Below are 56,882 nucleotides of genomic sequence, written 5' to 3'. Positions count from 1 at the left end.
CCGGGCAGGTGGGCATCCCGTCCTGGCGCCATGTCTTCGCCCGCGTCCATACCGACGAGGGCATCACCGGGCTGGGCGAGGTCGGCATGCCCTTCGGCACCGGCGCCCCCGCCGCGGCGCCCATGATCCTGACCCTGGCCGAGCGTTTCGTGCTGGGCCGCGATCCTTTCGACACTGAGACCGTCTGGGAAACCATGCTCCGCCGCTCGTTCTGGGGCGAGGGCGGCGGACCGGTGATCTTCGGCGCGATGAGCGCGCTGGACGCCGCGCTGTGGGACATCAAGGGCCGGGCGCTCGGCAAGCCGGTCCATCGCCTGCTGGGTGCCGCGACGCCGGGACCGCTGCGCTGCTATGCCAGCCAGCTGCAATTCGGCTGGGACGATGTGGCGGTGGTGCCGCGCGGCCGGCCCGGTGAATATCGCGAGGTTGCGCAGGCCGCGCGTGCCGAGGGCTATGATTGCGTCAAGGTCGATCCGATCATGGTCGATCCGACCGGCGTCCGGAACCCCAATGTCCGCGGGCTGTTCACGCCCGAGGAACGCAGGCTGTTCCGCGCCCGGCTGGAGGCCATCCGCGAAGGCGTCGGCCCGGATTGCGACATCATCATCGAGCTGCATTCCTTCAGCTCCTCGGCCGGGGCGTTGCAGGTCTCGGAACTGGCGAAGGATCTGGGCATCCTCTTTATCGAGGAACCCACGCATTACAACAGCACCCATGCCCATATGAAGGTCGCACGGCGCTCGGACATCCCGATCGCGACGGGCGAAAAGCTTTATACCCGCTGGGGCTTCATGCCCTACCTGGAAGCGGGGGCCGTGGACATGATCCAGCCCGATGTCGGACTGGCCGGCGGCATTTCGGAAGCGTTCAAGATCGCGCATCTGGCCCATGCCTATGACGTGGGGGTGCAGGCGCATATCTGCGGCTCGCCCCTGGCCACGGCCATCGGCCTGCAACTGGAAGCGGCAATCCCGAACTTCGAGATCCACGAGCATCACACCTTCGCCCTGAAGCACACCAACCGCGACCTGTTCGAGCAGGACCTGCAACCCGTGAATGGCCGCTTCGAGGTGCCGACCGCCCCCGGCTTCGGCATGGATTTCACCGCCGCCGCCCAACGCCAGATGATCCGGCAGGATGTGGCGCTGTAAGCCGCCGCCGATCCGACAGGAAAGGAACCCTCATGACTTCGCTCGTCACCACCGCCTGGCTTGCCAATCACCTGGACGATCCGCAGGTTGTGCTGCTGGACGCGTCCTTCAAGCTGCCCGGCGCGACGCCGACCGCCCCCGAGGAATTCGCCGAGCGCCACATCCCCACCGCGCAGTTCTTCGACGTGGACACGGTGGCCGATGCCGGCAACCCGCTGCCCCACATGATGCCCTCCGAGGCGGAGTTCGCCCGCACCGTGGGCGCCTTGGGGATTTCCAACGATACCATGGTGGTGATCTACGACACCCCCGGCCTGATGTCGGCGGGGCGCGCCTGGTGGATGTTCCGCAGCTTTGGCCATCGCAAGATCGCGATCCTTGACGGCGGGCTGAAGGCCTGGATGGCCGAGGGGCGGCCGGTGACAGCCGAGGTGGCGGCGCGGCCCGCCGCCAGCTATCGGGCGGTTCTGGACCCCGCCGCCGTCGCCTCCAAGGCCGATGTGCTGGCCAATATCGACAGCAAGGCCTGCGATCTGGTCGATGCGCGTTCCGCCGCGCGCTTCACCGCCGAGGAAAAGGAGGCCCGCCCCGGCCTGCGCTCGGGCCATGTGCCGGGCAGCCTGAACGTGCCCTTCGATCGCATGACCGATCCGGAGACCGGCAGGATGAAATCGCCGTCAGAGATCGCGCAGGTCTTCCGGCAGGCCGGGCTGGACATGGAGCGGCCCGTCATCGCCTCTTGCGGCTCGGGCGTGACGGCCTGCGCGCTGGCCTTTGGTCTGCATCTGGCGGGCAAGGACGATGTGGCGGTCTATGATGGCTTTTGGGCCGAATGGGGCATGCCGGGCGATACGCCGGTCGCGACCGGGAAATGAGGGACATGCTGCCGGAAACCGGGTTCGACGGCTTCGCGGCAGCCGTCCGGCAGGTGGTGCCTGCCGGGCGATTCCTGCTGGACGCGTTTTCGCGCACCGTTCACGGCGCCGATGCCAGCCCCTACAGCCTGCTGCCCCGCGCGGTGATCCTGGTCGAGACCGAGGACGAGGTGGTCGCCATCTGCCGCGCGGCCAGCCGCACGGGCGTCCCGATCACCTTCCGCGCGGCGGGCACCAGCCTGTCGGGGCAGGGCGTGACCGACAGCGTGCTGGTCAAGATGGGCCCGAATGGCTGGCGCCGGTTCGAGATGGGCGAGGATGCCGCAAGCGTGCGCATGGGCCCCGGCCTGATCGGGGCGCAGGCCAATGCGCGGCTGGCGCGGCACCGGCGCAAGATCGGACCCGACCCGGCCTCGATCTCGGCGGCGATGATCGGCGGGATCATCGCCAACAATTCCAGCGGCATGTGCTGCGGGACGGAACAGAACAGCTATCGCACCCTGCGCTCCATGCGGCTGGTGCTGGCGGACGGGACAACGCTGGACACTGCCGATCCCGAAAGCCGCCGCGCCTTCCGGGTCAGCCATGGCGCGCTGCTGGACGAACTGGCCGCGCTTGCCCGCGCGGTGCGGGACGACGCCGAACTGGGCGCGCTGATCCGGCGCAAGTTCGCGATCAAGAACACCACCGGCTATTCGCTGAACGCGCTGGTCGATTACGACGACCCGTTCGAGATACTCCAGCACCTGATCGTCGGATCCGAGGGCACGCTGGCCTTCATCTGCGAGGTGACGCTGGAAACCGTGCCCGCGCCCCCGAAGCAATCGGCGGCGCTGGTCTTTTTCGCGGATGTGCGGATCGCCTGTTCGGCGGCCACCGCGCTCAAGGCGCAGCCGGTCTCGGCGGTCGAGATGATGGATTACGCATCGCTGCGCTCGGCCCTTGACCAGCCCGGCGTGCCCGAGAGCTTTGCGCATATGCCGCGGGGCACCGCCGCGCTGCTGGTCGATCTGCGCGCCGACGACGCCGAGGCCCTTGCCGCGCAGATGCGATCGGTGACGGCGGCCATCGAGCCCTTCGCGCCGCTTGAACCGGTGCGCTTTTCGCATGACCCGCGGACCTATGCGGCTTACTGGAACGTGCGCAAGGGGCTGCTGCCCGCCGTGGGCGGCATGCGCGCGCCCGGCTCGACGGTGATCGTCGAGGATATCGCCGTTCCCATCGACAGCCTTGCCGAGGCCGCCCTTGCCATTCGCGAAATCTTCGACCGGCTGGATTACGGCGATGCGGTGATCTTCGGCCATGCGCTGGACGGCAACCTGCATTTCGTCTTTTCCCAGGCCTTCAACAGCCCCGAGGACATCGCCCGCTATGCCCGGCTGATCGACGAGGTGGCGGAACTGGTCTCGAACCGTTTCCACGGCTCGCTGAAGGCGGAACACGGCACGGGGCGGGCGATGGCGCCCTTCGTGGAGCTGGAATGGGGCAGCAAGGCTTACGAATTGATGCGGCGCATCAAGCGGGCCTTCGATCCGGCGGGCGTGCTGAATCCCGGCGTGATCCTGTCCGACGACCCCCAGATCTATCTCAAGGCGCTGAAATCCCTGCCGGTGGCCGATCCGCTGATCGACAAATGCATCGAATGCGGCTTTTGCGAGCCGGTCTGCCCCTCGCGCGCGCTGACCACCACGCCGCGCCAGCGCATCGTCGCGACGCGTGCGCTGGCGCGCGGCGCGCAGGATGCCAGCTTCGACAAAAGCTATGATTATGCCGCCGTGGATACCTGTGCGGGCGACGGGCTTTGCGCCATGTCCTGCCCCGTGGGCATCGACACGGGCGAGATGATGCGCAGCCGTCGCGCCCTCCGCCACGGCGCCGCCGGGCGCGGCCTTGCCCATGCGGCCCAGCGGCATCTGGGCGCGGTGATGAAGGCCGCCAAGGCCGGGCTTTGGACCAGCGACCGCGCCTATGTCGTGTTGGGCAAAGGCGCGATGACCGGCATCACGCGGGGACTGCGCCGCGTTTCGGGCGACAGGGTGCCGCAGTGGACGCCCTGGCTGCCCAGGCCCGCGCCCGCCCCGCGCTATCCCGCGGGCGAGGTCCCGGATGCAGACCTGCCGCAGATCCTGCTGTTTCGAAGCTGCGTCAGTACCGTCGCCGCGCCGGCCCGCGACATGCCCGACCCGCGCCCGCTCTGGGACGTTCTGGCGCTGCTGTTCCGCCGCGCGGGCTACCCGGTTCGCATTACCCCGGCGGGCGAGGGGCATTGCTGCGGCCAGCCCTTCGCCAGCAAGGGCTATCCGCAAGCCGCAAGGGACGGCGCCATCCGGCTTGAAGGGCATCTGCGGGCCCAAGGCGGCGGCATCGTCGTCTCGGACACCAGTCCCTGCAGTTTCCGGATGCGGCAGGAACTGGCCGAGGACATGCGCCCGATGGACGTGACCGAGGCGCTGGCGGAACTGGTCCTGCCGCGCCTGACCATCCGCCGCCGTGCAGGCAGCATTGCGCTGCATATCACCTGCAGCACCCGCAAGATGGGGCAGGCCGACCGGCTGCTGGCCCTTGCCGAAGCCTGCGCCGAGGAGGTGATCGTGCCGCCCGACATCGAATGCTGCGGCTTTGCCGGCAACAAGGGTTTCGAGGTGCCGGAACTGAACGCCAGCGCCCTGCGGACCCTGCGCGACAAGCTGCCGGAACGGGTCACGCGCGGCTATTCGACCAGCATCACCTGCGAGATCGGGCTGTCCGAGCATTCCGGCCGTCCCTACCAGTCGATCGCCTATCTGCTGGACTGGTGCAGCGATCCCGCCCTGTAGTCCCATAACGATGGAGGACAGAATGACGTCATCCCCCCAGGTCGAAGCCTTCTACGACGAAGCGACGAACACCTTCTCCTATATCGTCCGTGATCCGGGGTCCGACGCCTGCGCGATCATCGATTCGGTGCTGGATATGGACTATGCGGCGGGCCGGCTGTCCTACGATTCCGCCGACCGCATCATCGCCCGCGTGCGCGAGCAGGGGTTGCGGCTGGAATGGCTGCTGGAGACGCATGTCCATGCCGATCACCTGTCTGCCGCGCCCTATCTGCAACAGGCGCTTGGCGGCAAGATCGGCATCGGCGAGCAGATCACCGTGGTGTAGGAGACCTTCGGCAAGGTCTTCAACGAAGGCACCGAGTTCCGTCGCGACGGATCGCAATTCGACCGGCTGTTCCATGATGGCGACAGCTTCCGGATCGGCACGATGGAGTGCCGCGTCATGCACACGCCGGGCCATACGCCTGCCTGCCTGACCTATGTGATCGGCGATGCGGCTTTCGTGGGCGATACGCTGTTCATGCCTGACGGCGGCACGGCGCGGGCCGATTTTCCGGGCGGCGATGCGCGGATGCTTTACCGCTCGATCAGGCGGGTGCTGGACCTGCCGCCCGAGACGCGGCTGTTCATGTGCCATGATTACGGCCCCAACGGGCGCGACATCCGCAATGAGACCACCGTGGCCGAGCAGCGCGCCCACAATATCCATGTCCACGACGGCGTGACCGAGGATGAATTCGTCGCCATGCGCGAGGCCCGCGACGCCACGCTGGGAATGCCGCGCCTGATCATCCCCTCGCTTCAGGTCAACATGAAGGCCGGCGCCCTTCCCGAGCCCGACGAAAAGGGCAAGCGCCATCTCAAGGTGCCGCTGAACGAGCTTTGACGGCGGGGCGCAGCATCTCGGGCGCCTGCATCCCTGGAAACCCACGAAATCAAGGTCGCCATGCCGCGAACGGAGGATTCATGCCTGATCTCACCGCCACAGCCGCCCTGCACCATGAAGTCGTCATCCTCGGCGCCGGCGCGGCCGGTATTGCCATCGCCTTGTCACTGGTAGCGGTGACGGCCTTCGGGCTGACCACGGCGCTGAACTATGCACGCGCGGGCCATGTCGACTGGCCGCTGGCGCTGGTCTTCGTGGTCGGCGGCTTATCGGGCGGGATGCTGGGCGCGCGACTGGCGCGGCATCTGTCCACGCGCAGGGGCAGCCTGCACACGGATTTCGCCGCGTTGGTCGTGCTGGTCGCGATCTACATGCTGGTCCGCCGCGCCGCGGGGCTGGCGGGCTGACCCCTTCGCTTCAACCAGGACCGGGGGCCTTCCCGGACAACCAAAAGGAGAAACCCATGCTCTTTGCCTTCGTCTGCACCGACAAGCCCGATGCGCTGGACATCCGCATGGCCAACCGCCCGGCCCATCTGGAATGGCTGGATTCCACCCGCGGCGTCTATATCGCCGGGCCGCTGCTGGATGAGGGGCAGACACCCTGCGGCAGCATCCTGGTCGTCGAGCATGAGGATCTCGAAGCGGCAAGGCAATGGGCCGCGCAAGATCCTTACGCGCAGGCGGGCCTGTTCGAATCCGTCGCCATTCGCGAGTGGAAGAAGGTGATCGGGCAATAGGCCTGTCCCAGCCTGTATTGCCAGGAAGGCGCAGCTTGAAAAAAGCTGCGCCTTCCGCCGTCAGCGCCTGTCAGTCAGGGCTGCGGCCTTGCGGATCATGTTCAGCGCCCGGTAGGCCGCGCAGGCGGCGCCATAGCCGTTGTCGATATTGACCACCGTCAGGCCCGGCGCACATGAGGCCAGCGCCGCGTTCAGCGCCGTCTGCCCACCGTTCGAGGCGCCATAGCCGGTTGAGGTGGGCAGGCAGATGATCACCCCCGGCACCAGCCCGCCCAGCACGCTTGGCAGGGCGCCGTCCATGCCGGCGACCGCGACGATCACCGGGAATTTCTGCAGCTCCTCGACATTGCCCAGCAGGCGCCACAGGCCGGCCACGCCGATATCGATGAACTGCCGCGTCGGCGCACCCAGATAGGTCAGGGTGCGGATGACCTCGGCCGCCTGCGGCATGTCGGAACTGCCGGCCGAGACGACGGCGATCTGCGCAGGGCCAGGCGCTTCGGGTGGGGTCCAGTTGAAATAGCCGATGCGCGAGATCGGGTCGTAATCCAGCCGCGCCCGGTGATCGGCCGGGAAGCGTTCGAAGACGTCCTGTTCAAGCCGTGTCATGAGGCAGCTTTCGCCGCGTTCGAACACATGGTCCATGATCGTCGCCAGCTGTGCATCCGATTTCCGGGCGCAGAGGATGGCTTCGCCAAAGCCGACACGCTCGTGCCGTTGAAAGTCCAGTCGGATCTCGGTCATTCGGTTTGCTCGCGAAGAAAGGCGCTGCCGCGCGTATAGCCCTGGAACAGGACGGGCCGGTCGCTGCCGAAGGCTGCGCCGATCTTTTGCGTCAAGGCCCGTTGGTGTTCGGGAGAAAGCCGCGACAGGGCGGCGGGGTCAAGCTCGACCACCACCCCCGTAGCGCGGACGCGGCAGCGCACGGTCCTTGGCGCCAACTCGTCGCGCAGCAGGGTCTCGATGCGGTCCACGGCGTGCAGCGTCTGCGGCTCGATGCGCAGCGCGGTCTCGATGCGGCTGGACAGGCAGGGGGCCGAGGGCATCTCGGCCAGGTCGTGCAACCCATGCGCGGCCGCCATGGCGCGCACATCGGCCTTGGTCATGCCCGCCTCGACGAAAGGATGGCGCACATGGTTGGCTTCGGCGGCCTTCAGACCGGGGCGCCAATCGCCCAGATCGTCCATGTTGGTGCCTGAAAACAGCTGGGCTTCGGTATGCCCGGCCAGCGTGCCGTAAAGGTTCGATTTGCAGAAAAAGCAACGGTTCGAGGGGTTTGAAAGGTATCTTTCATCTGAAAACTCGCCCGCGTCCACGATGCGCAACTGCCAGCCGTGGCGGGCCGCATAGTCCCGGATGCGCGCCGTTGCCGCCTGCGGCACGGCAGGGGACGAGGCGTGGAACATGGTCACGTCCCTGCCCATGGCACGATGCGCGACATAGGCCAGCGTCATGCTGTCCACGCCGCCCGAGACCGCCACGGCGGCCGGCCGGGCGCTGTCGAAAACCCCATGCAGCCGGCTAAGGAAATCCGCGGTTTGCATCAGTCTTTCACCTTTTCCTGCAATGCCTGCGCCTCGGCAGCCCGCCGCAGCTCGGCGCGTTGCTTCTGGCTGTCGGCGGTCGCGGCATCGTCGATCTCGGCCTTGGCGGTGGTGCCGCCGGGGCGCTCGGCCAGCTTGACGCGGATGCCGCCCTCGGCGGTCACGGCGCGGCGCGGAAGAATTGCCCGGGCCTCGATCCGGCTGCGCAGGCCCAGCGTGGTCGTCTGGCGGAAGCAAAGCGCGCTGACCCGGGCGACGGCCTCGGGCCGGGTCAGGACCTGGATGGCGGCCATCATCCGGCCCTTCTTGCCGATGGCAAGGCTTTGGGTCACGTCGATGACGGCGGGATCGGCGCGGATCCGGTCCAGCGCGGCGGCCAGTTCCTCGCCGCTCTGATCGTCGATCTCGAACTGGATGACGCCGACGCGATCCTCGGTTCGACCATCCTCATCGCTCAGGGCCAGGACGCGCAGAACGTTGCTCATGCCTTGAAAGCGGCGGGTGCCGAAGCCGATCCCGCTGCGCGCAAGCCGGCGCGGGCTGGCGCCGATGCCCGGTGCCGGCGCCAGATAGCGCAGGATGGCGGCACCCGTCGGCGTGATCCGCTCGCCGGGGTGGCCGTCGTCGTGGAAGGTGAAGCCGCGCAGTAGCAGGGTGGTGGCCGGAGCGGGGACCGGCAGGCGGCCATGCTCGGTCTCGATCCAGCCCCGACCCAGCGGCAGCGAGCCGACCGACCAGCCGGTCGCGCCGGTGCCCACGATCAGGGTGGCGGCGGCGACGATGTCGGCGATGGAATCCCAGTTGCCGACCTCGTGAAAGGCGACGGCGTCGAGCTCCTTGCCATGGACCTGCGCCTCGGCCGTGGCGAGTTCGTGAAAGATGCCGATGGCCGCCTGCTTGACCGGCTCGGGCAGGCCGCTGGCCTGAAGGCTGGCCCGCAACTCGCGCCAATGAGTATGGTGATGGTGGCCGTGGTGGGTGTCGGCGTGGGGGGTGATGCCCGTGATGATGGTGCCCGTGCCCATGGTCGTGGTCGTGAGGATGGTCATGCGCTTGGGCGTGACCGTCGGTCTTGCCGTTCTTCGTCACGACGAAGCGATGCCCGGTCAGCACCCCGTCGTCATGGGGCACGGGTTCGGCATGCACATCGGCGTCCAACCCGGCCAGCCGCAGATTGGCCTGCACCTCGCCTGCCAGGTCGGGCCAGGCGTCCAGCAGGGCGGCCACGAACATGTCGCCCGCGACCCCGCCCAGGGCGTCAAGATGGATATGCATCTGCGCGTTCCTTTCCAATCATGCCCAGTCTAGCGGGCCGGCTCGTCCAGATCGACGGCAAGGATGTCCGGCGGCTCGATCGTGCCCACCGCCGTTTCCGCTGCCGCCTTCAGCACCGCCAGGGGGATGGGCCTGTCCTCGGCCATGGCGGCGCAGATCGCCGCCAGATCGTCATGTTCTGCCTTGGCGCGCATGAACACGCCATCGCTGAGGATGCGCTTGATGCGCAGCGGAAAGCGGCGGCTGGTGCCGTTCCAGCGCAGCTCCAGCCGGGTCTGATAGCGGCGGATGTCGAAATGCTTGTGCTGCGATTCCAGCACGCGATAGCCCCAGATCCCCAGCTCGGCCGCCAGAAGCACGGCGAATTCCGCCTCATCCCCGGCCTCGATGTCGACCAGCAGGACGTAGCCGGGACGCCCCTTCTTGCCCAGGCTCGACAGCAGCTGGACGTTTCGGGCCCCCATATCGGCCATCTGGCTGATGACGCGCCCCAGCAATTCGCCGGGCGCGTCGTCGATCTGGGCCATCAGCAGGATGACGCCGGTATCCGCCATCACAGCGCCATGGTCTCGACGGCCACCAGGGCGGCGGCCTCGGCCTTGGCCTTGGTGCCCGGGATGCCGGCCGAGATGATGCCGGCCGTCTGCGCCTCAAGCGCCGCGTCCGAGGGCGACATCTTGCCCATGGCCGCCGCCACCACCGCCGGAACGGTGACGTTGACGATTACGTTGCCGGCCAGCAGCAGCTCGCTGGCGATGGGCGCAAGCACCGAGAGGAACGGTGCGCGCTCCTTGCCGATGCCCTGCGCGACCTCGGGGACGACGGCGTTGATGACGCCTTCCATGCGGATGGTCTCGTCCCCCAGCGTTACCTCGGCGTCCAGCGCCGGGTCGAAGGCCAGCCAGCGCGCCGCCATCTTGCTGGAGCGGCGCGCGCCCTTGGCGATCCTGGTGAAATGCACCTTGACCGTCTTGCCCTTGGCCTTGGTCAGGGCCTCGGCGCCGCGCTTTTCGACCCGCAGCTGGCGTTCATGGTCCAGTTCGCGGACGATGTCGCCCAGGCTCTTGCCCGCGGACAGCTCGTCATAGGTGCGGCTGGCGCGGTCATAAAGCACCCGCGTCAGCACTGGCGTCGAGGCGATGATCAATGCATCCGTCACCGGCCCGTTGCAGACCTGTGTGGCCTTGCGGCCGATGATGTTCATGGCGATCATCGCGGTGTCGGGGTCGAAGCTGGTCGCCAGCCTGCGCTCGCGCAGCGCCTTGGCGACCGATTGCTCGGTCGAGCCGTCCTCCAGCAGGCACAGCAGCGCGATCACCGCATCGCCGCAGACATGGCCCAGCGGCGGGTTCACCGGCCCCGCGCCGGCGCCGCAGATGCCCTCTTCGAAGACCGAGATGATCTCGTCCAGCGCCATGATGCCGATCACGGTCGGCCCGCCGATATCCTTGAGGATCAGGCCCAGGTCGCCGATCAGCTTGCCGGTATCGACTTCCTTGCCGGTGATCCGGACATGCAGCTTTTCCGGCAGTCCGGCGGTGCGCACGGCGGAAAGGCCGGCGACATAGGCGCTGGTGACCTTGCCATAGGGGCCGTATTCCTCGCGCACATCGGCGTCGGGGTGGATGATCTCCAGGATGGCGGCGGCGCCGAACAGGGCCGACAGGAATTTCTGGCTGGGCATTCCGGCGCCGGACATGGCGTCCATCATCGCCTTGGTGCCGATGGCGGCGCCCCTTTCGGCCATGCCGGGGAAGATGAAATCCTCGCCCAGGGCGCCGTGCCCGACCATCACGCCGCCGCCGACGCCCTCGGGGATGTCGCGGCCCTGGATCGGCGACAGCTTGCCCTTCATCATCGCGTCATAGACCGCCGAGACCGCGGCGAAGCCCGAGATCTTGTTGTTCATCTTGGCCGTCGGCACCGCGGCAAGGCCCGAGCGGCTGACCCCCGCGATCATGCGCGCCGAGGAGCCCAGCTTGCGGTTGCCCGCCGGGATGCCGACCTGCGCATTCGCGCCGACCAGGTAAAGGATCGTCGCGGCGATCAGCGCCGCGTTGGCGCCGTCCGCGCCGCCGTCCTTCGCCACCTTGATCGCCTTGGCCAGCAGGTCGTCAATCGGCTGGTGGACGGCATCGGCGAATTTCACCTCGGGGCTGACGCCGCGGCGCAGCTCGGTCGCGATCACGTTGCAGACCGCGACGACGGGGATGTTGAGCATCCCATGGCCTCCGGTCAGGGCCTCGACCCGGTCGCTGGTCAGCCAGCCGGGGTTCGATGCCGCCGCCATGACCGAGGCCAGGATGACCTTTTCGCGCTGCTGATCGGATGTCTTGTCCATCTGTTCCTCCCACCGCATGCCTGCGGTTCAGACAATTTCAAGTACTCTGCCCGGCATCCTCGGGGTTTCACGGGAAGATGGCCGGGCGCACATTTCCGGTCGCCCTGGGTTTCGGCCTTCAAGACACGGTGTAATCCATCTTTCTTCGACAAGACCGCGAAAAGATTTCAACCTTCATGAGTTTATATGATCGCGCTCAGCGGACCGCCGCGTTTCTGGTTCGGGTCGCACGCCAGAGCAGAGGTGCGAGCACGAAGGCGACCGCCGGAAAGACCATCCGGTTGACCGTGCCCCAGCCCGAGCTGTGAAGAAGCGAGCCGGAGAAGAAGGATGCGCAGGCCACGGCGCCGAAAACCACAAAGTCGTTGACCCCTTGCGCCTTGCCGCGTTCTTCGGGCCCCGCGAAGGCATGGCCGGGCAGCGCCTCCCGCGTCCAGATCACCAGTTGCGGGCCGATGATCGCGGCGGCGAGGCCGCCCAGCATCACCCGCGCGATGGCCCTTTCCCGGTCATGCCCGCCAAGACCGTCGGTTGCGGCGAAGCGGTAGCTTTGCACATAGGCCGAGTAGAAACCGGCCAGGAAGGTGCCGGCGCAGAAGATCAGGAAGCTGGCCCAGACGATGCCCGTCGTGGCAACCAGCCCGGCCAGCATGCCGATCATGGCACCGAAGACATAGCTGGAACGCCGGCCGAAATGGCGCATCGCCACGGCCGCCGGGATCGTCCCCAGCGCCAGCCCCAGGTTCAGCAGGCTGACCGGCAGGGTCACCAGCGCCGGGTTCGAGGACAGTTGCTGGCTGACCTAGACCGCCAAGGGACACCACGATGGGCGTGCTGGCGCCGCCAAGCGATTGGGCGGCCGTGAGCACCCAGGTGTTTCTCGGCGCGGTATGGTGGTGATCCGACATTCTGGTCCTTTCCCGGTGGTTGACCGCCCCGGTCGTTTCAAGGCCCCCAAGGGCCTGAGGAGGTGTTTCAATAACTGTTTCCTGCGCGCCGCCGGAGCGACTGGATGCCGTCTCGGACGGCAGGACGATCCTTTCGTCCCGAGGGCGGCGCGCTGCTGGAATGGCTGGGCGCCGATAGGGCGTCTGGGCCGACGATTCCCGAAGTTAGTCGGGCATCGGCAATACATCCGGGTGTTGAAGCGGTGCGTCCTTGATCCAGATCTGCGCGCCATTCGCCCCGGCGGTGGCCCTGAGAGCCTGCCCTGAGGGGAAGCGGCCCCAGCCCTGCGCCTCCAGCGTTTCGTCGCCGATGGCCAGGCTGCCCGACAGGACGAGGAACTCCAGCCCGCGCGGGTTCTCGACGGTGATATCGGCATCGGGCTGCCAGTCCTCGACGGTAACACGCTCGGCCGCATCCTCGAACAGCAGCCGTGCTGCGCTGGCGCCGGGGCGAGGGGCAACAGTTTCGCCCTCGCCGGGCTGGCGCACGACCTGCAGGTTGTCGCCCGCGCGGTATTGCCAGAGCCTGACGAAGATCGTGCAGCCGTCCTGCGAGGCGGGCACATGCGAGGTGCCGGGCGGATTGCGGAAATAGCTGCCCGCGGGATAGTCGCCATGCTCGTCCTGGAAGGTGCCCTCGAGGACAAGGATTTCCTCGCCGCCGCTGTGGATATGGCGGAGAAAGGCGCTGCCCGGCGCATAGCGGACCAGCGAGGTCGCCCGCGCCACCTCGTCGCCCAGGCGATACAGCATCCGCCGGTCCACCCCCGCTGCGGGGCTGGGCATCCAGTCCAGTTCGGCGGATTGCACCAGAACCGGCTGCGTCAGGTCGTCATTGATGCGCATGTGCATGCTCCTTCATCGTCAGGACCATCCTGAATTTCACATCCCCCGAGCGCATTTTCCGATAGGCCTCCATGGCGCGCTCCAGCGGCATGGTCTCGATCATCGGGCGCGCGCCGGTCAGCACGCTGAAATCCAGCACCCGCTCGTTTTCATAAGGCGAGCCGGTGATCGAGCCGATCACGCTGCGCTCGCCCCCGACCAGATGGCCCATCGGGACGGGCAGCGGATCCTTGCCCGCGCCCAGCAGCACCAGCCGCCCTTCGGGCGCAAGGCCCGGCAGCAGGGCCGAGATGGCGGCAACATCGCTGATCATCGTGAGGATCGCCTGCGCCCCGCCCATCTCGGCAAGCACCTTGGCGGCGTTTTCGGTGTTGGTGTCGATATAGCGATGGGCGCCGAGCGACAGAGCCTCGGCCGCGATATCCGCGCCACGTCCCACGGCCACCACGCGCAGTCCCATCCGGCGGGCGTATTGCAGCGCCATATGGCCCAGGCCGCCGATGCCCAGAATGGCGACGGTATCGCCGGCCCCGGCGCCGGACTTCTTCAGCGCGTTGAATGTGGCGATCCCGGCGCAGAGGATCGGCGCGGCCTCTGCCGAGGCCAGTTCCTCGGGGATCGACACGAGGCCGGTGGCGCGGGCGATCATCATCTCGGCATAGCCGCCATCGCAGGATGCGCCGAGGACGGGCTGGTTGCGGCACAGGTGGAACCGGCCCCGGCGGCATTCGCGGCAGGTTTCGCAATGGCCGCCGAACCGGCCGACCCCGACGCGCTGGCCGATGCGCCAGATTGGGGGCACGCCTTCGCCCAGCTTCGCGATGCGGCCGACGACCTCATGGCCGGGGATGCGGCCGGGCGTGCCATGCTCGATATCGCCGCTGTCCGCGCCGCAAATCCCGCAGGCCTCGACCGCGATGAGGACATGGCCGGGCTGCGGCTGCGGGACAGGCCGCTCGACCAGCTCCAGCCGGCCCGGTTCTGCGATCTGCATGGCGCGATAGGTGGCTGTCACGGCTTTGCGCTCCTGTGCTTGAGGTGCTGGCGGATCAGCGCGGCGGCGGCGCGTTCTCCGGCCTCGATGGCGCCGGCGAGATAGCCGGGGTCGTGGATGGCCGTTTCGCTGCCCGCAAGCGTCAGGCTATCCTGCCAGATGTCGCCGCTCCAGTCGCGCTTGCCGCCGAGGGGATGGTCTCCGGCGGCCTGGTCCAGCGGCGTCGCGGTCAGCGGGTCGGCGGCCCAGTCCTTGTAGAGTGTGGCTTGAGGGGCGAGTGCATTTGGCCCGAACAGCTGCCCCAGTTGCGCAACGCTTGCCACGATGACCGCATCACGCCCCGCCTGCGACCGATGGGCTGCCGGAACGCCCACGAAACCGAACAGCGCCGCCGTGCCCGAAGCCGTGGTCGCGTCGTGGATTTCGACCAGCGGGCCGATCTGGCTATGCGCCGTGCCCGACAGCCCGGCATCCCGCCAGAAGGGACGGTCGTAGATCGCGAAGAACTTGGCATGCGGCGCCATCCATGTGGGCGTAGCGCGCCAGAGGGCAAGGGTTCGGGGCTCGGGCGCGGGGTCCAGGGCCATGGTCCCGGCCAGCAGGCGCGGCGGCAGCGCGCAGATGACATGGGCGGCCGTGATCGGTTCGGGCGAGCCCGCGACATGCGCGGCGACGCCATTCTCGGTGCGGGTGATCCGGTCGACGCGGAGACCAAGGCGAATGCTGTCGGCCGGCAGCCGAGCGGCCAGTGCCGCGATGATCGCGCCGGTGCCGCCGGCCAGCCGCATCGAGGCCGGCTCCTGCCGCATCGTCGGATAACGCTCGGGCGCCGCGCTGCCCGCGCGCTGGAACAGCAGCGACCCTTCGCTGGCCTGCGTGAAGGCGGCAAGGCCCAGCTCCCTGACGACGCGGTTCATGCCGGCATGCATGTCGGGCCAGAACCACGAGGGGCCGAGATCGAACCCGTCCGACGCCGGCAACCCATTCGCGCCGGCCGTCAGGATACGCCCGCCCAGCCGGTCGCGCGCCTCGACCAGCAGGAACCCGACGCCCGCGCGATAGAGGTGCCACGCGGCGGTGAGGCCGGAAAGCCCACCGCCGAGAATCAGGACAGGCAAGCGTCGCGGCCCATCCGCCACGACGGAACCGGGGCGGCCTCCCGGCTTCATGCTCGCCTTCTCGGCCAGGATCTCATTTTCCAAGCGCGTCGGGGGCATCGAAAACTCGGCTTGAATGGACCAGGGCCGCGCCGACCGAAGCGCCTGCATGACATCGGGGTTCAGTTCGGCGAATTCGCCGATTCGTGCCTGCATCGCATCGAGGTAGACTGCCCGGTCCTGCATGTTGCCCATTGTCATCCCTCTGCGTCACGGAATGGAAGCTTCCACATGTGTCCGGCGATGGGGATTTGACAAACGAGACTTTCTTGACCGCGGAAAAGAAAAACTATCCCGAGCGAAAGCGGCCCGCCGTGCAGCGCAGCGTGGCTGCGGCTTCCTCGAACAGCCAGTCCCTGAAGGTCTTCAGCTTCGGCAGGGCCGCATATTCGCTGCGATGGACGACGTAATAGGCCAGTTTCGACGGCACATGCACTTGCGGGAACAGCCGGCACAACCGCCCGGCGGCGAGGTCATCATGCGCCAGGATGCTGCGGGCCAGCGCCACCCCGCGGCCCTCGATCACGGCCTGAAGCACGGATGCGGAATTGTTGATGCCCATGCCGCGCTGCGGCGCCTCGTCGGTCACGCCGGCGGCGCGCAGCCACCTCTCCCAGGTGACGAAGCCCAGGGCGGGGTCGACGGAATGATCGTGGATCAAAGTCGCGCGAAGCAGGTCGGCAGGAGCGGTCAGGTTGTGCCGGTCGCGGAAGCGGCAGGCGCAGACGGGAAAGACCTCCTCGTCCATCAGCTTTTCGGCGACGAGTCCGGGCCAGTCGCCCTTGCCGTAGCGGATCCCGACATCGATTCCCTGCGCCGCGTAATCGACCAGCTTCAGGCTGGTCTCCAGGCGGATATCGGTATCGGGGCACCGGGCCTGAAAGCGGTCGATGCGCGGCAGCAGCCATTTGGCGGCGAAGGCGGGGCTGACGGTGACGTTCAGGATGCCGCCCGTCGTGACCTCGCGCAGCCGTTCCAGCCCGATGCCCAGCCGGTCGAGGCCGGCGCGAATGTCCGGCAGGGCGCGCTCGGCCGCATCGGTGGCGGTCAGCCGCGCCTTGCCTGTCGGGCTGCGGTGGAAAAGCGGGTGACCCAACCAATCTTCCAGCCCGCGCACCATCTGTCCGACGGCGGCGGGCGTGACATTGAGCTCTGCCGCCGCGCCCGAAAAGCTGCCATGCCGGGCGCTGGCCTCGAAAGCGTGCAAGGCGTTCAGATAGACCGGGGATTTTCTGTTCAGGGCACCTACTCCTGTCGGGCTGACCTTGCTACGGCGTGCTGCACGCCTTGGTCAGCATATAGCACATCGGGTCGCATACCGGGCGAATGGGACGACGGGCGGCATTCGCCGATCTTGCGCGTCAGGGCTCAACGGAGCGCGCGAGCCGAAAGAATCCGGCCATGTGTTCGATCCGGCTTTCGCCGGCGCGGGTGCCCAGGTTGATGCTTTTGTGCAGGCCCTCGTAGCCGATTTTCAGCAGTCGGATCGGCAGGCTGTCGTGGCGGGCGATGTTCAGCGCCTCGGCCAGGTTCCGCAATGCCTCGCGGCCGGCTAGGGACAGTGTTCCTCTCCTAGGATCGGCGAAGTCCGGGGAAAGAACAGCTTCCTGAGGTCGCCGACCGGTCGCGCGCCGTTGCTGGGCCCCTGTGACCGAAGCCGGGCCATCTGCGGCTCGGCCAGACAGGCGGGCTGCTCATTGTCAGGGGCTTCTCAAAGAGCCTGAATCACGCCTGGAAAATACTTTCCATATCAATCGCATCAGATTGATATAGCGTGATATTATACCGTCTGTGGCGCGGATTCGAAGGCGCGGGCGATTTCCGTCTCGGTGCAGCGATTGGCCAGCATCGCCGCCAGCAGGATGCGCGCCTGTCCGGGGCGCAGCAGCCGGGCGTGGATGGCGCCCGCGCGCCGCATGTCGTGACCGCCGCCACCGCCGCCATAGATCGGCGACAGCAGCCCCTCGGGCACGCGGCTGGAGACCACCACCACGACGCCCTGGGCCTTGGCGCGCGCGATGGCCGCGACCAGTTCGGCTGTCGCATTGCCCGAACCCAGCGCCGAAATGACGATGCCCCGCGCCCCGGCGGCCAGGCTGGCCTCGAGATGCAGACCGTCGCTGCCGGGATGGGTGGCGACGATATCGACGCGGAAGCCGCCGACCGGCGCGGGCAGGGGCCGGGTGACGGTCGCGCCCTCTTCGGCCACGCGGCGGAAGGCGTCCGGCGCGTCCGAGGTGAACTTGTAAAGCCCCCAGGCCGGGAACATCCGGCCGCCGAAGGCCAGGGTGACGCCTGGCCCGGCCGCCGGCCGCAGCGCCGCGCGGACCGCATCGGCCAGGTTGCGCCCCCCGTCCGAACGCGGGTGATCCGAGGCGAATTGCGCGCCGGTGAACACCACCGGCTTGCGCGGCGCGTGTTGCAGCTGCACCAGCAGCGCGGTTTCCTCCATCGCATCGGTGCCGTGCAGCGCCACGATGCCGGCGATGCGGGGGTCGGCCAGCTCGGCCGCCACCGCGTCGCTGATGCGCTGCATGTCGGAAAGCGTCAGGCTGGCGGAATCCTTGGCCAGCACCTCGCGCGGGCGCAGCTCGACCGCCATGGGCGGCAGCAGCGCCAGCAGGTCTCCGGCCCCCAGCCGCGGCCGCGCGGCGCCGTCCGCGCCGCGGCTGCTGGCAATGGTGCCGCCGGTGGCAAGCACTGCCAGCAGCGGTTTCTGTCCGGTTCCGGTCACGTGTCGAGCCGCATGGTCGCGCAATCCCCCCTTGCAGACCCGCGGCGAGGGCAGGGGCATGCCCGCCCGCCGCAATCTGTCTGACAGCTTCGATTACCACAGCGGGCGTCGGGGTCAAGTCACCTTGGTCGCGGCATGATGCGTGATCTTGCGTCAGGGGGCCGTCAGGGCGATGCATTGTTGCGCCGGCCGGGTGCCGGGCGGAAGATCACGCATTGGCGGGCTGCTGGCCGATGATCCAGGTCATCGCCTGCTCGACCTCGTGCAGGTGGTCGCGCATCGCGGTGCGGGCCTCGTCCTCGGAGCCGGCGGCGATCGCCTCGGCGATGCGGCGATGTTCGTGATTCGAGGTCACGCGCCGGTCCGCCATCAGGTTCACTAGCTCGGACTGGCGCATCAGCGCATCGCGGGAATCGGTGACGATGCGGGCGAAAAGCCGGTTGCGGGCGGCCTGGGCGATCAGGCAGTGGAAATCCGAATCCAGCCGCACCCATTTCAGCGCGTCCTCCTGCCGTTCCATGCTGTCGCACAGCTGCAGAAGCCGGGCCATGTCGTCTTCGTTGCGGCGCAGGGCGGCCCAGCCGGCGGCGGGAATCTCGATGAAGGGCCGCGCCTCGATCAGTTCGCGCGCCGAGTAATTGCCATAGGCGAGTTCCGGCGCCTGCCGGTCCGAGATCACGAAACTGCCGCTGCCGCTGCGGCTGCGCGTCAGCCCCAGCGTCTGCAGCGAGCGCATCGCCTCGCGGATGATCGGCCGGCTGACGCCGTAATGTTCGGCCAGCTTCGCCTCGGAAGGCAGCCGGATGCCGACCGGCAAGCGGCCGGCCAATATTGCGCCTCGCAGATCCTCGAACACCGTCTCGGCGGCGTTTTTCCGACTGACCGGGCTCTTATGGGACAACCAATCAGCCACCTTGTTCATGGCGCCAATGTTGCATGTCAGGCGCACCTGTCAAGCCATGGCGACGGAGGCCGCAATTTTTACCAGTACAGGACGGCGGCGCCCAGCAGCCCCAGCAGACCAGCCACCTGCGCCATGAAGATAAGGTGATAGATCCTCATCCGCGTGCTCCGCGTTCAGAATCCGGGAAAAATCGTGATTTCATCCTGCCGGGCGCCGCCGGGCTTGGGAAGCCCGAATCCGGGCATTCTGAACATTTATCAATTCCGGCCGGCGGGACGGGGTTGCGCCCGGCGCGGCGCTGTGGCAGGCAGGGCGCCTGCGGCGGCGAACGGTCCTTGGCGCGATTCTGCGTCCGCAATCCTCATATCTGATATATCCACGGGTTTTCCCATGCGCGATCCCCTGTTTCGCATGGCCCTGCTTCTGGGCCTGCTTTCCGCCGTCGGTCCCTTCGCGATCGACATGTATCTGCCGGCGCTGCCGCAAGTGGCCAGCGACCTGCACACCACCGAGGCCGGGGCGGCGCTGACGCTGACCTCGTATTTCATCGTCTTCGGCTTCGCCCAGATGATCTACGGCCCGATGGCCGATGCGGTCGGGCGCAAGAAGCCGCTGGTGATCGGCGTGTCGATCTTTCTGGTCGCCACCGTGGCGGCGAGCCTGGCGCCGACCATCGGCTGGCTGATCGCCGCCCGCGCCCTGCAGGGCCTGGGTGCGGCGACGCTGATGGCGGTGCCGCGCGCGGTGATCCGCGACATGGCGACCGGACCCGCGGCGGCCAAGATGATGGCGGCGATCATGATCGTGATCTCGGTCTCGCCGATGCTGGCGCCGCTGACCGGATCGGCGGTGCTGGCCTTCGGCGGCTGGCGCGAGATCTTCGCCGTGCTGGCCGCGGCGGCGCTGCTGAGTCTGGGGCTGATCCTGTTCGCGCTGCCCGAGACCCTGCCGGCCGAGCGGCGCCGGCCCGTGCGCCTTGCGGCCATGGCGGCGGGGGCGCGGCGGCTGCTGGCCGACCGGCGCTTTCTGGGCCTGACCATGATCGGCGGCTTCGGCATGGCCAGCTTCTTCGTGTTCCTGGCCTCGGCGAGCTTCGTCTATACGCGGCAATACGGGCTTAGCCCGACCGGGTTCTCGCTGGCCTTCGCGGTGAATGCCATCGGCTTCTTCTCGGCCTCGCAATTCGCCGGCCGGCTGGCGGAACGCTTCGGGATGGAGCGGGTGATTTCGCTGGCGATCACCGGCTTTGCCGGGCTGTCGCTGGCCCTGTCGCTGGTGGTGCTGGCGGGCTTCGACGCGCTGCCCGTGGTGATCGCAGGGCTGTTCCTGGCCAATGCCTGCCTGGGGCTGGTGATGCCGACGGCCATGGTCATGTCGCTGGACCCGCATCCCGACATCGCCGGGCTTGCCTCGTCGCTGGGCGGCACGCTGCAGATGCTGACCGGAGGGCTGATGATCGCGGTGACCGGGCCCTTCCTGGACAATACTGCGGCGACCATGGTGCCGGCGATCACGCTTTGCGCGGCGCTGGCCTGGGGGGCGGCGGCAGCCTCGCTGCCGCGGCTGCGCATCCTGGCCTGAGGCGTCAGCCCCAATAGGCGGCGGCGGTGAATTCGCGCTTGGCCAGTCCGCGCGCGGCAAGCCGCCGCCGCGCCTCGCGCGCCTCATGCGCGGGGCCGGCGAACCAGACATGGCGGTTCTCCTGCGCCGCATCGAAGCCGGCGGCGTCCAGCGCCGCCAGCAGGTCGTCGCAGCGGATGACGCGCGGGTCGCGGGCCAGTTCGGCCAGATCCTCGGGCGCGGCGCGCAGGAAGGCATGAACCTCGCCCCGCGCCTGTTCCAGCATCCGGGCGATGGCGGGCAGGGCGGTTTCGTCGCCAAAGAGCCACAGCCGGCCGGCCTCGGGGCAACCGCCGCCGCCGGGCCCGATCAGCCCGACCGGATCGCCGGGCCGGGCGCGATCCGCCCAGTCGCAGGTCGGGCTGGCCGCATGGCGGAAGATGTCGAAATCCACCCAGTCGTCCCGCTGCGCGGCCACGGTATAGACGGCGCGATGCGGCGCGTCCGGCCCCTCGGGCCAGACGGTGCGGCCGCTGGCGGCGATGCGCGGCCAAAGCGGGATGCGTCCCTTCGGCGGCAGCAGCAGGCGGAAATGCAGCGAGCCTTGGCCGAAACGGGCGGCGTCCTCGCCGGCGACGCGGACGCGCAGGAAGCCGGGCGTGCGCGGGCTGACGTCGACCACCCGCATCAGCGACAGGCCGGGGGCCAGCGCCCCCGTCTCGACCCTGTCCCAGCCGATGGACAGGCCCAGTTCGTCGAACAGCGTGGTAGCGGTGTCCTGCAGGTTGCCGATCAGTCGCTTTTCCGGCGCGCTGAGCTCGATCCTCGCCGTGTCGCCGTCGCGGATCAGCGCCATTTCGCAGCCCCACAGATGCAGCGTCAGGCTGTCGGCGGTCTCGATCGCCTCGATCTCCCATTCGGCGGCGCGAGCCTTCAGCGCGGCGGCGGCCGCGCCCGCGGCCGAGCCGAGCGTCCCGGTGCTGCGATAGGGTCTGATCGGGAACATGGCGCGTCCTTCCGCATGGCGCAGGTCGGGACGGATATATACCCAAGAAAAACTCTCGGCAATATGTCCCGGAGCTATGCCGCGCCCTCGCGGTCGAGCAGGGCGCGCTTGCGCGCCACGCCCCAGCGATAGCCCGACAGCGCGCCGTCGCTGCGCACCACCCGGTGGCAGGGGATGGCGACGGCGATGTCGTTCGCGGCGCAGGCTTGCGCCACGGCGCGGCTGGCCTGCGGCGCGCCGATGCGGCGGGCGATCTCGGCATAGCTGGCGGTGGCGCCGGGCGGGATCTGGCGCAGGGCCTGCCAGACCCGCTGCTGGAAGGCGGTGCCGCGGATGTCCAGCGGCAGGTCCAGCCCGATTCCGGGTGCCTCGACGAAGCCGACGACGCGGGCGACGAGGGTCTCGAATTCCGGGTCGCCGCCGATCAGCGTGGCGGCGGGGAAACGGTCCTGGAAGTCGCGCAGCAGCGCCTCGGGGTCGTCGCCAAGCGCGATGGCGCAGATGCCGCGCCGGCTTTGCGCGACCAGGATGGCGCCAAGCGCGCATTGCCCCAGCGCGAAGCGGATCTCGGCCCCCGCACCGCCCTTGCGCCAGGCCGAGGCCGTCATGCCCAGCATCCCGTCGGCGCCCTCATAGAAGCGGCTGTTCGAGCTGAAGCCCGCCTCGTAGATCGCGCCGGTGACGCTGACGCTATCGGCCAGCCGGGCGCGCAGCCGGCCGGCGCGATGCGCGGCGGCATAGGCGCGCGGCGTCAGTCCGGTCGCGGCCTTGAACTGGCGGTGAAAATGGAACGGGCTGAGGCCCGCGGCCTCGGCCAGTGCCCCGAGGCTAGGCGGCGTGTCCGAGTCCTCGATCAGCCGGCAGGCGGCGGCGACCAGCGCCGCATTGGCCTCGGCCACCGAGGCGCCGCGGGGATTGCAGCGCCGGCAGGGACGAAAGCCCGCCGCCTCGGCCTGATCGGGCGAGGCATAGAGGGTCACGTTCTGCGGCTTGGCCCGCCGGGACGGGCAGGAGGGGCGGCAATAGACCCCGGTGGTGCGCACGGCATAGACGAAGGCGCCATCGACCGCCGCGTCGCGCGCCAGCACCTGCTGCCAGCGCGGATCGCTTTCGGTGGGAATCGGGGCGTGATCCATGGCAGGAACCTTTCTGCTGCGTCATTCCTGCTATCATATCTAGGGCGCGGGCGGGACCGCCGCACTCCGCCGCTTGCGGCCGAATTCCGCCGTCGCGGGTCAGGGAATGTTCAGCGCCGTGTCCAGCAGGCTGTCGGGACGGACCAGATCCGTCAGCGCGCCCAGGTCGGTGATGGTGACGCGCATGCCGTCGATATGCACGCCATGCTCGCGCAGCGCCCGGAAGGCGCGCGAGAGGCTTTCCGGCGTCATCCCCAGATACGAGGCCAGCAGCCGCTTTTCCTGCGGCAGAACGAAACCCTGCGCGCCCCCGGCGGCCGAGAACCGCTGCAGCAGATAGGCCCCCAGCCTTTCGCGGGCGTTGCGCAGCTTGAGGTTCTTGGCATGGCGCACGAGGTTGCGATAGCCCTCGGACAGCTCTTGCACCGTGGCCAGCGCAAAGCCGGGGTCGCGGGCGAAGGCCCCGCGCACGTCCACCGCCGGGATCAGCACGATGCGCGAGCGTTGCAGGGTGCGCGCCGACATCAGATAGGGCGCGTCGCGCATGCAGGCGGCCAGGATGAAGGTGGCGACCGGCTGGACCACGGCCATGGTGGTGTCGCGTCCCTGCCAGTGGGCATAAAGCTCGACCGCGCCTTCCAGCACCACATGCAGGAAATTCGCGCCCTCGCCCTGGCGGATCAGCTCGAGCTGCGCGGGAAAGACCTGGTCATAGGCCGCATGCAGCAGCGCGTCGAAGGCCGGGCTGGTCATGTCGCGGAACAGCGGCAGGTTGCGGATGTCGTTGCGGTCCTCTTCGCGCATGGGCTGTCCTTGGGAGTGGCTGCGGAATCGCCTCCTGTCTGGCATTGATCTTGATTTTCGTCAATCAGAGAGCAGGTATTTGTCATATGGCCGCGACATGAAACCGCAGCCACGCCTGGATAATTTGCAGGGCGTCCCGGCACAAAAGCGAAATCCGGTCGGTTTTGCCGCTCCGCAGCGCAGAAGTTGACCCAGATCAAACCTGCCCCGCCGGCCGCGTGATGGGTGAGCCGCAGAAACGGCGCGCGAAAGACCCAATCGGAGCATCCGCCATGTCGGACCCACGATCCCCGTCCCCGATGCAGCAGCAGAAGGCGCTGTGGCTCAGCACCACCGCCTTCACGCTGTGCTTCGCCGTCTGGACGATCTTCTCCATCATCGGCATCACCATCAAGGACGAGCTCGGCCTGACCGAGTTCGAATATGGCGTGCTGATCGCCACACCTATCCTGACCGGCTCGCTGATCCGGCTGATCCTCGGCGTCTGGACCGAGCGTTACGGCGGGCGGCTGGTGTTTTCGCTGCAGATGCTGTTCACCGGCCTTGCCACCTGGGCGCTGACCTGGGCCGAGAGCTATGCGGGCTTCCTGCTGGCCGCGCTTGGCGTCGGTCTGGCGGGCGGTTCCTTCATCATCGGCGTCGCCTATGTCTCGAAATGGTTCCCGGCCCAGCGGCAGGGGACGGCGCTCGGCATCTTCGGCATGGGCAATGTCGGCGCGGCGGTGACCAAGTTCATCGCCCCCTTCATCCTGGTGGCCTGGGGCTGGCAGGCCGTGGCGCAGATCTGGGCGGTGGGCATCGCGCTGATGGGCGTGGTCTTCCTGCTGGTCGCGCGCGACGACCCCGATTTCGAGGCGCGCCGTGCCGAGGGCATCGCCGCGCCCAGTTTGGCCGAGCAGTTCGCGCCGCTGAAAAGGCTGCAGGTCTGGCGCTTCGCGCTTTACTATTTCTTCGTCTTCGGCGGCTTCGTCGCCCTGGCGCTGTGGCTGCCGCATTACCTGACGCAGGTTTACGGCGTCGATCTGCGGGTCGCCGGCATGGCGGCGGCGGCCTTCAGCCTGTCGGCCAGCATCTTTCGCGCCTATGGCGGCATCCTGTCGGACCGCTTCGGCGCGCGCACGGTGATGTACTGGACCTTCGGCTTCAGCGCGCTGTTCCTGTTCATGCTGTCCTATCCGCCGACCGACTACACCATCCGCGGCATGGACGGGCCGATCTCGTTCTCGACCGAGATGGGGCTGTGGCCCTTCGTGGTCACGCTGTTTGCACTGGGCTTCTTCATGAGCCTGGGCAAGGCCGCGATCTTCAAGCACATCCCGGTCTATTACCCGAACCATGTCGGTGCGGTGGGCGGGCTGGTCGGCATGATCGGCGGCCTTGGCGGCTTCGTCCTGCCCATCGTCTTCGGCGCGCTGCTGGACCTGACCGGCATCTGGACCTCGTGCTTCGCCTTGCTCTTGCTGGTCGTGGTGGTGTCCATGGGCTGGATGCACCTCTCGATCCGCGCCATGGAGCGGCAGGCGCAGGGCCGGGCCCTGGACCGGCTGCCGAACTTTCCCGAACTGGCCGAGGTGCATGACCCCGAGCGCACGGTGATGCCGCGCGTGCTGGACGACTGGCGTCCCGAGGACCCGGCATTCTGGTCCGAAAAGGGCCGCCGGATCGCCAGGCGCAACCTGTGGATCTCGATTCCGGCGCTGCTGCTGGCCTTCGCGGTCTGGATGGTCTGGTCGGTGGTGGTGGCCAAGCTGCCGCAGATCGGCTTCGGCTTCAGCCAGGACCAGCTGTTCTGGCTGGCGGCGCTGCCGGCGCTGTCCGGGGCCACGCTGCGCATCTTCTACAGCTTCATGGTGCCGATCTTCGGCGGGCGGCTGTGGACGACGCTTTCCACCGCCTCGCTGCTGATCCCGGCCATGGGCATCGGCTATGCGGTGCAGGATCCGACGACGCCCTATCTGATCTTCGTCGCGCTGGCGCTGCTGTGCGGGCTCGGCGGGGCCAATTTCGCCTCGTCCATGGCCAATATCAGCTTCTTCTTCCCGAAATCGGAAAAGGGCAGCGCCATGGGGCTGAACGCCGGCCTCGGCAACCTGGGCGTCTCGGTGATGCAGTTCCTGGTGCCCATCGTCATCACCATGGGCGTCTTCGGTGCCATGGGCGGCGCCCCGCAAGAGCTTTCGGACGGCGGCCGGCTGTGGATGCAGAACGCCGGATTCGTCTGGGTGCCCTTCATCATCGCCTCGACCGTGGCGGCCTGGCTGGGCATGAACGACATCGCCGACGCCCGCGCCAGCTTCCGCGAGCAGGCGGTGATCTTCACCCGCAAGCACAACTGGGTGATGTGCCTGCTTTACATCGGCACCTTCGGCAGCTTCATCGGCTATTCGGCGGGCTTCCCGCTGCTGACCGGCCTGGCCTTCCCCGAGGTGAACGCGCTGCAATTCGTGTTCCTGGGGCCGCTGGTCGGCGCGCTCAGCCGGGCCGGCACCGGCTGGCTGGCGGACCGGGTCGGCGGCGGGCGGGTGACCTTCTGGGTCTTTGCCGGCATGATCGCCTCGGTCGCGCTGGTCATCCTGTCGCTGCAGGCGCTGTCCTTCGCCGGCTTCTTCGCGGGTTTCATGGCGCTGTTCTTCTTTACCGGGGTCGGCAATTCCTCGACCTTCCAGATGATCCCCGTGATCATGCGCAAGGAGATCGCCCGGCTGGAGCCGCAGCTTTCGCCCGAGGATCGCCGCCGCCAGTCGGACCGCGAATCCGCCGCGATCATCGCCTTCACCAGCGCGATCGGGGCCTATGGCGGCTTCTTCATCCCCAAGGCCTACGGCAGCTCGATCGCGCTGACCGGATCGGCGCTTGGCGCGCTCTGGGGCTTCCTCGGCTTCTACGTGCTCTGCCTTGCCGTGACCTGGGTCTTCTACACCCGGCCGGGCGGCCTTCTGCACGACATCGAACGCGGCCGCGCCCCCGCCGGCGCCGCCACCCCTGCCTGAGAATTCCAAGGAGACAGCTATGAGCCATCTGCTGGACCGCCTGAACTTCCTGAAACCCGCCCGCAAGGACGTGTTCGCGGAAGGGCATGGCCAGACCACGACCGAGAACCGCGACTGGGAGGACACCTATCGCTCGCGCTGGCGGCACGACAAGATCGTCCGCTCGACCCACGGGGTCAACTGCACCGGTTCCTGTTCGTGGAAGATCTACGTCAAGTCCGGGATCGTCACCTGGGAGACGCAGCAGACCGACTATCCCCGCACCCGGCCGGACCTGCCCAACCACGAGCCGCGCGGCTGCGCGCGCGGCGCCTCCTACAGCTGGTATCTCTATTCCGCGAACCGGGTGAAGACGCCGCTGATCCGCGGCCGGCTGATGCGGCTCTGGCGCGAGAAGCGCAAGACCATGACGCCCATCCAGGCTTGGACAGCGATCCAGACCGACCCGGCCGCGCGCGAAAGCTATACCCGCATCCGCGGCAAGGGCGGTTTCGTGCGCGCGACCTGGGACGAGGCGACCGAGATCGTCGCCGCCGCCAATGCCTATACCGCAAAGACATACGGCCCCGACCGGGTCTTCGGCTTCTCGCCGATCCCGGCCATGTCGATGGTCTCCTATGCAGCCGGCACGCGCTACCTGTCGCTTCTGGGCGGGACCTGCATGTCCTTCTATGACTGGTATTGCGACCTGCCGCCTGCCTCGCCCCAGACCTGGGGCGAGCAGACCGACGTTCCCGAAAGCGCGGATTGGTACAACGCGGGCTACCTGCTGCTCTGGGGCTCGAACGTGCCGCAGACCCGCACGCCCGACGCGCATTTCTATACCGAGGCGCGCTATCGCGGCACCAAGTCGGCGGTGATCTGCCCCGACTATTCCGAGGCCGCGAAATTCGGCGACATCTGGCTGAACGCCAAGCAGGGCACCGATGCGGCGCTTGGCATGGCCTTCGGCCATGTCATCCTGCGCGAATTCCACCTGGACCGGCAGGCCGAGTATTTCGAGGATTACTGCCGCCGCTATTCCGACATGCCGATGCTGGTGCGGCTGGAGGAACGCGACGGCCGCCTCATCCCCGGCCGCCAGCTGCGCGCCAGCGATTTCGACGGCGCGCTGGGGCAGGCGAACAACCCGGAATGGAAGACGGTCGCCATCGACGAGACCACGGACCGCATCGTGGTCCCGAACGGTTCCGTGGGCTTCCGCTGGGGCGAGGAGGGGCGCTGGAACCTGGAGCAGAAGGCGGGCGGGGACGAGGTCCGGCTGAAGATGAGCCTGGTGCTCGACGAGGATCGCGACGACGTCGCCGGCGTCGATTTCCCCTATTTCGGCGGTGCCGCGACCAACGGCTTCGCGGTGGACGACCGCGGCGCGGTGCTGACCCGCAACGTTCCGGTCAAGCGCCTGACCCTCGCCAATGGCGAGGAGGCGCTGGTCGCCACGGTCTTCGACCTCATCTGCGCGAACTACGGCCTCGACCGCGGCCTGGGCGGCGGGAACGTCGCGCGCGACTATGACGCCGACGTGCCCTTCACACCGGCCTGGGCCGAGCGCATCACCGGCGTGCGCCGCGACAAGATCATCCAGGTGGCGCGGGAATTCGCCGCCAATGCCGAAAAGACCAACGGGCGGTCGATGGTCATCATCGGCGCGGCGATGAACCACTGGTTCCATATGGACATGAACTATCGCGCCGTCATCAACATGCTGGTGATGTGCGGCTGCGTCGGCCAGTCCGGCGGCGGCTGGGCGCATTACGTCGGCCAGGAAAAGCTGCGCCCGCAGACCGGCTGGACGGCGCTGGCCTTCGCGCTGGACTGGGCGCGGCCGCCGCGGCACATGAACTCGACCTCGGCCTTCTACGCCCATACCGACCAGTGGCGCTACGAGACGGTGAGCGCCAGGGAGATCCTTTCGCCCACCGCGCCGGCAGGCGACTGGGACCGGCTGAGCCTGATCGATTACAACATCCGGGCCGAGCGCATGGGCTGGCTGCCCTCGGCGCCGCAGCTGCGCCAGAACCCGCTGGAGGTGGGCCGCGCCGCCAAGGCCGAGGGCATCGCGGTCAAGGATTACGTCGCCCGCGAGTTGAAATCCGGCCGGCTGGAAATGTCCTGCGAGGACCCGGACGCGCCCGAGAACTGGCCGCGGAACCTGTTCGTCTGGCGCTCGAACCTGCTGGGGTCCTCGGGCAAGGGGCATGAGTACTTCCTCAAGCACCTTCTGGGCACCGATCACGGCGTGCAGGGCAAGGACCTGGGCGAGGAAGGCGGCGTGAAGCCCGTCGAGGCCGCCTGGCACGACCGGGCGCCCGAGGGCAAGCTGGACCTGCTGGTCACCATCGACTTCCGCATGTCCACCACCGCGGTCTATGCCGACATCGTCCTGCCGACCGCCAGCTGGTACGAAAAGGACGACATGAACACCTCGGACATGCATCCCTTCATCCACCCGCTGCAGGCGGCGGTGGACCCGGCCTACGAATCGCGGACCGATTGGGAGATCTTCAAGTCCATCGCCCGCAAGTTCTCGGAGATCGCGCCCGAGGTGCTGGGGGTCGAGACGGACGTGGTGCAGCTGCCCCTGCAGCACGACAGCCCCGGCGAGATCGCCCAGCCCTTCGTGCAGGACTGGAAGCGGGGCGAATGCGAGCTGATCCCCGGCAAGACCGCGCCGGCCTATATCGAGGTGACGCGCGACTATCCGAACCTCTACCGGCGCTTCACCGCGCTGGGGCCGCTGATGGAGAAGCTGGGCAATGGCGGCAAGGGCATCAGCTGGGACACCAGGGACGAGGTGCATCACCTGCAGGCGCTCAACGGCCGGGTGACCGAAGAGGGCCCGACCAAGGGCATGGCGCGGATCGAGACGGCCATCGACGCCGCCGAGGTGGTGCTGATGCTGGCCCCCGAGACCAATGGCGAGGTGGCGGTCAAGGCCTGGCAGGCGCTTGGCCGCGCCACCGGGCTCGACCACAAGCACCTGGCCGAGGTCAAGGAGGACGAGAAGATCCGCTTCCGCGACATCGCCGCCCAGCCGAGGAAGATCATCTCCTCGCCCACCTGGTCGGGTATCGAAAGCGAGGAGGTCTGCTACAATGCCGGCTGGACCAACGTGCACGAGCTGATCCCGTGGCGCACCGTCACCGGCCGCCAGCAGCTTTATCAGGACCACGAATGGATGCGCGCCTTTGGAGAGGCCTTCGTCACCTGGCGGCCGCCGGTCGATCTGAAGACCATCGGCGCGGATGCCCGGAAATCGCTTGCCGCCGGCGAGAAGCACGTGGTGCTGAACTTCCTGACCCCGCACCAGAAATGGGGCATCCATTCCACCTATTCCGACAACCTGCTGATGCTGACGCTGAACAGGGGCGGCCCGGTGGTCTGGATCTCGGAGATCGACGCGCAGAAGGCCGGGCTGGTCGATAACGACTGGGTCGAGGTCTTCAACAGCAACGGCGTCATCGCCGCCCGCGCGGTGGTCAGCCAGCGCATGAAGGAAGGCAGCATGTTCATGTATCACGCGCAGGAAAAGATCGTGAACACGCCCGGCAGCCAGATCACCGGCAAGCGCGGCGGCATCCACAACTCGGTCACCCGCATCGTGCTGAAGCCGACCCATATGATCGGCGGCTATGCGCAGCTGGCCTATGGCTTCAACTATTACGGCACGGTGGGGGCCAACCGGGACGAATTCGTCATCGTCCGCAAGATGAACAAGGTCGACTGGCTCGACCAGCCCGCAACCCAAGCGACGGAGGCAGCGGAATGAAAGTGCGTGCGCAAATCGGCATGGTGCTGAACCTGGACAAGTGTATCGGCTGCCATACCTGCTCGGTGACCTGCAAGAACGTCTGGACCTCGCGCGAGGGCGTCGAATACGCCTGGTTCAACAATGTCGAGACCAAGCCCGGCATCGGCTATCCCAAGGATTGGGAGAACCAGAGGCGCTGGAACGGCGGCTGGGTGCGGACGAAATCCGGCCATCTGCAACCCAGGCAGGGCGGCAAGTGGCGCATCCTGGCGAATATCTTCGCCAATCCCGACCTGCCCGAGATCGACGATTTCTACGAGCCCTTCGATTTCGACTACGATCACCTGAAATCCGCGCCCGAGATGCAGGCCTTCCCGACCGCCCGGCCGCGTTCGAAGATCAGCGGCCAGCGGATGGAGAAGATCGAATGGGGCCCGAACTGGGAGGAAATCCTGGGCGGCGAGTTCGAGAAACGCAGCAAGGACTACAATTTCGAGGGCGTGCAGAAGGACATCTACGGGGAATATGAAAACACCTTCATGATGTATCTGCCGAGGCTGTGCGAGCATTGCCTCAATCCGGCCTGCGTCGCCTCCTGCCCCTCGGGCGCGATCTACAAGCGCGAGGAGGACGGCGTGGTGCTGATCGACCAGGACAAGTGCCGGGGCTGGCGGATGTGCGTCTCGGGCTGCCCCTACAAGAAGATCTATTACAACTGGTCCACCGGGAAGTCGGAAAAATGCATCCTGTGCTATCCGCGCCTTGAATCGGGCCAGCCCACGGTCTGTTCGGAAACCTGCGTCGGCCGCATCCGCTATCTGGGCGTGATGCTTTACGATGCCGACAAGATCGCCGAGGCGGCCGCATCCGAAAGCGAGATGGACCTTTACGACGCGCAGCTCGGCGTCTTCCTGGACCCCAATGACCCCGAGGTGATCGCTGCCGCCCGCGCCGAGGGCGTGCCCGAGGACTGGATCAGGGGCGCGCAGAAATCGCCGATCTGGAAGATGGCGATGGAGTGGAAGATCGCCTTCCCGCTGCATCCCGAATACCGCACCCTGCCGATGGTCTGGTATGTGCCGCCGCTGTCGCCGATCCAGAACGCCGCCGAGGCGGGCAAGATCGCCGCGCAGGACGACATGCCCGACGTGCGCAGCCTGCGCATCCCGCTGCGCTACCTGGCGAACATGCTGACCGCGGGCGACGAGGCGCCGGTGGCGGCGGCGCTGGAGCGGATGCTGGCCATGCGCAGCTACATGCGCTCGAAGACCATCGACGGCGTGGTGAATCTGGGCGTCGCCAAGCGCGTCGGCCTGACCCCGCAGCAGATCGACGAGATGTATCACCTGCTCGCCATCGCCAATTACGAGGACCGCTTCGTCATCCCGACCACGCATCGCGAGATCGTCGAGGACGCCTATGACCTGCGCGGCGGCTGCGGCTTTACCGACGGGCATGGCTGCTCGTCCGGCAACAGCCCCTCGCTTTTCGGCGGCAAGAAGTTCCGCAGCCCGCAGGAGTTCATCGCATGAAAAGCTTCAAGGCCCTTTCGGCGCTGCTTTCCTATCCCGGCGAGGAGCTGATCGCCGCGCTGCCCGAAATCGACGCCGTGCTGCATGCCGAGGGGCTGCTTGGCCCCAAGCGCATGGAAGAACTCGGCCAGCTGCTGCAGGAACTGCGGCAGGGCGACCTCTACGACCTGCAGGAACGCTATGTGCTGCTCTTCGACCGCTCGCGCAGCCTGTCGCTGAACCTGTTCGAGCATGTGCACGGCGAAGGCCGCGACCGCGGCGGCGCCATGGTGGACCTGCTCGAGACCTATCGCGCCGGCGGCTTCGATCTGGCGGGGTCGGAACTGCCCGACCATCTGCCGGTGCTGCTGGAATACCTGTCGACCCGGCCCCTGCCCGAGGCCGAGGCGCTTCTGGCCGATGCCGCGCCCATCCTCGTCGCGCTGGCCGAGCGTCTGACCCGGCGCGAGACGGCCTATGCCGCCGTGCTTGCCGCGCTGGTCGCGCTGGTGGTGACCGAGCCCGCCGAACTGTCCGAAGACCTGGCCGCCGTCCCCGACGACGATCCCGAGGATCTGGCGGCGCTCGATGCCGTCTGGGAGGAGGCGCAGGTCACCTTCGGCCCCGATCCCAATGCCGGCTGCCCGGTCAGCCGCGACATCCTGGCCCGCATGGACGCCCCGCGCGTCCCCAACCCGGCGCAATGAGCAGGAGGCGCAGATGAACAACTTCCTTTTCGGCATCTACCCCTATATCGCCATCACGGTGATGATCCTCGGCTCGATCATCCGCTACGATCAGGACCCGTTCAGCTGGAAGTCGAAATCCAGCCAGATCCTGCGGCGGCGGCAATTCGTCATCGGCTCGGTCCTGTTCCATGTCGGCGTGCTGGTGATCTTCTTCGGCCATCTGGTCGGGCTTCTGACCCCGATCGCGGTCTTCGATGCCATCGGCATCAGCCATGGCGCCAAGCAGGTGCTGGCCATGACCGCAGGCGGCATCGCGGGGGTCATGGCGCTGGTCGGCGGCGGGATGCTGCTGCATCGCCGGCTTTACGATCCGCGGGTGCGCGCCCATACCACCCTGGCCGATACCGGCATCCTGGTGCTGCTGGTCGCGCAGCTGGTGCTGGGGCTCATGACCATCCTGGTCTCGATGCAGCATCTGGACGGGCATGAAATGACGCTGCTGATGTCCTGGGCGCAGGGCATCGCCTATTTCCGCGCCGGGGCGGCCGAGCATCTGGCCAATGCGCATTGGCTCTTCAAGCTGCATATCCTGCTGGGCCTGACCATCTTCCTGCTGTTCCCCTTCACCCGGCTGGTGCATATGATCTCGGCCCCGCTGCGCTATCTGTGGCGGCCGGGCTATCAGATCGTGCGCTCCAGGCGTCATCCGGCGGAGTGACGGCGATGCAGATGAAACCGCTCTTGCCGCCGGTCGTCGTGAACGGCGTGACCATCGACCCCGGCCGCATCGCGGCCGAGGCGCAGAACCATCCTGCGCCCAAGGGCAAGCCCGGCCATGCCTGGCGCGCCGCCGCCCGGGCGCTGGCGGTGCGCGAGATTCTGTTGCAAGAGGCGCGCGCCCGGGGCATCGCCGCCGAGCCGGCCGAGCTTGCCCCCGGCCAGTGGGAGACCGAGGAGGAGGCGGCGATCCGCGCCCTGCTGGATCGGGCCATCCGTCCCGAGCCCGCAGACGAGGCGGCGCTGGCCGCGCATTACGCCGCCCATCCCGAACAGTTCCGCGCGCCCTCGCTCTACGAGGCGGCGCATATCCTGTTCGCCGCCGCGCCGGACGACGCCCCGGCGCGTGCCGAGGCGCGCGCCCGGGCCGAGGCGGTGCTGGCCGAGCTGAGCGCCGCGCCGCGCCGCTTTGCCGAACTGGCCGCGCATCACAGCGCCTGTTCGTCGAAGACCGCCGGCGGGGTGCTGGGGCAGCTGAGCTCGGGCGATACCGTCCCCGAGTTCGATGCCGTGCTGGCCGGCATGGAGGAGGGGACGCTGGCGCTGGCCGAGACGCGCTACGGCCTGCATGTCATCCGCCTCGACGCCCGGGCGCGGGGCGAGGTGCTGCCTTTCGCAGCCGTGCTGCCGCAGCTGCGCCAGGCGCATGATAAGGCGGCCTGGCTGCGCGCCAGCCGCGCCTATGTGGACCGGCTGGTCGCGGGGGCCAGGATCTCCGGCGTCTCCTTCCGGCGCGATGGGGGCATCTGATGCGGCTGGCCTATGTCAGCCTGCCCGGGCGCGGCGCCAACGACCGCTTCCTCGCCGCCATCGCCGGACGGGCGCAGGCAGCGGGGCTGCGGCTGGCCGGGACGGTGCACACCAACCCGCGGCGCGAGGGGCGCATTAAATGCGACATGGACCTGCGGGTGCTGCCCGACGGCCCGGTGCTGCGCATCAGCGAGGATCGCGGCGACGGTGCGCGCGGCTGCCGGCTGGATGCGGGGGTCCTTGAGGCGGCGGTGCTGGGCGTCGCCGCGGCGCTGCCCGGTGCCGACCTGCTGCTGGTCAACAAGTTCGGCAAGCAGGAATCCGAGGGGCGCGGCTTTGCGCCGCTGATCGCCGAGGCGCTGTCGCGCGGCATCCCCGTCCTGGCCGGGGTGAACGGGCTGAACCTGCCGGCCTTCCGGGCCTTCGCCGACGGGCTTGCCACGCAGCTTCCCGCCGATGAGGCGATGGTGCTGGACTGGTGCCGGGCGGCCTGCGCGCCGCATCCCGCCTGAGGCAAGACCCCCATGGCGAAAAGGCCCGGTCCTCGGACCGGGCCTTTTGGCTTTCTCGTCAGGCGGTGCGGCCCGGCCCCGAGACCGGCTTCCTGGCGATCTTCGGTCCCGCCAGCACCGGCAGGTAAAGCAGGGCGAAGCCGCCGAAGGCCAGCAGCCACAGCGTGCCCGACAGATGCAGCAGCCAGACCTGCGCCGGAAGCAGCCCGGCCAGCAGCCGCAGCGCCACCGAACCGAGAAGCGCCAGATAAAGCGCCGTGGTGCCGCGCCCGGCATGCAGGGCCCGGCCGCTATGGCCAAGGCTCGCACGGCTCATCACCGCCAGGGTCATCAGCCCGATGGTGCCGGCCAGCCAGACATGCCGCGCCGGCGCCGCCGCGAGCAGCCCGAAACCCGCCGCCGCCTCGGCCCAGAAGCCGAGCGCCAGCAGGGCATAGGCCAGGTGCAGCACCCAGAGCAGCGGCTCGGCCCCGGTCTGCACACCCTGCCAGCGCGCCAGCCGCCACAGATGCGCCGCGCCGCAGGCCAGCATCAGCCAGGGCATGGCGGAAGCGTCGGGCGCGGCGACGAAGCCGGCCAGCGTCAGCGCCGTCAGGCCCAGCACCGCACCGTCGCCGCGACCGAAGGTGGCCGGCAGGCGCCCGGCGCCGCGCGCCGCCAGCCAGTTGCGGGTGAAGCTGGGGATGATCCGTCCGCCGATCAGCGCGATCAGGATCAGCGCCGCGGCCAGTCCAAGGCGCATGCCCAGGCCCTCGAAGGCCGCGCCGCCGCGGGCGGCCTCGATGTGAAACAGCGCGTTGCCAGCGGTGAACAGCCCCAGCAGCGCCAGCACCGGCAGGTTGCGCCAGTTCCGGCCGCGCAGGACCTCGCGCGCAAGAAAGGCCAGCAATGCCAGACCCAGCGCCAGATCGGCCAGCATCACCAGCCGCCAGTCGATCAGCCCCGAGACCGCGACCGCGACCCGGCCCAGAAGCCACAGCCCGACCAGCCCGGCCAGGGGTGCGCCCATCACCGGCAGCCGCCCGGTCCAGTTCGGCACCGCCGTCAGCAGGAAGCCGGCGATGACCCCGGCCAGGTAGCCGTAAAGGAATTCATGGGCGTGCCAGCTGAACGGGTCGAAGGCCAGCGGCAGGATCTCGGCCCCGCCGAGCATGGCGACCCAGATCGCCATGGCCAGCGCCGCCCAAAGCGCCGAGAGCAGGAAGAACGGCCGGAAACCGTAGCTGAAGAGCACCGGGCCGCGATAATTGCGCATGCGTTCCGAGGTGGACATCGCGCGTCTCCGTCAGACATGGATCAGGGGCAGGCGGCGGCACCGGCGCGCGCCTCGAGGAAGCCCTGCGAGAACACCGCGCCGGGCTGGATGCGGCGCAGGTCGGCCAGGGCATCGCGCGCGGAAAGCCCGCTGTCCAGCAGGCGCGCGTAAAGCCCGGCCACGGCCGCGAAATCGCCCGGTTGCGGCGACAGCCGCAGCGCGCCGATGCCGGCCTCGCGCAGGGCGCCGATCTGTCCCGCGACGCTCATATGCGTATAGCTCAGCGTCTGGACGCCGTTCACGGTCAGGAAGGGCTGGCCCTCCAGCGTCTCGACCGTGCGGCCGTCGGGGTCTTCGGCGCAGACGAACTGGCAGCTGTCCTTGGCGCGGTCGTGCAGCCGCGCGTGATAGCAGCGTCCCGAGATCGCCAGCGGCGCCCGGCCATGGCCCCAGACCTCGACCGCGACGCCCGCATCGGCCCCGGCACGAGCGAGATGCGCGACCGAGTCCAGCGGCAGCTCGGGCGGCAGGCAGATGCGGCGCGCGCCTCGCGACGCCAGCCATTCCAGCGTGCCCTCGTTATAGACGTTGACCGTGGGGCCGACCCAGAAGGGCGCCCCCTCGGGCAGGTGTTCGAGCGCGGTCAGGTCCGCGATCTCGACCGGCAGGCCCGAGGCGAACAGCTCGGCCGTCTGCCGGCGCTCGCGCTTGAGCGTGATCAGCGTCAGCGTGGACAGCGCCACCTCCTTGCCGGCGGCTTGCAGCACCTCGACCGCGGCGGGGATCTCGTGCTGCCAGAAGGGCAGGCGCTTCGAGCAGACCCATTCGCCGATCACCACCCGCTTGACGGGGGTTTCGGCCAGGCTCCGGTAGAATTCGCGGACCTGGTCCGCGTTCCAGAAAAAGGCGATGGGGCCGACGGTCAGGTCCATGGTCATCTCCAGGTCTTGGCATAGGCGCCGGTGGTCGCGGCCTGGCCCTCGGTCAGCCGCGCAAGCAGTCCCTCGGGCATGGGCGCGCCCTGTTCGGCGGCCTCGACGGCGGCGCGGAAGGCGCGCACCACCTGCGCCACATAGGCGCGCGAGCGTTGCCGCCCCTCGATCTTCAAGGCGCGGACCCCGGCCTTCTGCAGCGCCGGGATCAGCCGGGTCGCGTCCAGGCTGACCGGATCCTCGAAGATATGGCCGGTCTGGCTGTCCCCCTTGCCATCGGGCGAGGTGAAGCAGCCCTTGCACAGCGTCGGATAGGGCACCGGCATGCCCTTGGGCGTGCGGTGGATCAGGAAATCGCCCAGCCGCGCCTCGTGATTGCCGCCGACATCGGCATAGGCGACGTGGCTGGCGGGCGAGCAGACGCCGTTCATGTTCGGCGACAGCCCGGTGGCATAGGAGGAAAGCGAACAGCGCCCCTCGGCCATCACGCAGAGCCCGCCGAAGACGAAGACCTCGGTTTCCACGTCGATCTCGCGGTTGATGGCGGTGATCTCCTCGACCGACAGCACGCGCGGCAGAACCACCCGGCGGATGCCGAAGGTCCGGGCATAGAAGTTGATCGCGTCGGGATTGGCGGCGGCGGCCTGCACCGACAGGTGCAGCCGCAGGCCGGGATGGGCCTCGGCCGCATGGGCGATCAGGCCCAGATCGGCCAGGATCACCGCATCGGCGCCCAGCCGGGCGGCGTCGGCCACGGCGCGGTGCCACAGCGCCTGGTCGCCGGCGCGCGGGAAGGTGTTGATCGCCACCAGCACATGCGCGCCGCGCGCATGGGCATAGGCCACGCCCTCGGCCAGTTCCTCGCGGCTGAAGTTCAGGCCGGGGAAGTTGCGGGCGTTCGTCTCGTCGGCAAAGCCGCAATAGATCGTGTGCGCGCCGGCATCGACCGCTGCGCGCAAGGCTGCCGGGGTCCCGGCGGGGCAGACCAGTTCCATCATGGCGTCACCTCCTGCCGGGACAGGACCAGCCCGCTTTTGCGGGCGACGAGCTCCGAGCCGCGGCGCAGCCAGCGGTCCAGCGGCCGGCCGGAAAGCGCCGCCAGCTCCTCGGTCAGGTCCAGTTCGGCATCGTCCAGCGCATTGCGCAGCGCCAGCACCGCCGAAGTGTCGCCGGAAATCTGCAGCTCGCCGGAAAAGAACAGCGCATCGCCGTCCTCGGCGCCGTGCAGCATGGCGAGGAAGGCGGCCAGCCCGCCCCGGATCGCGGCGTCATGCGCCGGCTCGGGCGCGCGGCGCGAATGGGCGGACAGCCGCCGCGCTTCGGGCTCCATCAGCAGCAGGAAGGGCCCGTCGCTGACATCGAGCAGGAAGCGCGCCCGGCCATGCGGGCCGAGCCGCGACAGGATCGCGGGCCGGCGGGCGGCGATGCGGCGCAGGAATGCCGTCAGGGCCAGGCCAAGGGCCCGGCGGGCAAGGGGCGGGGGCGGAAGCCGCATCAGCAGCGGCGTCAGGGCGGGGCGCTGGGTCATGTCCAAGGTCTAGGCCGGTCAATCGGCGCTGTGATTGATCTTCGTCAAGCCCCGGCCGGAATTCCTCGCCTAGCTTGCACCCATGACCCGCCCGCCTTGCCGCGGGCCTGCCGGAGCCTTCGATGCGCAGCCTTCCCTCCTTCCCCGATCTGCGGGCCTTTCTTGCCTGGCTGGAGGCGCGGGGCGAGCTTGCGCGCATCGCCGAGCCCGTCTCGCCCCGCCATGAGATGACCGCGGTGCAGCTGGCCTGCCTGCGCCGCGGCGGGCCGGCGCTGCGCTTTGACCGGCCCGGGGAATCGCGCATTCCGGTCGTCGCCAACCTGTTCGGCACCAGGGCGCGGGTCGCGGCCGGGCTGGGGCTGCAGCCCGACGAGATCGCGGGCTTCGGCGCATTCCTCGCCGCCTTGCGCAGCCCGGCCCCGGTCGAGGGCATGCGCGACGCCATGTCGCGCTGGCCGATGCTGCGCGCGGCGCTGGCGACGCGCCCGAAGCTCATGCGCAACGGCCCGGTGCAGGAGGCCGCGCTGCCCGGCCTCGATTCGCTGCCCGTGCAGACGCCCTGGCCCGGGGATGGCGGGCCGCTGATCACCTGGCCGGTGGTGCTGACGCGGCCGCAGGACAGCCGGGCCGAGGACCTGGCGCGCTACAACCTGGGCGTCTATCGCGCGCAGGTGCTGGGGCCGGACCGGCTGATCCTGCGCTGGCTGGCGCATCGCGGCGGGGCGGCGCATCACCGCAGCTGGGCGCGGGCGGGCGAGCCGATGCCCGTCGCCATCGCGCTTGGCGCCGATCCGGCGCTGCTGCTGGCCGCCGCGCTGCCCTTGCCCGAGACGGTGTCCGAGCTTGGCTTTTCCGGCGTGCTGCGCGGTGCGCGGGCGGAACTGGTCGCGGCGCAGACCGTGCCGCTGATGGTGCCCGCCCGGGCGGAAGTGATCGTCGAGGGCTGGATCCATCTGGGCGAGACGGCGCCCGAAGGCCCCTTCGGCGACCATACCGGCTATTACAATGCCGTCGAACCCTTCCCGGTCATGCGCGTCAGCCGCATCACCTGCCGCGACGAGCCGCTTTATCTCTCGACCGTCACCGGCCGGCCGCCCGACGAGCCCTCGGTCATCGGCGAGCTGTTCAACGAACTCGCCCTGCCGGTGATCCGCGCCCAGATCCCCGAGATCACCGACCTGTGGCTGCCGCCCGCCGCCTGTTCCTATCGCATGGCGGTGGTGGCGATCGACAAGCGCTATCCCGGCCAGGCGCGGCGGGTGATGATGGCGCTGTGGGGGATGCTGCCGCAATTCAGCTATACCAAGCTGGTCGTCGTGGTGGACCGCGACATCGACGTGCGCAACTGGGACGACATCGCCTGGGCGATCTCGACCCGGATGGACCCGGGGCGCGATGCGATGCTGATCGACCGCACGCCGATGGATTACCTCGACTTCGCCTCGCCCATCGAGGGGCTGGCGGGCAAGCTGGGGCTGGACGCCACCACCAAGATCGGCGCCGAGACCGGGCGGGAATGGGGTCGGGTCATGCAGCTTGACCCCGCCCATGAGGCGCGGGCCGAGGCGCTGCTTGCCACGGTGCTGCCATGAGGGTGGTGCTGGGCGTTTCCGGCGCCTCGGGCGCGGTGCTGGCGCTGGATTGCGCCCGCGCGCTGACCCGCGCCGGGGCCGAGATCGATCTGGTCGTCTCGGCCATGGCCGAGCGCACGCTGGTCGAAGAGGCCGGCCCCGGCGCGCTGCGCGACCTGCAGGCGCTGGCCACGCGCGTGCATGCGCAGCGCGACCTGGGGGCCGGGATCGCCTCGGGCTCCTGTCCGGTCGCCGGCATGATCGTCGCGCCCTGCTCGATGCGCAGCCTTGCCGCCATCGCGCATGGTTTCGACGACGGGCTGCTGACGCGCGCCGCCTCGGTGCAACTGAAGGAGCGCCGGCCGCTGGTCCTGCTGGCGCGCGAGGCGCCGCTGACGCTGGCGCATCTGGAAAACATGCAGGCCGCGACCCGGATGGGCGCGGTGATCCTGCCACCCGTGCCGGCCTTTTACCTGCGTCCGCAGAGCCTGGCCGAAGCCACCGCCCAGATCGCCGCCCGCGCGGTCGATCTGCTGCGCCTCGGCCCGCCGCTCGCCCGGGCCTGGACCCCTGCCCAAACCGATGGAGAACGCCATGACTGAGATCACCCTTGCCCCCGACAGCATCGTCGGCGACATCGCCGCCCGGCTGCCCGGCGCCGCCGAGGTCTTTCGCCGCGCCGGCATCAGCTTCTGCTGCGGCGGCAACCTTCCCCTGGCCGAGGCCGCGGCCAAGGCCGGCGCGGCCCTGCCGGCGCTGACCGCCGAGCTGCAGGCGCTGATCGACCGCGCCGGGCGCGACGCGCCGGCCGAGACACCGGCGCTGATCGACCACATCCTGACGCGCTATCACGACACCCATCGCGAGGAGCTGGCCTGGCTGATCGGCCTCGCCCAGCGGGTCGAAACGGTGCATGGCGACCATGACGAGGCGCCCCTGGGCCTGACCGAGGCGCTGCTGGCGCTGCGCGACGAGCTCGAATCGCATATGGCCAAGGAAGAGACGGTGCTGTTCCCCGCCATCCTGCAGGGCGCCGGCGCCATGCTGGCCGGGCCGATCCGCATCATGCAGGCCGAGCACGAGGATACCGGCAGCCAGCTGCGCCGGATCGAGCATGTCACCCATGGCCTGACCCTGCCGGTCGGCGCCTGCGGCTCGTGGACGGCGCTATATACCGGCTTGCGCAAGCTTTGCGACGACGTGGTCGCCCATATCCATCTGGAGGAGGAAGTGCTGTTCCCGCGCGTGCTGGCGGCCTGACCGGGCCGCGCGGCCCCTCGGCGCCGCGGCGCCGGGGGCTTGCCCGGCGTTCAGCCCCCCGCGGGGGTGCGGGTCGGGATGGCGAAGCGGGCGCGCTTCAGGATCGTGCCCGCGGCGTCGATGGTCAGGCGCAGCGCCTGGCCCCGGAAAAAGAAGGTCAGGCGGTGGCGGCCGGCATCCTCGCCCTCGCCCGTCTCGCAGCGGGTGGTGATGCGGTTCTCGCGCAGCAGCTCGGGCACCCGGCCGGGATCGAGCCCGAAGGCCGAGGCCAGTTCCTGCGCCTCGACCACGAAACCGCTTTCGGTCAAGTCGATCCTGTCCATGGCTGCTTCCCCGTGATCGTCATGGCCGGGATATGGGGACCCGCGCGGCGTTTTGCCATGGCCGGGCGGGGCGTTCCGCCTGACTTTTGTCAAAAACAAGGCGCGGGCGACCCCAGTCGCGCCGCGCCTTCCGCTGCTGCTGGCCGCCGGGTCAGTTGACCTGCGCCAGTTCGGCATCCAGGCGCTCGCGCGCCTTCTTGGGCATCTTCGCCGTCTTGGCCGCGTCGAGATTCGCCGGCTCGTCGCCGACCTGCACCAGCGCCACCATGCCCATGCCGAAATGCGGCGTGCATTTCACGCCATACAGGCCGGGCTCGGTGACGGTCAGCGTATAGGCCTCGTTGATCTTGCTTTTGAAGGTTTCCACGCCTTCGGGCAGGATCTCCTTGATGGCTTCGACATTGTGGCTCTTGTCGGTCGGGATGAAGTTGATCACGTCGCCCGGCTCGGCCCGGACAAAGGCCGGCTCGAACACCATGGGGCCGGCTTCGCCCTTGTTCAGCATGTGCACGTCATGGGTTTCGGCGAATGCGGGGGCGGCAAGACCAAGCGCCAGCAGGGCTCCGGCGGCAGCGGCGAGGGATTTGTGGAACATCGTGTTCTCCTTGGGTGGTCCGGGCGGCAAACCCGCCCTTCGCCCGTCTTCCTAGACCCTTTCCGCGGCCCGCAGCTTGAGCAATGTCAAATGCCGAGGGAAAAACTTGGGCTCTTGGCTTGACAGATTGTCGCAGCTGCGACCGGCTGTCGCTTTTCCGGCCTCGGGTCGCATTGCTTGACCTAAATCAACGCGGAGTGCGGGGCCGGGGCATAGACGGGGGGCATGTGCCGCCGCGCGAACCATAACCGGGCCCGATCCCCCATCACCCTTGCCGCGATCCTGCTGCTGTTGCTGGCGGGATGGGCAGGGACCGGCGCCGCCATGCCGGCGCATCTGGCGGCGGCGCTGACCGGGCCGCTGCAGGAGGTCGTGCTTTGCGCCGAGGGCCATGCCCGGACGGTCTGGCTGGACGCCGAGGGCAACGAACATCCTGCGCCGCAGGAATGCCGCGACTGCCCGGTCTGCCATCCCTCCATGCTGGCCGCCGGCCCCGAGCCGTGCCTGCCGGCGGGGCCGGGACAATGGCTGCGCCAGGCCGGGCCGCTGCCGGGGGCGCAGGTCCGCGGCGCGGGCCGGCCGCTGATGGTGCTGGCGCGCGGCCCGCCGTCTTTCCTTTCTGCCCGGACCGTCACGGTCCTGTCGCCTGCGGGCGAAAGCCTTCGGCCGGTTGCGGCCGAGCCGCGCCTAACGAAGCGCGGGGCCCGGGCATTTGCCATGGATGCCCGAGCATGAAGATCCTTCGCCTTGTCCTCGCCCTTGCGCTGCTGATGCTGCCGGCGCTGCCAGCGGCCGCCGAAAGCGTGCTGGCCCAGCTTCTGCCGGAGCAGAACGCGGCCGATCTGGTGCCCGGCGCCGAGGGGTTCGGGCCGATCCGCCCGGATCTGGCCGTCGCGCCGGTGCTGAAGGGCGGCGAAACCGTCGCCCATGCCTTCGTCACCTCGGATTTCGTCGGCACCACCGGCTATTCCGGCAAGCCCATCCATACGCTGGTGGCGCTGGACCGGGATGCGAAGATCGCCGGCGTCCGGCTGGTCAAGCATTCCGAGCCCATCGTGCTGATCGGCATCCCCGAAGCCAAGGTCAAGGCGCTGGTCGAAGGCTATCAGGGCCTCGACCTGGTGGCCGAGGCCCGTTCGGGCGGCACCGCGCATGAGGTCGAGATCATCTCGGGCGCCACGGTCACGGTGATGGTGATCGACGATTCCATCGTCCGCTCGGGCCTGAAGGTCGCGCGCGCGCTGGGTCTTGGCGGCCTTGCCCCCGAAGCCGCGGCGACCGGCCCGACATTCGAGATCGATCCCGAGGCCGCCCCGCCCGCCGACTGGCACGAGATGGAGGGCGACGGCACGCTGCGCCGGCTGTCGCTGGATGTCGGCCAGGTGAACGCCGCCTTCGCCGCCAATCCCGACCCGCGCGCCGCCGAGCGCGCCCTGGCCCAGCCGCCGGAGACCACCTTCATCGAGATGCAGGCCGGGCTGGTCTCGGTCCCCGCCATCGGCGGGGCGCTGCTGGGCGCTGCGCAGGATGCGAACCTGAAAAGCTGGCTGGAACCGGGCGACCAGGCCATCGCGGTGATGGGGCGCGGGCTCTACAGCTTCAAGGGCTCGGGCTATGTGCGCGGCGGCATCTTCGACCGCATCGTGCTGATCCAGGACGACATCTCGGTCCGCTTCCGCGACCGCGACCACCGGCGCATGAACGCCATCGCCGCCGAGGGCGCCCCGGACTTCGCCGAGATGGACCTGTTCAAGATCCCCGCCGCCTCGGGTTTCGATCCGACGAAGCCCTTCCGTATCCAGTTGCTGGTCCAGCGCGAGGTCGGGCCGATCGACAAGGTCTTCCACACCTTCGACCTGGGTTATCAGCTGCCGCAGAGATACCTGCGCGGCGTGGCCGCGCCCCAGGCCGCGGCGCCCGCGGCCCAGCCCGACGAGAGCCAGGCCCAGGCCGAGCTGTGGAAGCGCATCTGGCTGGATTCCAAGCCCAAGATCGCCGGGCTCGGCGCCATGCTGCTGGTGCTGACCGGGGTGTTCTTCTTCCAGAGCTTCGCCACCCGCAACGAGCGCGCCTTCTATGTCTTCCGCATGGGCTTCCTGACCGTGACGCTGGTGTTTCTGGGCTGGTATGCCAATGCGCAGCTGTCGGTGGTGAACCTGATGGCGCTGTTCGGCAGCCTGGTGAACGGCTTCAGCTGGCAGGCCTTCCTGCTCGATCCGCTGACCTTCATCCTGTGGTTCGCGGTCGCGGCGGCGCTGCTCTTCTGGGGCCGGGGGGCCTATTGCGGCTGGCTTTGTCCCTTCGGCGCGCTGCAAGAGCTGACGAACCAGATCGCGCGCAAGCTGCGCATCCCGCAATGGACCCTGCCATGGGGGCTGCACGAGCGGCTCTGGCCGGTCAAATACATGATCTTCCTGGGCCTTTTCGGCGTCTCGCTGATGAGCGTGGAGCAGGCCGAGCATCTGGCCGAGGTCGAGCCCTTCAAGACCGCGATCATCCTGAATTTCGTTCGGGCCTGGCCTTTCGTGGCCTATGCGGCGGCGCTGCTGATCGCCGGGCTTTTCGTCGAGCGGTTCTATTGCCGCTATCTGTGCCCCTTGGGCGCGGCACTGGCGATCCCGGCCCGGATGCGTATGTTCGATTGGCTCAAGCGCTATCACGAATGCGGCAATCCCTGCCAGACCTGCGCCCGGCAATGCCCCGTGCAGTCGATCCACCCCACGGGCGAGATCAATCCCAACGAATGCATCAACTGCCTGCATTGCCAGGTGCTCTACCAGTCCGAGACCACCTGCCCGGTGGTGATCAAGAAATTGAAGCGGCGCGAGGCCGTGGCCGCCGGCAGCATGCCCAAGCTGGGCCAGCCGCCGGCCGGCCATCCCAACGCCGCCCGCAAGATTGAAGCTTAACCAGAAGGAGTTCGATCATGGAATCGAAACAGGAAAAGGGTCTCAGCCGCCGCGCGCTCTTGGGTGCGACGGCCGGGGGCGCGGCCATGGCCGGCGCGTTCGGCGGACGGCTGGCCCTGGGGCCGGCCGCGCTCGGCCTTGGCACGGCGGGGGTGGCGGGCGTCGCCGGCAGCGGCGCGGCGCTGGCCGCCGGCGCCGATGGCGCGGTGGCGCCCGGCCAGCTCGACAGCTATTACGGCTTCTGGTCCTCGGGCCAGAGCGGCGAGATGCGCATCCTCGGCATTCCCTCGATGCGCGAGCTGATGCGGGTGCCGGTCTTCAACCGCTGCTCGGCCACCGGCTGGGGCCAGACCAACGAATCGATCCGCATCCACCAGCGCACGATGAGCGAGCGGACGAAGAAATACCTCGCCGCCAACGGCAAGCGCATCCATGACAACGGCGACCTGCACCACGTCCACATGTCCTTCACCGAGGGCAAGTATGACGGCCGCTTCCTGTTCATGAACGACAAGGCCAATACCCGCGTGGCGCGGGTGCGCTGCGACGTGATGAAATGCGACGCCATCCTCGAGATCCCCAACGCCAAGGGCATCCACGGCCTGCGGCCGCAGAAATGGCCGCGCAGCAACTATGTGTTCTGCAACGGCGAGGACGAGGCGCCGCTGGTCAACGACGGCACCAACATGGAGAACGTCGATCAATATGTGAACGTCTTTACCGCCGTCGATGCCGACAAGTGGGAAGTCGCCTGGCAGGTGCTGGTCTCGGGCAACCTCGACAACTGCGATGCCGATTACGAGGGCAAATGGGCCTTCTCGACCTCCTACAACTCGGAAAAGGGCCTGACCCTGGCCGAGATGACGGCGGCCGAGATGGATCACATCGTCGTCTTCAACATCGCCGAGATCGAAAAGGCCGTCGCCGCGGGCGAGTATCAGGAAGTGAACGGCGTCAAGGTGCTGGACGGCCGGAAAGAGGCGAACAGCCTCTTTACCCGTTACATTCCGATCGCCAACAACCCGCATGGCTGCAACATGGCGCCGGACCGCAAGCACCTGTGCGTCGCCGGCAAGCTGTCGCCCACGGTGACGGTGCTGGACGTGACCCGGTTCGACGCGCTGTTCTACGAGAACGCCGAGCCGCGCAGCGCCGTGGTGGCCGAGCCGGAGCTGGGCCTCGGCCCGCTGCACACCGCCTTCGACGGGCGCGGCAACGCCTATACCTCGCTGTTCCTCGACAGCCAGGTGGTCAAGTGGAACATCGAGGACGCGATCCGCGCCTATGCCGGCGAAAAGGTCGATCCGATCAAGGACAAGCTGGACGTGCATTACCAGCCCGGCCACCTGAAGACCGTGATGGGCGAGACGCTGGACGCCACCACCGACTGGCTGGTCTGCCTGTCCAAGTTCTCGAAGGACCGTTTCCTGAACGTCGGGCCGCTGAAGCCGGAGAACGACCAGCTGATCGACATCTCGGGCGACAAGATGGTGCTGGTCCATGACGGCCCGACCTTTGCCGAGCCGCATGACGCCATCGCCGTGCATCCCTCGATCCTGTCGAACATCAAGTCGGTCTGGGACCGCAACGACCCGATGTGGGCCGAGACCCGCGCCCAGGCCGAGGCCGATGGCGTCGACCTCGACAACTGGACCGAGGAGGTGATCCGCGACGGCAACAAGGTGCGGGTCTACATGTCCAGCGTCGCGCCCAGCTTCTCGGTCGAGAGCTTTACCGTGAAAGAGGGCGACGAGGTCACGGTGATCGTCACCAACCTGGACGAGATCGACGACCTGACGCATGGCTTCACGATGGGCAATCACGGCGTCGCCATCGAGATCGGGCCGCAGATGACCGCCTCGGTCACCTTCACGGCCGCCAATCCCGGCGTCTATTGGTATTACTGCCAATGGTTCTGCCATGCGCTGCACATGGAAATGCGCGGCCGCATGCTGGTCGAGCCGAGGGAGGCCTGAACCCGATGCGCGGCCTGCTGACCCTTGCCCTCGCCCTGCTCATTGCCTGGCCCGCGCTTGCGGCCGAGCATGCCGTGGCGCCGGGCCCGGGCAGCCTGGCCAAGGCCATCGCCGGGGCCGCCCCCGGCGATGTGCTGCGGCTTCAGGACGGGGTCCATGCCGGCCCCGTCACCATCGACCGGCCGCTGACCATCGCCGGCGGCCGCGCCGCCGTCGTGGACGGGCAGGGGCAGGGCACGGTCGTCACCATCGACGCCCCCGACGTCACCTTGCAGGGCTTTTCGGTCACCGGCTCGGGCATGGCGAACAAGGACCTCGACGCCGGGGTCAAGATCCTCAAGGGCGCCGACCGGGCGCAGGTGCTGGGGCTGCGGCTGACCGGGAACATGCACGGCATCGACCTGCATGGCGGCCGCGACGCCAGGATCGTCGGCAACGAGATCATCGGCACCCGCGACCCCCGCATAAACGAGCGCGGCAACGGCATCTATGTCTGGAACAGCCCCGGCGCGCTGGTTCAGGGCAACAGCGTCCGCTTCGGCCGGGACGGCATCTTCTCGAATGCCAGCGCCGACAGCTTCTATCGCGACAACCTGTTTCGCGACCTGCGCTTTGCCGTGCATTTCATGTATACCCGCAACACCGAGGTGTCGGGCAATGTCAGCATCGGCAACCATCTGGGCTTCGCCATCATGTTCTCGGACCGGGCGGTGATCCGCGACAACCGCAGCCTGGGCGACCGCGAGCACGGCCTGATGCTGAACTATGCCAACAATGCCGACGTGACCGGCAACCTGATCCGCGGCGGTTCCCGGAAATGCCTGTTCATCTATAACGCGCACAAGAACCTGATCTGGAACAACCGTTTCCAGGATTGCGGCATCGGCATCCATTTCACCGCCGGGTCCGAGCGCAACGTGCTGAGCGGCAACGCCTTCATCGGCAATCGCGAGCAGGTGAAATACGTGGGCACCCGCCATATCGAATGGAGCCACGAGGGGCGCGGCAATTTCTGGTCCGACCATCCGGGCTTCGACCTGAACGGCGACGGCATCGCCGACGGGGTCTATCGCCCCAACGACCTGATGGACCACATCCTGTGGTCGCAGCCTGCCGCCGCACTCCTGACCGGCGCCCCCGCCGTGCAGCTGATCCGCTGGAGCCAGCAGAGCTTTCCCGCCACCCTGCCGGGCGGCGTGCAGGACAGCGCGCCGCTGATGCGGCCCCTGACCATCCCCGTCCCGCCCGAGATCGCGGCCTATGAGGCCGAGGCCGCCGGGCGTTGGGCAAAAGGAACTTACGATGACATCGACCCTGACGATCTCGCGTCTCACTAAGCGCTTCCAAAGCGTCGAGGCCCTGGCCGAGGTCTCGCTGGACCTCGGGCCGGGCATGCGCGTCGCGCTGCTGGGCCATAACGGCGCCGGCAAATCCACGATGATGAAGATCATCCTGGGCCTGATCCCGTTCGATGCCGGCGAGGTGCGCGTCTGCGGCGCCGCGCCCGGCTCGGCCCAGGCGCGCATGCAGGTGGCCTATCTGCCGGAAAACGCCGCCTTCCACCCGGCCCTGACCGGAGAGGAGCAGATCCGCCATTACCTGTCCCTGCGCGGCGAAAGCCCGCGCCGGGCCATGGAACTGCTGGAGCGGGTCGGGCTGGCCAAGGCCGCGCGTCGCCGCATCGGCACCTATTCCAAGGGCATGCGCCAGCGCGTCGGCCTGGCCCAGACCCTGATCGGGCGGCCGCGGCTGCTGGTGCTGGACGAGCCGACCTCGGGGCTCGACCCGGTGTCGCGGCGCGATTTCTATGCGCTGCTCGACGGGCTGGCGGCCGAGGGGGCGGCGATCCTGCTGTCCTCGCATGTGCTGACCGAGGTCGAGGCCCGCACCGACCGCATCCTGATCCTGTCGCAGGGCCGGCTGGTGGCCGAGGGCACGCTGGCGGAGCTGCGCCGCCGCGCCGCCCTGCCGGTCGGGCTGACGGTGACGCCCGCCGAGGGCGCGGCGGGGGCGCTGGCCGATGCGCTGCCGCAGGCGCGGCTGGCGGGCGACGGCACGCTGCACCTGGCCTGCGCCCAGGACGAAAAGCTGGGCCTGCTGGCCCGCATCGCTGGGCTGGGCGGGCAGGTCGCCGATCTGGACGTGATCCCGCCCAGCCTGGAAGACATCTACAGCCATTTCAGCCGGAGGGACGGGCAATGATCCGCCGCATCCTTTCCACCGCGGCGCTGGAGTTCCGCATCGCGCTGCGCAACCGCTGGGTGGCCATCGCCACCGGGCTGATGGTGGTCTTCGCGCTGGTGCTGGCGGCGGCCGGCGCCGCGCCGACCGGCGATATCGGCGCCGACCGGCTGTCGGTTGTCGTAGCCTCGCTGACCTCGCTGGCCGTCTATCTGGTGCCGCTGCTGGCGCTGCTGATGAGTTTCGACGCCGTCGCCGGCGAGGTCGAGCGCGGCACGCTGCCCCTGCTTCTGACCTATCCGGTGGCGCGGGCCGAGGTGCTGGCGGGCAAGCTGGTCGCGCATATGGCGATCCTGGCGCTGGCGGTCGGGGCCGGCTACGGCGCGGCGGCGCTGGCGGCGGTCTGGACCGATCCGGCCTCGACCGCCGGGCTGCCGGCGCTGTGGCGGCTGATGTGGAGCTCGACCCTGCTCGGGGCCACCTTCCTCGGCGCGGGCTATGCGCTGTCCAGCATCGCGCGGCGGCCCTCGGGCGCGGCGGGTCTGGCGGTCGGGCTGTGGCTGGGGCTGGTGGTGCTTTACGACCTGGGCCTGCTGGCGCTGATCGTCGCCGATGGCGGCGGCGGCTTCACCACCGAGGTGCTGCCGGTCGCGCTGCTGGCCAACCCGGCCGATGCCTTCCGCCTGTTCAACCTCTCGGCCGCCGAGGCCACCGCCGCCGCCGCCGGCGTGGGCGGGGCCGCCGCGACCATCCCGCTCTGGCAATCGGCGCTGTCGGTCCTGGCCTGGCCGCTGGCCGCGCTTGGCCTTGCCATTGCCGCATTCCGAAAGGTCACGCCATGAGACATGCGCTTCTGCTGGTGCTGCTGCTGGGCCTTGCCGCCTGCCGCGAGGAGGTGGCGCAGGACACCGCCCCGGTCGAGCTGAACGCCCAGACGCTGGGCCATTTCTGCCAGATGAACCTGCTGGAGCATCCCGGCCCCAAGGCGCAGGTGCATCTGGAGGGGATGCCGGGCACGCCCCTGTTCTTCAGCCAGGTCCGCGACGCCATCGCCTATGCGAGGATGCCGGAACAGAGCCACCCGATCCTGGCCATCCATGTCAACGACATGGGCAGGGCAGACGCAAGCTGGGAAGAGCCGGGAGAGGGCAACTGGATTCCGGCCGGCGACGCCTTCTACGTCATGGGCTCGGCCCGCATGGGCGGCATGGGCGCGCCCGAGGCGGTGCCCTTCTCCAGCCGCGAGGCTGCCGGGGCCTTTGCCGCCGCCCATGGCGGGCAGGTGATGACGCTTGACGCGATCCCCGACGAGATGGTGCTGACGCCCGAGGAAACCGCGGCCGACAGCGGCTCGGACGCCGATTTCCTTGAACGCCTGCGCGCGCTCAGCCAACCCGAGGAGCCCGCGACATGACCTTGTCCCGCCGTCGCTTTCTGACCATCACCGCCGCCATGGCGCTGCTGCCTGTGGCCTCGCGCGCCCAGCCGGGCCGGCATTGGGTCGGGCAGGCGCTCGGCGCCCGTGCCTCGATCCGCATCGACCACCCGGAGGCCGAGGCGATCACCGCCCGCTGCCTGGCCGAGATCGACCGGCTGGAAAACATCCTCAGCCTCTATCGCCCGGACAGCGCGCTTTCCCGCCTGAACCGCGAGGGGGCACTGGATGCGCCGCCCTTCGAACTGCTTGAATGCCTGTCTCTGGCCGGGACGGTGCATCGCGCCAGCGGCGGGCTGTTCGATCCGACCGTGCAGCCGCTCTGGTCGCTCTGGGCCGAGGCCGCTGCGGCAGGACACCGCCCCTCGCGGCAGGCGCGGCGCGAGGCGCTGGCCCGCACCGGCTGGCGGCGCCTGCGGCTGGACGCGGCACGCATCGCGCTGGAGCCGGGAATGGCGATCACGCTGAACGGCATCGGGCAGGGCTATGTCGCCGACCGGGTCGCCTCGCTGCTTAAGGCCGAGGGGCTGGACGACATCCTGATCGATACCGGCGAATTGCGGGCCCTGGGCGCCCGGCCCGACGGCACGGAATGGCCGGTGCGGCTGGCCGGGGGTGGTGCGGTGGGCCTGCGCGCCCGGGCGCTGGCGACCTCGGCGCCGCTGGGCACCTGTTTCGACGCCGCCGGACGCGACGGCCATATCCTCGATCCGCGCAGCGGAATGCCGGCGCCTCCAGCCTGGCGCTCGGTCAGCATCTCGGCACCCGGCGCGGCGCTGGCCGATGCGCTGTCCACGGCTGCCTGCCTGACCGCGGATCGCCCGGCGCTGGAAAGGCTGCTGGCCGGGGTTCCGGGCACCCGGATCGAAGCTGCGCATCCGCACGGAACCGGCCGCGGCTGACGGGGCAGGGAAACGGCCCGGCGGCGCGCAAGCTTTCCGCATCATGCATGAACATCATGCTGCACGGCCGCCCCCGACGGCGCACATGCCTGTGGCCTGCTGTTCCTGCGGGGCCGCGGCCGCCGGGCCCGAACTTCGCACGGCGCATCCATCCGGCCCGCGCAGCAGCGAATTGCAGGCGATGAGGCCGCTGCCGGTCGGGATCTGCCGGACGGCGATCTTGGCGCGACATGTGTGCGGGACCCGGCGCGTCCGCGCTTGACCGGGTCGCACAGCCGCGACTACGCGCCGAGCGCCGCGAAGCCCGCATCGAGCCCGCCGAGCAGGTCGCGCTCGTCCTCGAGCCCGACCGACAGCCGCAGCAGCCCGTCGCCGATGCCGGCGCCGCGCCGCGCCTCGGCGCCCATGCTGACATGGGTCATGGTCGCCGGATGGGCGATCAGGCTTTCCACCCCGCCAAGCGAATCCGCCAGCGTGAAGACCCGGACCGCCTCGACGAAGCGGCGCACGGCCGGCAGTCCGCCCCGCAGCTCGAAGCTGAGCATGGCGCCGAAGCCGCGCTGCTGGCGGCCGGCAAGCGCATGGCCGGGATGCTCGGGCAGGCCGGGATAATGCACCGCCGCCACCTCGGGCCGGTCGCGTAGGAACTCCGCCACCGCCATGGCGCTGGCCTGCTGCTGGGTAATGCGGGCGAAAAGCGTGCGGATGCCGCGCAGGGTCAGAAAGGCGTCGAACGGAGAGCCGACGCTGCCGGTGATGTTCGCCCATTCCGCCAGCGCGCCGGCATCCTCGGCCCGTGCCGCCACCACTGCGCCGCCCAGCACGTCGGAATGGCCGTTGAGATATTTGGTCGTGGAATGGACCACGAAATCCGCGCCGAGCAGCAAGGGCTGCTGCAAGGCCGGCGACAGGAAGGTGTTGTCCACTGCCACTTTCGCTCCGGCCCCATGCGCCAGCGCGGCCAGCGCGGCGATGTCCGTCACCCGCATCAAGGGATTGCTGGGCGTTTCGATCAGCAGAAGCGCCGGGCGCTCGGCCAGCGCGGCTTCCATGGCGGCGGGGTCGGCGGGATCGACCAGCGCCAGCCGGAAGGCGCCGCGGTCGCGCCGCGCCGTCAGCAGGCGCTGCGTGCCGCCATAGCAGTCATGCGGCGCGACGATCGTCCCGCCCGGCGGCACCTGCGCCAAGAGCAGGTCCAGCGCCGCCATGCCCGAGGAGGTGACCACCGCCCCCGCGCCATGCTCCAGCCCGGCCAGCGTTTCGGCCAGCAGGTCGCGGCTGGGATTGCCGGCACGGGTATAGTCATAGCCGCGCGTCCGGTCGAAGCCGGCAAAGGCATAGCTGGTGCTGAGATAGATCGGCGGCACGATGGCGCCGAAACGGTCGCGGCCGCCGACGCCATGGGCTGCCGCGATGCTGCGGTCGCTTAACTCATCCTCTGCCATCGCGGGCTCCTTTCCAGGTCAGTCCTGCGCAGCCAGATCGACGACGCGCAGATAGGGGCGCAGGGTCCGCCAGCCCTGCGGATAACGCTGCCCGGCCTCGGCATCGGACAGGCTGGCGGGGATGATGACGGGCTGGCCCGGATTCCAGTTCGCCGGGGTCGCGACCTTTTCGGCATCGGTCAGCTGCAGGCTGTCGATGGCGCGCAGGATCTCGGCGAAATTGCGGCCCGAGCTTGGCGGATAGGTCAGGACCAGCCGGATCCTTTTCGCCGGATCGATGATATAGACCGCCCGCACCGTCAGCGTCGGATCGCTTTCCGGGTGGATCATGCCGTAAAGCCGCGCGACCCGGCCGTCCGCATCGGCGAGTAGCGGGAAGTTCAGCGCATGGCCCTGGGTCTCGGCGATGTCCCGGGACCATTCGCCATGCGCCGAGAGCGGATCGACCGACAGGCCCAGCGGCTTGACGCCGCGCTTGTCCCATTCGGGCTTCAGCCGGGCGACCTCGCCCAGCTCGGTGGTGCAGACCGGGGTGAAGTTCTTGGGATGGCTGAACAGGACGCCCCAGGCTTCCCCCAGCCAGTCGTGGAAACGGATGGGACCCTCGGTGCTGTCCTGTTCGAAATCGGGCGCGATCTGGCCCAGTTGCAGTGACATGGTGATGTCCTTTCGATCTTCGTCGTCCAGGGGCGTCGGCCCCGCCGCGCCTGCGAAGCGCGGCGGGGGCGGCCCTGTTCCCCGGGCAAGATGGCACTCTGGCATGGCACAGGCAAATTCATTATATTGCAGTTATCAGCAATAATTTTATTCTTATTTCATGGACACCAATCAGGCCCGCACCTTTCTCGAGGTCGTGCATTCCGGCAGCTTCGTCGCCGCCGCCGACCGGCTGAACATCACCCAGACCGCGGTCAGCGCCCGTATCCGCACGCTCGAGGACAGCCTGGGCCGGCGGCTGTTCATCCGCAACAAGGCCGGCGCGCGGCTGACGCCCTCGGGCGAGCGGCTGGTGCGCCATGCCACCGCCATGCTGCAATTGTTGGAACGGGCGCGCCAGCAGGTCGCCCTGCCGCCCGGCCGCAGCGCCGGCGTCCATCTGGGCGGAGAACTGAGCCTGTGGCATCCGCTGCTGGCCGACTGGCTGATCTGGATGCGCCGCGAATGCCCGGACATCGCGCTGCGGGCCGAGGTGGACGGCCCGGCCAGCCTGATGGCGCGGGTGCAGGAGGGCTCGATGGATGTGGCGGTGCTCTACAACCCGCCCCATGCGCCGAACCTCGTCAACGAATTGCTGGCCGAGGAAAAGCTGGTGCTGGTCAGCAGCGCCGCGGATGGGCGCTTCGCGGCCGAGGATTTCATTCATGTCGACTGGGGGCCGAATTTCGCCGCCAGTTTCGAGACCTCGTTTCCCGATCTCAGCCCGCCCGTGTCGATCTCGCTGGGGCCGCTGGCGCTGACCTATCTGCTGACGGTGGGCGGCTGCGGCTATTTCCGGCTTGGGATCGTCCGGCCCTTCCTGACCGTGGGACGGCTGTCCCTGGTGCCCGGTGCGCCGGAATTCTCGCATTCGACGCATATGGTCTATGCCGAGCGCGCCGATGGCGAGGTGCTGGACCGGGTCAGGACCGGGCTGAAGGCCGTCGCCGCCGCGCCGCCGAGCCTGCGGCGGGCGACCGAGATCGCGGCGCGTCAGTGGCCGGACCCCCGGTCTGCTGACGATCCTGTGAATAATTTACAAAAATAAGCTTATCGTCGTCAATAAATTTACAAAATTCCCTTTTTAAAAAAATGGTTTACGAAAAATAGAGATTACTGTTAACATCACGGCCAATCGGCATGCGGACGCTCGCTTGCGGCACCTTGAGGAGGGTGGGAGCGTCGCGGACCGATCCTGTCGCGAGTAGAGGAGGCGCGCCATGTCCATTGAATCGCTTGAGAAACATCCTGTTCCGTCTGGCTTTGCTGCTGCGCATGCGGGGCCTGGGGATTATGCGCGGCTCTATGCCGAATCGCTCTCGGATCCCGAGGGGTTCTGGGGGCGCGAGGGGCTGCGGCTCGACTGGATCGAGCCCTATTCCAGGGTGAAGGACACGGATTTCACCATGGGCCGGGTCTCGATCAAATGGTTCGAGGACGGGGTGCTGAACGCCTCGGTGAACTGCGTCGACCGCCACCTGCCCGAGCGGGCGAACCAGACCGCGATCATCTTCGAGCCGGACGACCCGGCCCGGCCGGCGCGCCACATCACCTATGCCGAGCTGTCCGACAAGGTGAACCGCTTCGCCAACGTGCTCTTGTCGCAGGGGGTGATGCGCGGCGACCGGGTGGTGATCTACCTGCCGATGATCCCCGAGGCGGCCTATGCCATGCTGGCCTGCGCGCGCATCGGCGCCATCCATTCCATCGTCTTCGCCGGCTTCTCGCCCGACGCGCTGGCCAACCGCATCAACGACAGCGGCGCCAAGCTGGTGATCACCGCCGACACCGCGCCGCGCGGCGGCCGCAAGACGGCGCTGAAGTCGAACACCGACGCGGCGCTTCTGCATTGCTCGGACCGGGTGCGCTGCCTGGTGGTCAAGCATACCGGCGACCAGACCACCTGGATCGAGGGGCGCGACGTGGACGTGCTGAAGCTGATGGAGGAGGTCAGCCCCGACTGCCCGCCGCGGCCGATGGGGGCCGAGGATCCGCTGTTCATCCTTTACACCTCGGGCTCGACCGGCAAGCCCAAGGGGGTGGTGCATTCCACCGGCGGCTACCTGCTGTTCGCGGCGATCACGCATCGATACGTCTTCGACTATCGCGACGGCGACGTGTTCTGGTGCACGGCGGACGTGGGCTGGGTGACCGGGCACAGCTACATCGTCTACGGCCCGCTGGCCAACGGTGCCACGACGCTGATGTTCGAGGGGGTGCCGACCTGGCCCGATGCCGGCCGCTTCTGGGCGGTCTGCGAGAAGCACAAGGTCAACCAGTTCTACACCGCGCCGACCGCGATCCGGGCGCTGATGGGGCAGGGGCCGGAATGGGTCGAGAAATACGACCTGTCCAGCCTGCGGGTGCTGGGCACGGTGGGCGAGCCGATCAACCCCGAGGCCTGGGTCTGGTACGACCGGCATGTCGGCAAGGGGCGCTGCCCGATCGTGGACACCTGGTGGCAGACCGAGACGGGGGGCCACATGATCACCTCGCTGCCGGGCGCCATCGAGACCAAGCCGGGTTCGGCGACGCTGCCCTTCTTCGGGGTCCGGCCGGTGGTTCTGGATGCCGCGAGCGGGGCGGTGCAGGAGGGCGACCCGGCCGAGGGGGTGCTGTGCATCGCCGACAGCTGGCCTGGTCAGATGCGCACGGTCTGGGGCGACCACCAGCGTTTCATGGAGACCTATTTCCAGCAATATCCGGGCTATTACTTCACCGGCGACGGCTGCCGGCGGGACGAGGACGGCTATTACTGGATCACCGGGCGGGTGGACGACGTGATCAACGTCTCGGGCCACCGGATGGGCACGGCCGAGGTGGAATCGGCGCTGGTGGCGCATGAGAAGGTGGCCGAGGCGGCGGTTGTGGGCTATCCGCATCCGCTGAAGGGCCAGGGCATCTATGCCTATGTGACGCTGATGAACGGGGTGGAGCCCAGCGACGAGCTGCGCGCCGACCTGGAGAAATGGGTGCGCACCGAGATCGGGCCGATCGCCAAGCCGGACCTGATCCAATGGGCGCCGGGTCTTCCGAAGACGCGTTCGGGCAAGATCATGCGCCGCATCCTGCGCAAGATCGCCGAGGACGATTTCGCCGCCCTCGGCGACATCTCCACCCTCGCAGACCCCGCCGTCGTCGACGAACTCATCGAAAACAGAATGAACCGGCACTGA

Annotated in this window: 50 protein-coding genes and 2 pseudogenes (1 of these 52 running past the window's edge); 27 read left to right on the top strand and 25 right to left on the bottom strand. The window is 68.6% G+C overall.

From position 1 onward, the window contains the following. The 6 genes and pseudogenes from L632_RS0117620 to L632_RS0117595 form a co-directional block, all read left to right on the top strand. Positions 1-1,151 carry the 3' portion of a mandelate racemase/muconate lactonizing enzyme family protein gene (locus L632_RS0117620; protein ID WP_028717290.1) on the top strand. 40 nt of this gene lie to the left of the window's left edge, so the window shows 1,151 of its 1,191 coding nt (coding positions 41-1,191); the start codon falls outside the window, past its left edge; the stop codon is at positions 1,149-1,151. Positions 1,152-1,183: 32 nt separating this feature from the next. Continuing rightward, complete coding sequence (gene sseA / locus L632_RS0117615) at positions 1,184-2,026, top strand: 3-mercaptopyruvate sulfurtransferase (RefSeq protein WP_028717289.1); 843 nt, start codon at positions 1,184-1,186, stop codon at positions 2,024-2,026. 5 nt (positions 2,027-2,031) lie between these two features. Next, positions 2,032-4,842 (top strand): FAD-binding and (Fe-S)-binding domain-containing protein, encoded by a 2,811-nt coding sequence (locus L632_RS0117610; protein WP_028717288.1) that lies wholly within the window; start codon positions 2,032-2,034, stop codon positions 4,840-4,842. Positions 4,843-4,852: 10 nt separating this feature from the next. Further along, positions 4,853-5,731, top strand: a pseudogene (locus L632_RS23040) (MBL fold metallo-hydrolase). A gap of 80 nt (positions 5,732-5,811) precedes the next feature. Next, positions 5,812-6,138, top strand: a complete 327-nt coding sequence (locus tag L632_RS23035) for a TSUP family transporter (protein WP_028717287.1) — start codon at positions 5,812-5,814, stop codon at positions 6,136-6,138. A gap of 56 nt (positions 6,139-6,194) precedes the next feature. Beyond that, positions 6,195-6,470, top strand: a complete 276-nt coding sequence (locus tag L632_RS0117595) for a YciI family protein (protein ID WP_028717286.1) — start codon at positions 6,195-6,197, stop codon at positions 6,468-6,470. A gap of 60 nt (positions 6,471-6,530) precedes the next feature. Here L632_RS0117595 and larB read toward each other — a convergent pair whose 3' ends face one another. The 14 genes and pseudogenes from larB to L632_RS0117530 form a co-directional block, all read right to left on the bottom strand. Next, positions 6,531-7,214, bottom strand: coding sequence for a nickel pincer cofactor biosynthesis protein LarB (larB, locus tag L632_RS0117590; RefSeq protein WP_028717285.1), 684 nt, complete (start codon positions 7,212-7,214; stop codon positions 6,531-6,533). Further along, positions 7,211-8,014, bottom strand: a complete 804-nt coding sequence (locus L632_RS0117585; protein ID WP_051476486.1) for a hypothetical protein — start codon at positions 8,012-8,014, stop codon at positions 7,211-7,213. The genes larB and L632_RS0117585 overlap by 4 nt, the downstream gene beginning before the upstream one ends. Further along, a complete protein-coding gene (locus L632_RS23030; RefSeq protein WP_198021848.1) occupies positions 8,014-9,063 on the bottom strand; it encodes a LarC family nickel insertion protein in 1,050 nt (349 codons plus the stop codon). The genes L632_RS0117585 and L632_RS23030 overlap by 1 nt, the downstream gene beginning before the upstream one ends. A 64-nt stretch (positions 9,064-9,127) precedes the next feature. After that, positions 9,128-9,247: pseudogene (locus L632_RS25200) on the bottom strand (hypothetical protein); the annotation flags it as partial. Between the two features lie 71 nt (positions 9,248-9,318). Continuing rightward, positions 9,319-9,843: a nickel insertion protein gene (gene larC / locus L632_RS0117575; RefSeq protein ID WP_028717283.1), complete on the bottom strand. Its 525-nt coding sequence runs from the start codon at positions 9,841-9,843 to the stop codon at positions 9,319-9,321. Then, complete coding sequence (locus L632_RS0117570) at positions 9,843-11,630, bottom strand: hypothetical protein (RefSeq protein ID WP_028717282.1); 1,788 nt, start codon at positions 11,628-11,630, stop codon at positions 9,843-9,845. Before L632_RS0117570 ends, larC begins: the two co-directional genes overlap by 1 nt. A 196-nt stretch (positions 11,631-11,826) precedes the next feature. Then, the gene (locus L632_RS23025) at positions 11,827-12,399 is read right to left on the bottom strand and encodes a hypothetical protein (protein ID WP_051476485.1); all 573 of its coding nucleotides are present in this window, start codon (positions 12,397-12,399) and stop codon (positions 11,827-11,829) included. Between the two features lie 343 nt (positions 12,400-12,742). Further along, positions 12,743-13,423 (bottom strand): cupin domain-containing protein, encoded by a 681-nt coding sequence (locus L632_RS0117560; RefSeq protein ID WP_028717281.1) that lies wholly within the window; start codon positions 13,421-13,423, stop codon positions 12,743-12,745. Beyond that, positions 13,410-14,438: a zinc-binding dehydrogenase gene (locus L632_RS0117555; protein WP_028717280.1), complete on the bottom strand. Its 1,029-nt coding sequence runs from the start codon at positions 14,436-14,438 to the stop codon at positions 13,410-13,412. The genes L632_RS0117560 and L632_RS0117555 overlap by 14 nt, the downstream gene beginning before the upstream one ends. Continuing rightward, a complete protein-coding gene (locus L632_RS0117550; RefSeq protein WP_198021847.1) occupies positions 14,435-15,769 on the bottom strand; it encodes an FAD-dependent oxidoreductase in 1,335 nt (444 codons plus the stop codon). Before L632_RS0117550 ends, L632_RS0117555 begins: the two co-directional genes overlap by 4 nt. A 94-nt stretch (positions 15,770-15,863) precedes the next feature. Further along, on the bottom strand, positions 15,864-16,781 hold the full coding sequence (locus tag L632_RS23020) for a LysR substrate-binding domain-containing protein (protein WP_232221000.1): 918 nt from the start codon (positions 16,779-16,781) through the stop codon (positions 15,864-15,866). 154 nt (positions 16,782-16,935) lie between these two features. Continuing rightward, complete coding sequence (locus L632_RS24455; RefSeq protein ID WP_156933689.1) at positions 16,936-17,112, bottom strand: hypothetical protein; 177 nt, start codon at positions 17,110-17,112, stop codon at positions 16,936-16,938. A gap of 242 nt (positions 17,113-17,354) precedes the next feature. Beyond that, positions 17,355-18,308, bottom strand: a complete 954-nt coding sequence (locus L632_RS0117535; RefSeq protein WP_028714721.1) for an asparaginase — start codon at positions 18,306-18,308, stop codon at positions 17,355-17,357. A gap of 208 nt (positions 18,309-18,516) precedes the next feature. Beyond that, positions 18,517-19,164, bottom strand: a complete 648-nt coding sequence (locus L632_RS0117530) for a FadR/GntR family transcriptional regulator (protein ID WP_256380448.1) — start codon at positions 19,162-19,164, stop codon at positions 18,517-18,519. Positions 19,165-19,602: 438 nt separating this feature from the next. Between L632_RS0117530 and L632_RS0117520 the strand changes: the two genes are divergently transcribed. Further along, on the top strand, positions 19,603-20,793 hold the full coding sequence (locus L632_RS0117520) for a multidrug effflux MFS transporter (RefSeq protein ID WP_028714719.1): 1,191 nt from the start codon (positions 19,603-19,605) through the stop codon (positions 20,791-20,793). A 4-nt stretch (positions 20,794-20,797) separates the two neighbouring features. Here the strand turns inward: L632_RS0117520 and L632_RS0117515 are convergent, their stop codons facing one another. The 3 genes from L632_RS0117515 to L632_RS0117505 all read right to left on the bottom strand — a co-directional run bounded on the left by L632_RS0117515 (position 20,798) and on the right by L632_RS0117505 (position 23,718). After that, positions 20,798-21,778 (bottom strand): siderophore-interacting protein, encoded by a 981-nt coding sequence (locus L632_RS0117515; RefSeq protein ID WP_028714718.1) that lies wholly within the window; start codon positions 21,776-21,778, stop codon positions 20,798-20,800. A gap of 74 nt (positions 21,779-21,852) precedes the next feature. Further along, on the bottom strand, positions 21,853-22,914 hold the full coding sequence (ada, locus tag L632_RS0117510) for a bifunctional DNA-binding transcriptional regulator/O6-methylguanine-DNA methyltransferase Ada (RefSeq protein ID WP_028714717.1): 1,062 nt from the start codon (positions 22,912-22,914) through the stop codon (positions 21,853-21,855). Between the two features lie 99 nt (positions 22,915-23,013). Further along, entirely contained in the window at positions 23,014-23,718 is a 705-nt protein-coding gene (locus L632_RS0117505) for a helix-turn-helix domain-containing protein (RefSeq protein WP_028714716.1), read from the bottom strand. A gap of 299 nt (positions 23,719-24,017) precedes the next feature. On the opposite strand from L632_RS0117505, the gene L632_RS0117500 reads away from it, so the two are divergent. Genes L632_RS0117500 through L632_RS0117470 form a run of 7 tightly spaced genes read left to right on the top strand, consistent with a single transcriptional unit; the run spans position 24,018 to position 34,698 of the window. Next, positions 24,018-26,708: an MFS transporter gene (locus tag L632_RS0117500; protein WP_230376888.1), complete on the top strand. Its 2,691-nt coding sequence runs from the start codon at positions 24,018-24,020 to the stop codon at positions 26,706-26,708. 19 nt (positions 26,709-26,727) lie between these two features. Then, positions 26,728-30,477, top strand: a complete 3,750-nt coding sequence (locus L632_RS0117495) for a nitrate reductase subunit alpha (RefSeq protein WP_028717277.1) — start codon at positions 26,728-26,730, stop codon at positions 30,475-30,477. Continuing rightward, positions 30,474-31,991, top strand: a complete 1,518-nt coding sequence (gene narH, locus L632_RS0117490; protein WP_028714713.1) for a nitrate reductase subunit beta — start codon at positions 30,474-30,476, stop codon at positions 31,989-31,991. The genes L632_RS0117495 and narH overlap by 4 nt, the downstream gene beginning before the upstream one ends. Further along, positions 31,988-32,677, top strand: coding sequence for a nitrate reductase molybdenum cofactor assembly chaperone (gene narJ, locus L632_RS0117485; protein ID WP_028717276.1), 690 nt, complete (start codon positions 31,988-31,990; stop codon positions 32,675-32,677). The genes narH and narJ overlap by 4 nt, the downstream gene beginning before the upstream one ends. A 13-nt stretch (positions 32,678-32,690) precedes the next feature. After that, positions 32,691-33,377 (top strand): respiratory nitrate reductase subunit gamma, encoded by a 687-nt coding sequence (gene narI, locus L632_RS0117480; protein ID WP_028714711.1) that lies wholly within the window; start codon positions 32,691-32,693, stop codon positions 33,375-33,377. Positions 33,378-33,382: 5 nt separating this feature from the next. Continuing rightward, positions 33,383-34,186, top strand: a complete 804-nt coding sequence (locus L632_RS0117475) for a peptidylprolyl isomerase (protein WP_028714710.1) — start codon at positions 33,383-33,385, stop codon at positions 34,184-34,186. After that, complete coding sequence (locus tag L632_RS0117470; RefSeq protein WP_028717275.1) at positions 34,186-34,698, top strand: DUF2478 domain-containing protein; 513 nt, start codon at positions 34,186-34,188, stop codon at positions 34,696-34,698. Before L632_RS0117475 ends, L632_RS0117470 begins: the two co-directional genes overlap by 1 nt. Before the next feature lie 58 nt (positions 34,699-34,756). Here L632_RS0117470 and L632_RS0117465 read toward each other — a convergent pair whose 3' ends face one another. Genes L632_RS0117465 through L632_RS0117450 form a run of 4 tightly spaced genes read right to left on the bottom strand, consistent with a single transcriptional unit; the run spans position 34,757 to position 38,413 of the window. Next, positions 34,757-35,971: an NnrS family protein gene (locus L632_RS0117465; protein WP_028717274.1), complete on the bottom strand. Its 1,215-nt coding sequence runs from the start codon at positions 35,969-35,971 to the stop codon at positions 34,757-34,759. A 23-nt stretch (positions 35,972-35,994) separates the two neighbouring features. Further along, positions 35,995-36,885 (bottom strand): U32 family peptidase, encoded by an 891-nt coding sequence (locus L632_RS0117460; protein ID WP_028714707.1) that lies wholly within the window; start codon positions 36,883-36,885, stop codon positions 35,995-35,997. A gap of 2 nt (positions 36,886-36,887) precedes the next feature. Continuing rightward, on the bottom strand, positions 36,888-37,880 hold the full coding sequence (locus tag L632_RS0117455) for a peptidase U32 family protein (RefSeq protein ID WP_028714706.1): 993 nt from the start codon (positions 37,878-37,880) through the stop codon (positions 36,888-36,890). Beyond that, positions 37,880-38,413, bottom strand: coding sequence for an SCP2 domain-containing protein (locus L632_RS0117450; RefSeq protein ID WP_028717273.1), 534 nt, complete (start codon positions 38,411-38,413; stop codon positions 37,880-37,882). The genes L632_RS0117455 and L632_RS0117450 overlap by 1 nt, the downstream gene beginning before the upstream one ends. A gap of 122 nt (positions 38,414-38,535) precedes the next feature. On the opposite strand from L632_RS0117450, the gene L632_RS0117445 reads away from it, so the two are divergent. The 3 genes from L632_RS0117445 to ric are packed head-to-tail and all read left to right on the top strand — an operon-like array spanning position 38,536 to position 41,244. Then, on the top strand, positions 38,536-40,005 hold the full coding sequence (locus L632_RS0117445) for a UbiD family decarboxylase (protein ID WP_028717272.1): 1,470 nt from the start codon (positions 38,536-38,538) through the stop codon (positions 40,003-40,005). Beyond that, positions 40,002-40,586 carry a UbiX family flavin prenyltransferase gene (locus L632_RS0117440; RefSeq protein WP_028714703.1) on the top strand — a complete coding sequence of 195 codons (585 nt, stop codon included), beginning with the start codon at positions 40,002-40,004 and terminating at the stop codon, positions 40,584-40,586. The genes L632_RS0117445 and L632_RS0117440 overlap by 4 nt, the downstream gene beginning before the upstream one ends. Beyond that, entirely contained in the window at positions 40,579-41,244 is a 666-nt protein-coding gene (ric, locus tag L632_RS0117435; protein ID WP_028714702.1) for an iron-sulfur cluster repair di-iron protein, read from the top strand. The genes L632_RS0117440 and ric overlap by 8 nt, the downstream gene beginning before the upstream one ends. Positions 41,245-41,294: 50 nt before the next feature. Here ric and L632_RS0117430 read toward each other — a convergent pair whose 3' ends face one another. Continuing rightward, entirely contained in the window at positions 41,295-41,567 is a 273-nt protein-coding gene (locus L632_RS0117430) for a DUF6522 family protein (protein ID WP_028714701.1), read from the bottom strand. Positions 41,568-41,718: 151 nt separating this feature from the next. Then, positions 41,719-42,162, bottom strand: coding sequence for a pseudoazurin (locus L632_RS0117425; protein WP_028714700.1), 444 nt, complete (start codon positions 42,160-42,162; stop codon positions 41,719-41,721). Positions 42,163-42,387: 225 nt separating this feature from the next. Here L632_RS0117425 and L632_RS0117420 point away from each other — a divergent pair, with 225 nt between their 5' ends. Genes L632_RS0117420 through L632_RS0117385 form a run of 8 tightly spaced genes read left to right on the top strand, consistent with a single transcriptional unit; the run spans position 42,388 to position 51,565 of the window. Next, a complete protein-coding gene (locus tag L632_RS0117420; protein WP_028717271.1) occupies positions 42,388-42,897 on the top strand; it encodes a hypothetical protein in 510 nt (169 codons plus the stop codon). Next, positions 42,894-45,071: a NosR/NirI family protein gene (locus tag L632_RS0117415; protein ID WP_028717270.1), complete on the top strand. Its 2,178-nt coding sequence runs from the start codon at positions 42,894-42,896 to the stop codon at positions 45,069-45,071. The genes L632_RS0117420 and L632_RS0117415 overlap by 4 nt, the downstream gene beginning before the upstream one ends. A gap of 17 nt (positions 45,072-45,088) precedes the next feature. Next, on the top strand, positions 45,089-47,047 hold the full coding sequence (gene nosZ, locus L632_RS0117410) for a TAT-dependent nitrous-oxide reductase (protein WP_028714697.1): 1,959 nt from the start codon (positions 45,089-45,091) through the stop codon (positions 47,045-47,047). A 5-nt stretch (positions 47,048-47,052) separates the two neighbouring features. Next, positions 47,053-48,384 (top strand): nitrous oxide reductase family maturation protein NosD, encoded by a 1,332-nt coding sequence (locus L632_RS0117405; RefSeq protein WP_028717269.1) that lies wholly within the window; start codon positions 47,053-47,055, stop codon positions 48,382-48,384. Continuing rightward, entirely contained in the window at positions 48,350-49,249 is a 900-nt protein-coding gene (locus L632_RS0117400; RefSeq protein ID WP_028714695.1) for an ABC transporter ATP-binding protein, read from the top strand. Before L632_RS0117405 ends, L632_RS0117400 begins: the two co-directional genes overlap by 35 nt. Next, entirely contained in the window at positions 49,246-50,070 is an 825-nt protein-coding gene (locus tag L632_RS0117395) for an ABC transporter permease (RefSeq protein ID WP_036698743.1), read from the top strand. Before L632_RS0117400 ends, L632_RS0117395 begins: the two co-directional genes overlap by 4 nt. Then, the gene (locus L632_RS0117390) at positions 50,067-50,642 is read left to right on the top strand and encodes a nitrous oxide reductase accessory protein NosL (RefSeq protein WP_028717267.1); all 576 of its coding nucleotides are present in this window, start codon (positions 50,067-50,069) and stop codon (positions 50,640-50,642) included. Before L632_RS0117395 ends, L632_RS0117390 begins: the two co-directional genes overlap by 4 nt. After that, the gene (locus L632_RS0117385; protein WP_028717266.1) at positions 50,639-51,565 is read left to right on the top strand and encodes an FAD:protein FMN transferase; all 927 of its coding nucleotides are present in this window, start codon (positions 50,639-50,641) and stop codon (positions 51,563-51,565) included. The genes L632_RS0117390 and L632_RS0117385 overlap by 4 nt, the downstream gene beginning before the upstream one ends. Positions 51,566-51,846: 281 nt before the next feature. Here L632_RS0117385 and metB read toward each other — a convergent pair whose 3' ends face one another. Further along, positions 51,847-53,010 (bottom strand): cystathionine gamma-synthase, encoded by a 1,164-nt coding sequence (gene metB, locus L632_RS0117380; RefSeq protein WP_028717265.1) that lies wholly within the window; start codon positions 53,008-53,010, stop codon positions 51,847-51,849. Positions 53,011-53,028: 18 nt separating this feature from the next. Beyond that, positions 53,029-53,667: a peroxiredoxin gene (locus L632_RS0117375; RefSeq protein ID WP_028717264.1), complete on the bottom strand. Its 639-nt coding sequence runs from the start codon at positions 53,665-53,667 to the stop codon at positions 53,029-53,031. 160 nt (positions 53,668-53,827) lie between these two features. Between L632_RS0117375 and L632_RS23015 the strand changes: the two genes are divergently transcribed. Then, positions 53,828-54,754 carry a LysR family transcriptional regulator gene (locus L632_RS23015; RefSeq protein ID WP_084637950.1) on the top strand — a complete coding sequence of 309 codons (927 nt, stop codon included), beginning with the start codon at positions 53,828-53,830 and terminating at the stop codon, positions 54,752-54,754. Between the two features lie 172 nt (positions 54,755-54,926). Then, positions 54,927-56,882: an acetate--CoA ligase gene (acs, locus tag L632_RS0117365; protein WP_028717134.1), complete on the top strand. Its 1,956-nt coding sequence runs from the start codon at positions 54,927-54,929 to the stop codon at positions 56,880-56,882.

Source organism: Paracoccus sp. J39 (genome assembly GCF_000518925.1).
GTDB lineage: Bacteria > Pseudomonadota > Alphaproteobacteria > Rhodobacterales > Rhodobacteraceae > Paracoccus.
Note: the sequence above shows the minus strand (reverse complement) of the source record. Positions and strands in the feature narration are given on the sequence as shown.

Excerpts from the sequence above, each read along its gene's own strand:
- sseA (WP_028717289.1), top strand. The coding sequence starts at position 1,184 with ATGACTTCGCTCGTCACCACCGCCTGGCTTGCCAATCACCTGGACGAT.
- L632_RS0117610 (WP_028717288.1), top strand. The coding sequence starts at position 2,032 with ATGCTGCCGGAAACCGGGTTCGACGGCTTCGCGGCAGCCGTCCGGCAG.
- L632_RS23035 (WP_028717287.1), top strand. The coding sequence starts at position 5,812 with ATGCCTGATCTCACCGCCACAGCCGCCCTGCACCATGAAGTCGTCATC.
- L632_RS0117595 (WP_028717286.1), top strand. The coding sequence starts at position 6,195 with ATGCTCTTTGCCTTCGTCTGCACCGACAAGCCCGATGCGCTGGACATC.
- larB (WP_028717285.1), bottom strand. The coding sequence starts at position 7,214 with ATGACCGAGATCCGACTGGACTTTCAACGGCACGAGCGTGTCGGCTTT.
- L632_RS0117585 (WP_051476486.1), bottom strand. The coding sequence starts at position 8,014 with ATGCAAACCGCGGATTTCCTTAGCCGGCTGCATGGGGTTTTCGACAGC.
- L632_RS23030 (WP_198021848.1), bottom strand. The coding sequence starts at position 9,063 with ATGACCATCCTCACGACCACGACCATGGGCACGGGCACCATCATCACG.
- larC (WP_028717283.1), bottom strand. The coding sequence starts at position 9,843 with ATGGCGGATACCGGCGTCATCCTGCTGATGGCCCAGATCGACGACGCG.
- L632_RS0117570 (WP_028717282.1), bottom strand. The coding sequence starts at position 11,630 with ATGGACAAGACATCCGATCAGCAGCGCGAAAAGGTCATCCTGGCCTCG.
- L632_RS0117560 (WP_028717281.1), bottom strand. The coding sequence starts at position 13,423 with ATGCGCATCAATGACGACCTGACGCAGCCGGTTCTGGTGCAATCCGCC.
- L632_RS0117550 (WP_198021847.1), bottom strand. The coding sequence starts at position 15,769 with ATGGGCAACATGCAGGACCGGGCAGTCTACCTCGATGCGATGCAGGCA.
- L632_RS0117520 (WP_028714719.1), top strand. The coding sequence starts at position 19,603 with ATGCGCGATCCCCTGTTTCGCATGGCCCTGCTTCTGGGCCTGCTTTCC.
- L632_RS0117515 (WP_028714718.1), bottom strand. The coding sequence starts at position 21,778 with ATGTTCCCGATCAGACCCTATCGCAGCACCGGGACGCTCGGCTCGGCC.
- ada (WP_028714717.1), bottom strand. The coding sequence starts at position 22,914 with ATGGATCACGCCCCGATTCCCACCGAAAGCGATCCGCGCTGGCAGCAG.
- L632_RS0117505 (WP_028714716.1), bottom strand. The coding sequence starts at position 23,718 with ATGCGCGAAGAGGACCGCAACGACATCCGCAACCTGCCGCTGTTCCGC.
- L632_RS0117500 (WP_230376888.1), top strand. The coding sequence starts at position 24,018 with ATGCAGCAGCAGAAGGCGCTGTGGCTCAGCACCACCGCCTTCACGCTG.
- L632_RS0117495 (WP_028717277.1), top strand. The coding sequence starts at position 26,728 with ATGAGCCATCTGCTGGACCGCCTGAACTTCCTGAAACCCGCCCGCAAG.
- narH (WP_028714713.1), top strand. The coding sequence starts at position 30,474 with ATGAAAGTGCGTGCGCAAATCGGCATGGTGCTGAACCTGGACAAGTGT.
- narJ (WP_028717276.1), top strand. The coding sequence starts at position 31,988 with ATGAAAAGCTTCAAGGCCCTTTCGGCGCTGCTTTCCTATCCCGGCGAG.
- narI (WP_028714711.1), top strand. The coding sequence starts at position 32,691 with ATGAACAACTTCCTTTTCGGCATCTACCCCTATATCGCCATCACGGTG.
- L632_RS0117475 (WP_028714710.1), top strand. The coding sequence starts at position 33,383 with ATGCAGATGAAACCGCTCTTGCCGCCGGTCGTCGTGAACGGCGTGACC.
- L632_RS0117470 (WP_028717275.1), top strand. The coding sequence starts at position 34,186 with ATGCGGCTGGCCTATGTCAGCCTGCCCGGGCGCGGCGCCAACGACCGC.
- L632_RS0117465 (WP_028717274.1), bottom strand. The coding sequence starts at position 35,971 with ATGTCCACCTCGGAACGCATGCGCAATTATCGCGGCCCGGTGCTCTTC.
- L632_RS0117460 (WP_028714707.1), bottom strand. The coding sequence starts at position 36,885 with ATGGACCTGACCGTCGGCCCCATCGCCTTTTTCTGGAACGCGGACCAG.
- L632_RS0117455 (WP_028714706.1), bottom strand. The coding sequence starts at position 37,880 with ATGGAACTGGTCTGCCCCGCCGGGACCCCGGCAGCCTTGCGCGCAGCG.
- L632_RS0117450 (WP_028717273.1), bottom strand. The coding sequence starts at position 38,413 with ATGACCCAGCGCCCCGCCCTGACGCCGCTGCTGATGCGGCTTCCGCCC.
- L632_RS0117445 (WP_028717272.1), top strand. The coding sequence starts at position 38,536 with ATGCGCAGCCTTCCCTCCTTCCCCGATCTGCGGGCCTTTCTTGCCTGG.
- L632_RS0117440 (WP_028714703.1), top strand. The coding sequence starts at position 40,002 with ATGAGGGTGGTGCTGGGCGTTTCCGGCGCCTCGGGCGCGGTGCTGGCG.
- ric (WP_028714702.1), top strand. The coding sequence starts at position 40,579 with ATGACTGAGATCACCCTTGCCCCCGACAGCATCGTCGGCGACATCGCC.
- L632_RS0117430 (WP_028714701.1), bottom strand. The coding sequence starts at position 41,567 with ATGGACAGGATCGACTTGACCGAAAGCGGTTTCGTGGTCGAGGCGCAG.
- L632_RS0117425 (WP_028714700.1), bottom strand. The coding sequence starts at position 42,162 with ATGTTCCACAAATCCCTCGCCGCTGCCGCCGGAGCCCTGCTGGCGCTT.
- L632_RS0117420 (WP_028717271.1), top strand. The coding sequence starts at position 42,388 with ATGTGCCGCCGCGCGAACCATAACCGGGCCCGATCCCCCATCACCCTT.
- L632_RS0117415 (WP_028717270.1), top strand. The coding sequence starts at position 42,894 with ATGAAGATCCTTCGCCTTGTCCTCGCCCTTGCGCTGCTGATGCTGCCG.
- nosZ (WP_028714697.1), top strand. The coding sequence starts at position 45,089 with ATGGAATCGAAACAGGAAAAGGGTCTCAGCCGCCGCGCGCTCTTGGGT.
- L632_RS0117405 (WP_028717269.1), top strand. The coding sequence starts at position 47,053 with ATGCGCGGCCTGCTGACCCTTGCCCTCGCCCTGCTCATTGCCTGGCCC.
- L632_RS0117400 (WP_028714695.1), top strand. The coding sequence starts at position 48,350 with ATGACATCGACCCTGACGATCTCGCGTCTCACTAAGCGCTTCCAAAGC.
- L632_RS0117395 (WP_036698743.1), top strand. The coding sequence starts at position 49,246 with ATGATCCGCCGCATCCTTTCCACCGCGGCGCTGGAGTTCCGCATCGCG.
- L632_RS0117390 (WP_028717267.1), top strand. The coding sequence starts at position 50,067 with ATGAGACATGCGCTTCTGCTGGTGCTGCTGCTGGGCCTTGCCGCCTGC.
- L632_RS0117385 (WP_028717266.1), top strand. The coding sequence starts at position 50,639 with ATGACCTTGTCCCGCCGTCGCTTTCTGACCATCACCGCCGCCATGGCG.
- metB (WP_028717265.1), bottom strand. The coding sequence starts at position 53,010 with ATGGCAGAGGATGAGTTAAGCGACCGCAGCATCGCGGCAGCCCATGGC.
- L632_RS0117375 (WP_028717264.1), bottom strand. The coding sequence starts at position 53,667 with ATGTCACTGCAACTGGGCCAGATCGCGCCCGATTTCGAACAGGACAGC.
- L632_RS23015 (WP_084637950.1), top strand. The coding sequence starts at position 53,828 with ATGGACACCAATCAGGCCCGCACCTTTCTCGAGGTCGTGCATTCCGGC.
- acs (WP_028717134.1), top strand. The coding sequence starts at position 54,927 with ATGTCCATTGAATCGCTTGAGAAACATCCTGTTCCGTCTGGCTTTGCT.